Annotated in this window: 59 protein-coding genes (1 of these 59 running past the window's edge); 20 read left to right on the top strand and 39 right to left on the bottom strand. The window is 31.1% G+C overall.

All coding sequences use genetic code 11. The annotated features are described in order from the left end of the window. The 6 genes from CLV91_RS13170 to CLV91_RS13145 form a co-directional block, all read right to left on the bottom strand. Positions 1-646 carry the 5' portion of a pyridoxal phosphate-dependent aminotransferase family protein gene (locus CLV91_RS13170; protein WP_121068695.1) on the bottom strand. Its footprint begins 410 nt before the window's first position, so only the first 646 of its 1,056 coding nucleotides appear in the window; it begins with the start codon at positions 644-646; the stop codon falls past the left edge of the window. After that, positions 646-1,656 (bottom strand): dipeptide epimerase, encoded by a 1,011-nt coding sequence (locus tag CLV91_RS13165; RefSeq protein WP_121068694.1) that lies wholly within the window; start codon positions 1,654-1,656, stop codon positions 646-648. The genes CLV91_RS13170 and CLV91_RS13165 overlap by 1 nt, the downstream gene beginning before the upstream one ends. Positions 1,657-1,759: 103 nt before the next feature. Continuing rightward, positions 1,760-2,491 (bottom strand): head GIN domain-containing protein, encoded by a 732-nt coding sequence (locus CLV91_RS13160; RefSeq protein ID WP_121068693.1) that lies wholly within the window; start codon positions 2,489-2,491, stop codon positions 1,760-1,762. A 99-nt stretch (positions 2,492-2,590) separates the two neighbouring features. Beyond that, entirely contained in the window at positions 2,591-4,363 is a 1,773-nt protein-coding gene (locus tag CLV91_RS13155; protein WP_121068692.1) for a PspC domain-containing protein, read from the bottom strand. After that, positions 4,363-4,701 carry a PadR family transcriptional regulator gene (locus tag CLV91_RS13150; RefSeq protein ID WP_121068691.1) on the bottom strand — a complete coding sequence of 113 codons (339 nt, stop codon included), beginning with the start codon at positions 4,699-4,701 and terminating at the stop codon, positions 4,363-4,365. Before CLV91_RS13150 ends, CLV91_RS13155 begins: the two co-directional genes overlap by 1 nt. Before the next feature lie 134 nt (positions 4,702-4,835). After that, complete coding sequence (locus tag CLV91_RS13145) at positions 4,836-5,318, bottom strand: DUF4870 domain-containing protein (protein ID WP_121068690.1); 483 nt, start codon at positions 5,316-5,318, stop codon at positions 4,836-4,838. A 133-nt stretch (positions 5,319-5,451) separates the two neighbouring features. Here CLV91_RS13145 and CLV91_RS13140 point away from each other — a divergent pair, with 133 nt between their 5' ends. Continuing rightward, the gene (locus CLV91_RS13140; protein WP_121068689.1) at positions 5,452-5,907 is read left to right on the top strand and encodes a DUF4442 domain-containing protein; all 456 of its coding nucleotides are present in this window, start codon (positions 5,452-5,454) and stop codon (positions 5,905-5,907) included. Between the two features lie 75 nt (positions 5,908-5,982). After that, on the top strand, positions 5,983-6,780 hold the full coding sequence (locus tag CLV91_RS13135; RefSeq protein ID WP_121068688.1) for a TIGR00266 family protein: 798 nt from the start codon (positions 5,983-5,985) through the stop codon (positions 6,778-6,780). On the opposite strand, the gene CLV91_RS13130 is transcribed toward CLV91_RS13135, so the two are convergent. Next, positions 6,777-7,955 carry a DUF6786 family protein gene (locus tag CLV91_RS13130; RefSeq protein WP_121068687.1) on the bottom strand — a complete coding sequence of 393 codons (1,179 nt, stop codon included), beginning with the start codon at positions 7,953-7,955 and terminating at the stop codon, positions 6,777-6,779. The genes CLV91_RS13135 and CLV91_RS13130 overlap by 4 nt on opposite strands. Before the next feature lie 81 nt (positions 7,956-8,036). On the opposite strand from CLV91_RS13130, the gene CLV91_RS13125 reads away from it, so the two are divergent. After that, positions 8,037-8,621 carry an NUDIX domain-containing protein gene (locus CLV91_RS13125; RefSeq protein ID WP_121068686.1) on the top strand — a complete coding sequence of 195 codons (585 nt, stop codon included), beginning with the start codon at positions 8,037-8,039 and terminating at the stop codon, positions 8,619-8,621. A gap of 2 nt (positions 8,622-8,623) precedes the next feature. Here CLV91_RS13125 and CLV91_RS13120 read toward each other — a convergent pair whose 3' ends face one another. After that, positions 8,624-9,862 carry a D-alanyl-D-alanine carboxypeptidase gene (locus CLV91_RS13120; protein WP_121068685.1) on the bottom strand — a complete coding sequence of 413 codons (1,239 nt, stop codon included), beginning with the start codon at positions 9,860-9,862 and terminating at the stop codon, positions 8,624-8,626. A gap of 286 nt (positions 9,863-10,148) precedes the next feature. On the opposite strand from CLV91_RS13120, the gene CLV91_RS13115 reads away from it, so the two are divergent. Continuing rightward, positions 10,149-10,346, top strand: a complete 198-nt coding sequence (locus CLV91_RS13115) for a hypothetical protein (RefSeq protein WP_121068684.1) — start codon at positions 10,149-10,151, stop codon at positions 10,344-10,346. 67 nt (positions 10,347-10,413) lie between these two features. Here CLV91_RS13115 and CLV91_RS13110 read toward each other — a convergent pair whose 3' ends face one another. Next, positions 10,414-11,352 (bottom strand): LysR substrate-binding domain-containing protein, encoded by a 939-nt coding sequence (locus CLV91_RS13110; RefSeq protein WP_121068683.1) that lies wholly within the window; start codon positions 11,350-11,352, stop codon positions 10,414-10,416. A 119-nt stretch (positions 11,353-11,471) separates the two neighbouring features. Between CLV91_RS13110 and CLV91_RS13105 the strand changes: the two genes are divergently transcribed. After that, positions 11,472-11,951 carry a Dps family protein gene (locus tag CLV91_RS13105; protein WP_121068682.1) on the top strand — a complete coding sequence of 160 codons (480 nt, stop codon included), beginning with the start codon at positions 11,472-11,474 and terminating at the stop codon, positions 11,949-11,951. A 174-nt stretch (positions 11,952-12,125) separates the two neighbouring features. Further along, the gene (locus tag CLV91_RS13100) at positions 12,126-14,288 is read left to right on the top strand and encodes a TonB-dependent receptor (RefSeq protein WP_121068681.1); all 2,163 of its coding nucleotides are present in this window, start codon (positions 12,126-12,128) and stop codon (positions 14,286-14,288) included. A gap of 61 nt (positions 14,289-14,349) precedes the next feature. Here CLV91_RS13100 and CLV91_RS13095 read toward each other — a convergent pair whose 3' ends face one another. The 5 genes from CLV91_RS13095 to metE all read right to left on the bottom strand — a co-directional run bounded on the left by CLV91_RS13095 (position 14,350) and on the right by metE (position 23,044). Then, positions 14,350-15,186, bottom strand: a complete 837-nt coding sequence (locus CLV91_RS13095; protein WP_121068680.1) for a DUF4249 domain-containing protein — start codon at positions 15,184-15,186, stop codon at positions 14,350-14,352. A 4-nt stretch (positions 15,187-15,190) separates the two neighbouring features. Then, positions 15,191-17,557, bottom strand: coding sequence for a TonB-dependent receptor (locus CLV91_RS13090; protein ID WP_121068679.1), 2,367 nt, complete (start codon positions 17,555-17,557; stop codon positions 15,191-15,193). Between the two features lie 192 nt (positions 17,558-17,749). Next, a complete protein-coding gene (locus CLV91_RS13085; RefSeq protein ID WP_121068678.1) occupies positions 17,750-19,030 on the bottom strand; it encodes a DEAD/DEAH box helicase in 1,281 nt (426 codons plus the stop codon). A gap of 54 nt (positions 19,031-19,084) precedes the next feature. Then, on the bottom strand, positions 19,085-20,638 hold the full coding sequence (locus tag CLV91_RS13080; RefSeq protein ID WP_121068677.1) for an NAD(P)/FAD-dependent oxidoreductase: 1,554 nt from the start codon (positions 20,636-20,638) through the stop codon (positions 19,085-19,087). Between the two features lie 81 nt (positions 20,639-20,719). Beyond that, entirely contained in the window at positions 20,720-23,044 is a 2,325-nt protein-coding gene (gene metE, locus CLV91_RS13075) for a 5-methyltetrahydropteroyltriglutamate--homocysteine S-methyltransferase (RefSeq protein WP_121068676.1), read from the bottom strand. A 154-nt stretch (positions 23,045-23,198) separates the two neighbouring features. Between metE and CLV91_RS13070 the strand changes: the two genes are divergently transcribed. From CLV91_RS13070 to CLV91_RS13015, 12 genes are all read left to right on the top strand, one after another. Then, on the top strand, positions 23,199-23,660 hold the full coding sequence (locus CLV91_RS13070) for an Lrp/AsnC family transcriptional regulator (RefSeq protein ID WP_121068675.1): 462 nt from the start codon (positions 23,199-23,201) through the stop codon (positions 23,658-23,660). A 37-nt stretch (positions 23,661-23,697) separates the two neighbouring features. After that, positions 23,698-24,681 (top strand): SDR family oxidoreductase, encoded by a 984-nt coding sequence (locus tag CLV91_RS13065; RefSeq protein ID WP_121068674.1) that lies wholly within the window; start codon positions 23,698-23,700, stop codon positions 24,679-24,681. 120 nt (positions 24,682-24,801) lie between these two features. Then, the gene (locus CLV91_RS13060; RefSeq protein WP_121068673.1) at positions 24,802-25,218 is read left to right on the top strand and encodes a DUF2141 domain-containing protein; all 417 of its coding nucleotides are present in this window, start codon (positions 24,802-24,804) and stop codon (positions 25,216-25,218) included. A 33-nt stretch (positions 25,219-25,251) separates the two neighbouring features. Continuing rightward, on the top strand, positions 25,252-25,875 hold the full coding sequence (locus CLV91_RS13055) for a tetratricopeptide repeat protein (protein ID WP_121068672.1): 624 nt from the start codon (positions 25,252-25,254) through the stop codon (positions 25,873-25,875). Positions 25,876-25,885: 10 nt separating this feature from the next. Continuing rightward, on the top strand, positions 25,886-27,220 hold the full coding sequence (locus CLV91_RS13050) for a 2TM domain-containing protein (protein WP_121068671.1): 1,335 nt from the start codon (positions 25,886-25,888) through the stop codon (positions 27,218-27,220). A gap of 102 nt (positions 27,221-27,322) precedes the next feature. Then, positions 27,323-27,601, top strand: coding sequence for a 2TM domain-containing protein (locus tag CLV91_RS13045; RefSeq protein ID WP_121068670.1), 279 nt, complete (start codon positions 27,323-27,325; stop codon positions 27,599-27,601). Between the two features lie 100 nt (positions 27,602-27,701). Continuing rightward, positions 27,702-28,004: a 2TM domain-containing protein gene (locus CLV91_RS13040; RefSeq protein WP_121068669.1), complete on the top strand. Its 303-nt coding sequence runs from the start codon at positions 27,702-27,704 to the stop codon at positions 28,002-28,004. Beyond that, positions 27,995-28,333, top strand: coding sequence for a 2TM domain-containing protein (locus tag CLV91_RS13035; protein ID WP_121068668.1), 339 nt, complete (start codon positions 27,995-27,997; stop codon positions 28,331-28,333). The genes CLV91_RS13040 and CLV91_RS13035 overlap by 10 nt, the downstream gene beginning before the upstream one ends. Beyond that, the gene (locus CLV91_RS13030) at positions 28,333-28,641 is read left to right on the top strand and encodes a 2TM domain-containing protein (protein WP_121068667.1); all 309 of its coding nucleotides are present in this window, start codon (positions 28,333-28,335) and stop codon (positions 28,639-28,641) included. The genes CLV91_RS13035 and CLV91_RS13030 overlap by 1 nt, the downstream gene beginning before the upstream one ends. Next, complete coding sequence (locus tag CLV91_RS13025) at positions 28,641-28,949, top strand: 2TM domain-containing protein (protein ID WP_121068666.1); 309 nt, start codon at positions 28,641-28,643, stop codon at positions 28,947-28,949. The genes CLV91_RS13030 and CLV91_RS13025 overlap by 1 nt, the downstream gene beginning before the upstream one ends. Further along, positions 28,949-29,296: a 2TM domain-containing protein gene (locus CLV91_RS13020; protein WP_121068665.1), complete on the top strand. Its 348-nt coding sequence runs from the start codon at positions 28,949-28,951 to the stop codon at positions 29,294-29,296. Before CLV91_RS13025 ends, CLV91_RS13020 begins: the two co-directional genes overlap by 1 nt. A 4-nt stretch (positions 29,297-29,300) precedes the next feature. Further along, positions 29,301-30,056: a LytR/AlgR family response regulator transcription factor gene (locus tag CLV91_RS13015; RefSeq protein WP_121068664.1), complete on the top strand. Its 756-nt coding sequence runs from the start codon at positions 29,301-29,303 to the stop codon at positions 30,054-30,056. A 241-nt stretch (positions 30,057-30,297) separates the two neighbouring features. Here the strand turns inward: CLV91_RS13015 and CLV91_RS13010 are convergent, their stop codons facing one another. The 4 genes from CLV91_RS13010 to CLV91_RS12995 form a co-directional block, all read right to left on the bottom strand. Next, positions 30,298-31,482, bottom strand: coding sequence for an LETM1-related biofilm-associated protein (locus tag CLV91_RS13010; protein ID WP_121068663.1), 1,185 nt, complete (start codon positions 31,480-31,482; stop codon positions 30,298-30,300). 128 nt (positions 31,483-31,610) lie between these two features. Then, the gene (locus CLV91_RS13005; protein WP_121068662.1) at positions 31,611-33,857 is read right to left on the bottom strand and encodes an efflux RND transporter permease subunit; all 2,247 of its coding nucleotides are present in this window, start codon (positions 33,855-33,857) and stop codon (positions 31,611-31,613) included. Between the two features lie 67 nt (positions 33,858-33,924). Continuing rightward, a complete protein-coding gene (locus tag CLV91_RS13000; RefSeq protein WP_121068661.1) occupies positions 33,925-34,551 on the bottom strand; it encodes a hypothetical protein in 627 nt (208 codons plus the stop codon). A gap of 89 nt (positions 34,552-34,640) precedes the next feature. Beyond that, complete coding sequence (locus tag CLV91_RS12995) at positions 34,641-35,216, bottom strand: YdeI/OmpD-associated family protein (RefSeq protein ID WP_121068660.1); 576 nt, start codon at positions 35,214-35,216, stop codon at positions 34,641-34,643. A 112-nt stretch (positions 35,217-35,328) separates the two neighbouring features. Here CLV91_RS12995 and CLV91_RS12990 point away from each other — a divergent pair, with 112 nt between their 5' ends. Beyond that, positions 35,329-38,730: a ThuA domain-containing protein gene (locus CLV91_RS12990; protein ID WP_121068659.1), complete on the top strand. Its 3,402-nt coding sequence runs from the start codon at positions 35,329-35,331 to the stop codon at positions 38,728-38,730. Between the two features lie 174 nt (positions 38,731-38,904). Here CLV91_RS12990 and CLV91_RS12985 read toward each other — a convergent pair whose 3' ends face one another. The 7 genes from CLV91_RS12985 to CLV91_RS12955 form a co-directional block, all read right to left on the bottom strand. Further along, positions 38,905-39,366 (bottom strand): GNAT family N-acetyltransferase, encoded by a 462-nt coding sequence (locus CLV91_RS12985; RefSeq protein ID WP_121068870.1) that lies wholly within the window; start codon positions 39,364-39,366, stop codon positions 38,905-38,907. A gap of 374 nt (positions 39,367-39,740) precedes the next feature. After that, entirely contained in the window at positions 39,741-40,325 is a 585-nt protein-coding gene (locus CLV91_RS12980) for a methyltransferase family protein (protein WP_121068658.1), read from the bottom strand. A 53-nt stretch (positions 40,326-40,378) separates the two neighbouring features. Then, the gene (locus CLV91_RS12975) at positions 40,379-40,795 is read right to left on the bottom strand and encodes a Fur family transcriptional regulator (protein WP_121068657.1); all 417 of its coding nucleotides are present in this window, start codon (positions 40,793-40,795) and stop codon (positions 40,379-40,381) included. A 2-nt stretch (positions 40,796-40,797) separates the two neighbouring features. Then, on the bottom strand, positions 40,798-42,984 hold the full coding sequence (locus CLV91_RS12970) for a TonB-dependent receptor (RefSeq protein ID WP_121068656.1): 2,187 nt from the start codon (positions 42,982-42,984) through the stop codon (positions 40,798-40,800). Positions 42,985-43,035: 51 nt separating this feature from the next. Beyond that, entirely contained in the window at positions 43,036-43,353 is a 318-nt protein-coding gene (locus tag CLV91_RS12965; RefSeq protein WP_121068655.1) for a DUF6660 family protein, read from the bottom strand. A gap of 199 nt (positions 43,354-43,552) precedes the next feature. Beyond that, the gene (locus CLV91_RS12960; protein WP_121068654.1) at positions 43,553-45,745 is read right to left on the bottom strand and encodes a B12-binding domain-containing radical SAM protein; all 2,193 of its coding nucleotides are present in this window, start codon (positions 45,743-45,745) and stop codon (positions 43,553-43,555) included. Positions 45,746-45,845: 100 nt separating this feature from the next. Continuing rightward, entirely contained in the window at positions 45,846-46,724 is an 879-nt protein-coding gene (locus tag CLV91_RS12955) for a 3-keto-disaccharide hydrolase (protein ID WP_121068653.1), read from the bottom strand. Positions 46,725-46,911: 187 nt separating this feature from the next. Between CLV91_RS12955 and meaB the strand changes: the two genes are divergently transcribed. Continuing rightward, the gene (gene meaB, locus CLV91_RS12950; protein ID WP_121068652.1) at positions 46,912-47,916 is read left to right on the top strand and encodes a methylmalonyl Co-A mutase-associated GTPase MeaB; all 1,005 of its coding nucleotides are present in this window, start codon (positions 46,912-46,914) and stop codon (positions 47,914-47,916) included. A 1-nt stretch (position 47,917) separates the two neighbouring features. On the opposite strand, the gene CLV91_RS12945 is transcribed toward meaB, so the two are convergent. The 14 genes from CLV91_RS12945 to CLV91_RS12880 all read right to left on the bottom strand — a co-directional run bounded on the left by CLV91_RS12945 (position 47,918) and on the right by CLV91_RS12880 (position 57,366). Continuing rightward, a complete protein-coding gene (locus CLV91_RS12945; protein WP_121068651.1) occupies positions 47,918-48,793 on the bottom strand; it encodes a sulfate/molybdate ABC transporter ATP-binding protein in 876 nt (291 codons plus the stop codon). Next, on the bottom strand, positions 48,790-49,461 hold the full coding sequence (modB, locus tag CLV91_RS12940) for a molybdate ABC transporter permease subunit (RefSeq protein ID WP_121068650.1): 672 nt from the start codon (positions 49,459-49,461) through the stop codon (positions 48,790-48,792). Before modB ends, CLV91_RS12945 begins: the two co-directional genes overlap by 4 nt. Next, complete coding sequence (locus CLV91_RS12935; protein ID WP_121068648.1) at positions 49,458-49,862, bottom strand: TOBE domain-containing protein; 405 nt, start codon at positions 49,860-49,862, stop codon at positions 49,458-49,460. Before CLV91_RS12935 ends, modB begins: the two co-directional genes overlap by 4 nt. After that, positions 49,855-50,631: a molybdate ABC transporter substrate-binding protein gene (modA, locus tag CLV91_RS12930; protein ID WP_121068646.1), complete on the bottom strand. Its 777-nt coding sequence runs from the start codon at positions 50,629-50,631 to the stop codon at positions 49,855-49,857. Before modA ends, CLV91_RS12935 begins: the two co-directional genes overlap by 8 nt. 21 nt (positions 50,632-50,652) lie before the next feature. Beyond that, complete coding sequence (locus CLV91_RS12925) at positions 50,653-51,339, bottom strand: 2'-5' RNA ligase family protein (RefSeq protein ID WP_121068644.1); 687 nt, start codon at positions 51,337-51,339, stop codon at positions 50,653-50,655. 6 nt (positions 51,340-51,345) lie between these two features. Further along, the gene (locus CLV91_RS12920) at positions 51,346-51,966 is read right to left on the bottom strand and encodes a MarC family protein (RefSeq protein ID WP_121068642.1); all 621 of its coding nucleotides are present in this window, start codon (positions 51,964-51,966) and stop codon (positions 51,346-51,348) included. A gap of 184 nt (positions 51,967-52,150) precedes the next feature. After that, positions 52,151-52,819, bottom strand: coding sequence for a class I SAM-dependent methyltransferase (locus tag CLV91_RS12915; RefSeq protein ID WP_121068640.1), 669 nt, complete (start codon positions 52,817-52,819; stop codon positions 52,151-52,153). A gap of 7 nt (positions 52,820-52,826) precedes the next feature. Next, complete coding sequence (locus tag CLV91_RS12910; protein WP_211333224.1) at positions 52,827-53,291, bottom strand: VOC family protein; 465 nt, start codon at positions 53,289-53,291, stop codon at positions 52,827-52,829. A 63-nt stretch (positions 53,292-53,354) separates the two neighbouring features. Then, entirely contained in the window at positions 53,355-54,101 is a 747-nt protein-coding gene (locus CLV91_RS12905) for an AraC family transcriptional regulator (RefSeq protein WP_121068638.1), read from the bottom strand. Positions 54,102-54,175: 74 nt separating this feature from the next. Beyond that, positions 54,176-54,691, bottom strand: coding sequence for a cupin domain-containing protein (locus tag CLV91_RS12900; RefSeq protein WP_121068636.1), 516 nt, complete (start codon positions 54,689-54,691; stop codon positions 54,176-54,178). Between the two features lie 3 nt (positions 54,692-54,694). Next, on the bottom strand, positions 54,695-55,306 hold the full coding sequence (locus tag CLV91_RS12895; protein WP_121068634.1) for an FMN-dependent NADH-azoreductase: 612 nt from the start codon (positions 55,304-55,306) through the stop codon (positions 54,695-54,697). Positions 55,307-55,364: 58 nt separating this feature from the next. Next, positions 55,365-56,195, bottom strand: a complete 831-nt coding sequence (locus CLV91_RS12890; protein WP_121068632.1) for a sigma-70 family RNA polymerase sigma factor — start codon at positions 56,193-56,195, stop codon at positions 55,365-55,367. A 114-nt stretch (positions 56,196-56,309) separates the two neighbouring features. Continuing rightward, on the bottom strand, positions 56,310-56,615 hold the full coding sequence (locus CLV91_RS12885; RefSeq protein ID WP_121068630.1) for a hypothetical protein: 306 nt from the start codon (positions 56,613-56,615) through the stop codon (positions 56,310-56,312). 157 nt (positions 56,616-56,772) lie between these two features. Further along, the gene (locus CLV91_RS12880; protein ID WP_211333223.1) at positions 56,773-57,366 is read right to left on the bottom strand and encodes a Crp/Fnr family transcriptional regulator; all 594 of its coding nucleotides are present in this window, start codon (positions 57,364-57,366) and stop codon (positions 56,773-56,775) included. Positions 57,367-57,671: the final 305 nt, after the last annotated feature.

Raw genomic sequence — 57,671 nt, 5'->3', positions numbered from 1 at the left:
CAAAACCTTTGCCTAAAGAAGAGCAAACAATTAATTCTTTTGGTTTTAGCTTTTTTAAAAATTGAAAAACACCGCCGCCATTTTCTCCAAGAATGCCAATGCCATGAGAATCGTCAACCACTAAAATACATTCTTTTATGGGTAACTTTTTTAAGGATTCAAAATTGGGGTAGTTATGACCAGAAAAATCTATAGAGTCTAAAAGAATAACTGGTGTTTTTTTAGAGTTATCTTGTATATGCTCATAAACATCCTGTTGCAGTTGTCCGTAGCTTTTGTAGGTGGCTGTATTGTTTTGTTTTACAGCGCAATGTGTGTTTGGGGTATAAAACAGTTTGTGCTTAGGTGAATTATAATAATCGGCTACTAGCTGCCCTGCTAAATACCCGGATGACATTGTAATACAGGCTTCGGAATCTACAGTAGTAGCTAAATACTTTTCGGTTTCATCATATACTGAAAAACGCACATTAGATTTTCTGGAAGCTCCATAGTTAGTGCCATACTTTTTTACGTTAGAAATAAAAATTTCCTGAAAATCCTTATTAGTTTGCAATCCTAGGTAAGAGGTGCCACCAAAATATAAATGAGAAACGCTATCAATACTAATTTCTCTTCCTGGATAACTGTCTATATAATGTTCCATTACAAAAGAGTAATACCGCTTCCATTTAGATTAGAAAATACTACAGAGCCATTATCTGTTATTTGTACTCCTTGAGCTATATCTTCTTTTAAAAGCATGGCGCCATCCATATCTACATAATCTAGCTGCGGTAATAACTGTGCTATTGCTGAAATACCAACAGAAGACTCTGTCATACAACCAACCATAACTTTAAGGCCCAATTCTTTTCCTTTTTTAATCATACGTAGGGCAGGGGTTAACCCGCCACATTTGGTAAGTTTTATATTTATTCCGGAAAAATGCAAACCACATTTTTCTACATCAGATTCTACGATACAACTTTCATCAGCAATAATGGGTAAAATGCTATGATGCATTACTTTTTCCATACCTTCCCAATTATCAGCTTTTAAAGGCTGCTCTAAAAACTCTACCCCTAAATCTTTTAGTATTGGTGCATTATGTATAGTTTCTTCAGGACTCCAGGCACAATTAGCATCAATCCTAAAAATAGCATTTGTATGTTTTCTAAGCTCTTTAACAATAGCAACATCCTTATCTGTTCCTAGCTTTATTTTATAAATAGGCCATGGCTTTTCTTTCATTTTAGCAACCATTTCATCAATACTTGCAATACCTATAGTGTAGTTGGTTGTAGGATATTTTTCAATATTTGTATTCCATAAACTATACAGGGTTTTTCCTTGTAATTTGCCATATAAATCGTGTGCAGCTAAATCTAAAGCACAAATTGCAAAATTAGTAAGTCCCTTATCTACAAGAAATTGATAAAATAGTTCTGGCGTAGTAAAATTAAAAGAGATTATTTCTTTTTCAATTTTTTTAATTTCTTGCATCATGCTTTCTACAGTAATTTTGTAGTAAGGGTTTGCAGTAGCTTCACCAAAACCTGTTTCTCCATTTAAAGACAAACAAGTAACTAGAGAGTCTTGAAAATCGTGCGATTCTCTAGAAATGCTAAACGTATGTTTTAAACTAAGGGTGTATTTTTTTAATTGTATTTGCATGATACTAATATAGAAATTATGTACCTACTACAACAAAGAAAATCCGCTGAAATTCAACGGATTTTTAGTTAACTATTGGTTAACTACGGGCTAATTTAATTTTTTAGTATTTATGTACACTACCAGAAACCGACTTCTTTTTTTGAACGCTGGCGTCACCTGAATAAGAAATATTACCGCCACTACTAGCATCTGCATGTAAAGACTCGGAAACATGAATTTTTATATTAGAGCCACTACTAGCCTCTGCAGAACAAATTGCTGTAGCAAGGTCTTTAGCTTTTATGTTGGCACCACTACTACCATCTATATCAGAATTTTTTGCTTTGCCAGAGATAGAAATATTAGCACCACTACTAGCATCTACCTCTAAATCATTACAAGAAATTTCTGCATTTAAAATAGAACCGCTACTGGCATCAATTTCTAAATTATTACTCTTAATAGTATTTTCTGTTACCAAATGAGAACCGCTAGAACTTTTTAGGCCATCAATATTAGGTAAGGAAACAAAAACTTTTTTAGTTGCTCTACCAATATTTTTAATAGCATGAATATGCAGTTTTCCGTTTTTAACATCTGTACCAATAAGGTCAATAATATTTTCGTCTCCTTTTACAGATATTTTATAGCCCTCGGCTTGTGTTACATATACTTGTATGCCTTCTGATACAGATACTATAGTAAAGTCTTCATTAACGTTTCTGTTTTCATCTACTATAATGTTATTTCCTTTAATACCAGAGCCCATGTCTCCAAGATTAATATCGAACCCACAGGAAGATAGGAAGAGCGTTATAATAATTGCGATGGTAATTTTTACTAGGGTTGTCATGATTGTTGTTTTTTTTTGATTAATGTAAAATTGATGTATTTGTTTGTGCGTTACTAGTTTTTAATACTCAGTTGTTAGATTTGTTAACCGAGTTGCTTATTAATTGTCTTCGTTCGTGTTTATATCTATACCGTTTTCGTCTATTTTCATTTTAAAAGTTTCGCCATTGTCTTTAACATCAATATCTATCCCATCTTCATTAATTAGAATTTTGTTGTTTTCGCCGTTTTCATTAACATTGATTTTAATGCCATTTTCATTAATAATAACCTTGTTTTCTTCTTCACGTTCTTTTTCTTTTGGGCAATCTAAACATACCAATTGATTGTCTTTAGCAATTTTCCAAGAGTATTTAGTAAGTTCACAACCATTCATATCATGATCGTTATTGGTGTGCGTACTCCAGCATCGATTATTACTTTTACTGTAATTTAGAATAGTGTTTTCTGGTAGATAAAGCGTAGCTTTTACTTCTAGGTCGTTAAATTTATTAGTTCCTTTTAAGGTTAAAAAGTTATCTAAAATTATAGTATTACCTTCTACTTTATAGCTATAATTTATTTGGTCTGCAGTTTCCCGTGCTGCGTTGAAAGAGGCTCCGTTTGCTTCTTTCCTAACCTCTAACCTAATAATAGAATCTTTAGATCTTTTAATGTTTATACGAACGTCTTCTGATAATATTACTTCTTCGCCATTGTCATCATAACTCATAATTAATCCGTCCATATGAATGTTTCCTCTATTCTCGTGTAATTTAGAAGATACAGATGAAATAAATACAGTGTCTCTAGGAGTATCTATATATAACTCATGTTCTGTAGTAACGTTACCAGAATATGCATGCGCTGCAGCTTCTCTAACGCCAATAATTATTAAGCTTATTATAGAAATAATCCAAAGTCCTAATAAAGAGAATTTAGCTATGTTTCCTATAGATTTTAAGTTTTTTACTAAAATCTTTAATCCTAAATACAGTAAAAAGAAAAATGGAATTCCTATAGCAAAGAATACTAGTAAAGAAAGTAACCAAACTGGAGCTTGTGAAGAATTGGTTATAAAATTATTAAACCCAGGTAAATGTACCCAGTCTAAAGTGCCAACAGCTATAAAACCAATAAAGAGTCCTAAAATAGTACTAGCACCAATTATTATAAGAATAATGCCTATAAATTTTCCAAATATCTTAAAAAAGAACATTATAATTTCGCCAATAACATCAAAAAAGGTTTTACCACTGCTTTTAACTTGGTTTCCTACTTTTTCATAGTCCACACTTTTAACTTTTTCAGCTACCTCATCAAAACCCTCTTTAACTTTACGTTCTATATTACTAATATTTACGGCTTCGCCGCGCATATCTAATTTTTGAGACGTACTAGAAGCTTCCGGTATAAGAATCCATAATAAGCCATAAATAAGAATAAAACCTCCGCCAGAACCAATGGTAAAGAAAACCCATAATAAACGAATCCATAATGGGTCTATACCTACGTAATGTGCTAACCCAGAGGAAACACCAGCAACATATTTAAGTTCTGTATCTCTATATAATTTTTTTACTTTCTTTTTCTCTTTCTTTGGAGCTGGTTCATCCTCAAAAATATCTTCATCTACCATGTAGTCCTCTGGCTGCCCCATAATGGTAATTACCTCATCTACTTCTTTATTTGTAATTACTTGTCTTTCATTTTCTAATTTTTCATGAAAGAGTTCTGCAATACGAGCTTCAATATCTGCAAGAATTTCATCGCTACCAGCGGTATTTGCAAAAGATCGTTTTATAGCTTCTAAATAGCGTCGCATTTTATTGTAAGCTTCTTCATCTATATGAAAAAGAACATTAGCTAAGTTTATGTTTACGGTCTTGTTCATTATGCGTTATTTTTTGTGTTGGTTACTACATTAGTAGCATTTCTTAATTCGTCCCAAGTACTATCTAATTCTTTTAAAAATACTTTTCCGGTTTCGGTAAGTGTATAATATTTTCGTGGCGGTCCAGAGGTAGATTCTTCCCATCTATAATTTAGTAAGCCAGCATTCTTAAGTCTTGTTAATAAAGGGTATATAGTACCCTCTACCACAAGCATCTTAGCGTCTTTTAGAGTAGCTAGAATTTCAGAAGCATATTTATCTTTACCATTTAGGATAGATAAAATGCAATATTCTAGCACACCTTTACGCATTTGTGCTTTTGTATTTTCTACATTCATAATTTCATAATCTATTTAATTAACTGTTCGTTTTCATAAGCCGTACCTAAAGTTTTTTATGTCTGTGATTAAGAGACTATAGCTCTAGGTACGGAATATGTGGGTTGATTGATGAATAAACTCTTGATTGATTTTTATTTTATAAATTTTATAGTAATAGGGTAGCTAAAAGTTTCCCCTTCGTTAGTTTTTAAAGTTGCCATTATAGTATATACTACATTAATAATAAAAAGTGCTGCTTGTGCCAAACCAGTAATTCCTAAAGGAATCATCCACTTGCTAAATAAAAAATTATCTAAGTCAAAATGCAGGTTTAAATTGTTATAATTACTTAAGTCTGATAATCCAAAAAGATTAAAATCCATAATATTAGGGAGCATTCCAATAATAAAAGGAACACTTATTATTCCTAAAAGAATAGAATAGAGCAGCAGACTTATTTGAAAGTTAATGGCCTGTTTTCCATTATAATCTACAAAACTATATTCTTTTTTATTTGCGGTCCATAATACTAATGGAATAATAAAATTTCCAAAAGGAATAAAGAATTTAGAAAAGGTAGATGCATGTATTAATGCAGACAAATTTTTCTCGTGTTTTGTTATGGTTTCTGTCATGACCTATTAGTTTCTTATGCAAATATATGTCTAAAAAAAGGTACTATGCAAAACAAAGTACTGTAATTTAACATAAAATTAACATTTTAAGATTCGTAATATATCAAGTATATTTATAGAAAAATAAAGATATATGCCTGTTTCAACCAGTAAATTCAACACGTTCACTTTTTTTAAACTTCCGTCTGCATGGTGGTGTGGTGTTCGTTTACAATCTATAGATAAAAAGAGGGCAGTAGTTACTGTAAAGTATAAATGGTTTAATCAAAACCCATTTAGATCTATGTTTTGGGCAGTACAAGGGATGGCAGCTGAACTCACAACAGGAGCTATGATGATAGACCAAATTGAAGATAGTGGAAAGAAAATATCTATGCTAGTAGCTAATAATAATGCAAATTTTTCTAAAAAAGCTACAGGTAAAATTACCTTTGTTTGTGAAGATGGGGATAAAATTAAAGAAGCTTTAGATAAAGCCATTGCTACAGGAGAGGGGCAAACCCTTTGGATGCAATCTATAGGAACTAATGAAGGTGGGGTAGTAGTATCTACTTTTAATTTTGAGTGGACCGTTAGGTTAAAGAAATAGTAAAAAATCTCTTTTTAATTGTAACAAAACACCTTTGTTTATCTACATATAGGTATCAATCATAAAAAATAATATATGAACGCACACGAAATAGATTACCAGATTTTTGGAGAAGAAATGCAATATGTAGAAATAGAACTAGACCCGCAAGAAGCTGTAGTAGCTGAAGCTGGTAGTTTTATGATGATGGATTCTGATATTAAAATGGATACTATTTTTGGGGATGGCTCTAACCAAGAAAAGGGAGTTTTAGGGAAATTATTTTCCGCAGGGAAAAGGATGCTAACAGGCGAAAGTCTTTTTATGACAGCCTTTTTAAATATTGGACAAGGAAAAAAGCAAGTGAGTTTTGCATCGCCATATCCTGGAAAAATTGTGCCAATAGATTTATCCGAAAAGCAAGGAAAATTTATTTGCCAGAAAGATGCTTTTTTATGTGCAGCGAAAGGAGTTTCTGTAGGGGTTGAATTTTCTAAAAAATTAGGGCGTGGACTTTTTGGAGGCGAAGGCTTTATTATGCAAAAGTTAGAAGGAGACGGTATGGCATTTGTACATGCTGGAGGTACTTTAGCTAAAAAAGAATTGACCGCGGGTGAAGTTTTAAAAGTAGATACCGGTTGTATTGTTGGTTTTAGCCAAACCGTAGATTATGATATAGAGTTTATTGGTGGTATTAAGAATACTGTTTTTGGAGGCGAAGGCTTATTTTTTGCTACTCTAAGAGGCCCTGGGACAGTATATGTACAATCCTTGCCATTTAGTAGATTAGCTGGTAGAGTTTTATCTGCACTGCCTAGAAACGGAAATAGTAAAGGAGAAGGTAGCCTTTTAGGAGGTATTGGAGACTTACTAGATGGCGATAATAGATTTTAATTGTTGCTTAGAGTAACATCCTTTAAAGAAATATCCAATAACTTTTTAGCAATAGCATCTAGTACTTTTTTATTTCCAGAAAAGTGGTATACTCTGTGGTAATGGTTTAATGTATCGTTAACTTCTAATTCTCGCATTGCAGAAGTAGACTCTAATTCAAAAAAACTTGGAATAGTAGTTACGGAATAATCCATGGTTCCATTATTATAAATAGGAATAACTTCTCCTTTATAAGGTTCTTTTTGAACACTAACATTAGAATTAAAATAAAGACTATCTCTTGTTTTTTTGTATTGAACAATAGTTAGTCTTTCTTTTTTTGCAGAATAACAACCATAAATAGAAGGAGCTAAGTGTGGTGGCACTCCTATTTTAGACCTGTATTGACCATCTGCTTTATACAAAACAACATTTTTTTTTATTTGTAAACGGTCTTTCCCTAAAGACCCCATATAGGAATATAAATCTTCTAGTTTTCCTTTTTTGGTTAATGGTATAATAACAATGCTTTCTGTAGAACCATTAAACATACCAGCACTCCATAAAGAAACTAACCCTTTTTCCTTTGTTATTTTTTTGGTTCCTATATTTACTAAACTATTAGCGCTCTCATAAGCAATATAGTTTAGGCTCTCTGGGATTGAAATTTGAAGGTTATTAGTTATCTGTGCCGCATCTAAAATTGTGATTTTTCTAGAAATATCTAAAATAAAATTAGTGCCAATATGGTTTGTAAGCGTCATTTTTTTCAGCATACTAACTTCTGTATTGCTTTGGTTTATTAATTGGTAAGCTTCATTTTCCATAGTGTTTGGTACTAACCAATTAGTTTCGTTAAGTGGTTTTATTTGTTGGTAATAAAAAGAATATTGACTTCCCAAGGGGCCAATCCAAAGTCTGTCTTCACCACCAATACCACCCTTAAGTTTAGTGGTAATACTATTTTTATTAAACCATCCATTAGCATCTCCTAGTAAGCCGTCGTAGGAGCTAGTAATTATCCTACCTTGAAGTTCTGGAGTTATTATAAGCCTAGATTTACCGTTATTAGTACTAAGCTCAATAACAGTAGTATATTCTTTTAATTGCGATAGTACGGTGTTATAATTTTCTGATGTTTGAGAATTACAATAACTGATGCCAAGGAGAAATAAAAAGGAGAAATATTTTTTCATGAGAATCTCTTAGTGTTTAAAATTAGTAATTTTATCAACCGTAAAGAGTTATAATAATAACATAAATTAAAAATATTTTCATTGCATACATTTTTAAAGAATATAAAAAAAGTACTTCTCTCAGATAATTGGTATACGTTAAACAAATTTAGTTTTGAATATTTAAGGGAAGACGGAATCTGGGAAAAGCAAGAACGTGAAGTTTATGATTGTGGAGATGCAGCAGCAATACTCTTATATAATAAGCAAAAACAAACTGTAATTTTAACAAAACAGTTTAGAATGCCTGTTTATCAGAATGAAACGGAACCAGGAGATGGAATGATGATAGAAGTTTGCGCAGGTCTTTTAGATGGTGATACTCCAGAGGTTTGTATTAAAAAAGAAGCTATTGAAGAAACAGGTTATAAAATAGATTTGGTTTCTAAAGTTTTCGAGAGTTTTATGGTACCAGGCACTGTAATGCAAAAAGTACATTTTTTTGTTGGTGAATATAAAGAGAAGGATAGAATAAGTGCGGGTGGAGGAGCAGATTATGAAACGGAGAATATAGAGGTTTTAGAAGTTTCTTTAAAGGAAGCAATTAGTTGGGTGCAAAATGGTAAAATTAAAGACGGAAAAACGATAATGCTTTTACAGCACGCGCAAATACAAAATCTTGTATAGTTTTAATAAGTATCTCTTATGTGTTCAAAAAATTGATGCATTTCTTTTTTAATATCAGATGAAGACCTAACAAAATGGTTATTCATAAAGCTAAAAATAACTGTTTTGCCAGAGTTGGTAATAAGGTAACCACTTAAACAATAATTGTTGCCCAAACTACCAGATTTAGCATATAAATATGGTTTTTGCATGGTATCTTCTTTTTTTATTTTAGGAGCGTTAACTACAGGAAATAAAGTATATAACCTTTCTTTAGGTAAGTTTTTATATAGTTCATGAAGTACATATACCATAGATTCTGGTGTAAAAAGATTATACCTAGATAAACCAGAACCATCTACCCATCTTGGTTTTTGTTTTAAGTTAGATAACTTTGTTTCTAGAATATACTCTTTAGCAATTTTAAACTTTAAAGTATCTGTAAGTACACCAGAACTTACAAGCATTAGTTGTTCTGCTAAAAAATTATCGCTCTTATGCATCATTCTTTTATAAACAGAATCTGATGCAACGCTATATAAAATATTTTTATCCCCCTCTGGTAATCTAGAAGAAATTGTGATATTCTTTTGGAGTATGTCTTCTAGAAGGTCTTTGATTACATTGTTGTTGGTAATAAAAGGAGTTGTAATAGTGTCTGTAGAAGCGCTGTTATAATAAAACATATTTGTATGTTCTTCTCTTCTTTTTGGCAAATTAGAAAATGTTATACTGTCTTTAAAATAATTAGGTGTAGCAATTAAATTATTTCCTTTATGTATAGTAAGAACATTTCCATATATAGGCAAACCATTTTTTTCGGGCGAATAATAGGTGTCATAATCTTCCCAAGCCCAACCAGGCCCGTATTTATTGTCTTTAAAATTAGAAGTGTTTAAAGCTATATTAGAATGCTTTTTTAAGAACGATATAGCTATACTATCTTTAAAATAAGGATGCAAAAGGGTTGGGTCTCCAGTTCCTTGTATGTAAAGAGTATCTTTTTGAATACTATATTTTAAAGCAGGTATTTTATTAGGTAGTATATGTAAAGAGGAGTAAAGAGTAAATATTTTGGTGTTACTAGCAGGCGTAAAATATTTTGTACTGTTATGGTTATATAATGTATCTTTTTTAATTGGGTCTATTACTAAAACCCCTTTAAAGCTATTTTTATAAAGGTTAGAGTCTAAGCTATATTTAGAATTTTTACAACTAGTAAAAAATAATAATGTTCCAAAAATTAGCAAAAAAAATTTCATCTAAGAATAAAGTGTTTTAGGTTGAAGATAAATTTAAATAAAATTCTTACGAAAGACGAAATAAAACCAATGCGAATTAGTAATTTTATGTATAACTTTTTGATTATTAGTTTCTTGGTTTTAATGTTGTTTTTTTTGTATTTATTTAAAATATTGTGAGAAAAGTAAGAAAATCCTTTTTTTTAACAAGAAATTATCGAATATTTAACTTAACAGGCACAATAAATAAAAGGTAATATGGTTAATTTTACTAGAGAATATTATTTAATTTAAATACTTAAGAAATATGCCAAAGGCAATGTTAGAATACACAAAAACAGTTTTAAAAAAAGTTAGTTTTGATAGTGTTCTTTTTTGTAAAGAATTAAAAAAAAGTTTAAGAATACTATTACCAGAAGAAATAGAAGAGTTAAAAAAATGGTTGCAACAGTTTATTAATGATAAACCAGAATTACAAACTAGTATGGTTTTTTTAACTGCATAATATAAAAACGGTCACTATTTAGTGACCGTTTTTATTATAATTTATATTACGTTTTTAGCCCTATACTTTATTTGGAAATTGGGCTAATTATCTTTACATCTTGAAAAGCAATAGCTCCTCTTACAATTCCAGAAATTACATCTCTTAATGCCTCAGTTATTTGTATTTTGAGTTCGCTCTTATGATAAATAAGACTTACTTCTCTTGCTGGAGAAGGGGCGTTAAAGTATTTTAAATTTACTTTTTTAGTATCATCTAGGCTTAACGTATTTAAATAGGGTAGGAGCGTCATTCCTAATCCTTCATCAGAAAGGTTTACAAGGGTTTCAAAACTACCGCTCTGTAATTGAAAATGTTCATCATCATAATTTTTAGAAGCCTTACATAAGTTAATAACTCCTTCTCTAAAACAATGACCGTCTTGTAATAAAAGAATGTCATTTATACTTAAATCCTCTGGCTTTAAATTATCTAAGTTTTTAAGCCTATGGTTATTAGGAACATAACCAACAAAAGGTTCATAATACAGAGGGCGTTCTTTTATAAATTCAACCTCTAAAGGCGTTGCTGCAATAGCAGCATCTATATGACCATCTTCTATGTTTCGTATTAAGTTCTCCGTACTTTGTTCTTTTATTATAAGGTTTACTTTAGGATACTTATTAATAAAGGTTTTTAAAAACATTGGTAATAAGGTTGGCATAATAGTAGGTATTATTCCTAAGGTATAATCGCCACCAATAAACCCCTTTTCTTGATCTACAATATCTTTAATACGTTCTGCTTCGTTTACAATATTTTTAGCTTGTTCCACAATTTTTTTACCAACTTCGGTTATTGTAATTGGTTTTTTACTTCGGTCAAAAATAAGTATATCTAACTCATCTTCAAGTTTTTGCACTTGCATACTTAAAGTGGGTTGGGTAACAAAACTTTTTTGTGCGGCAAGCGTAAAGTTTTGGTGCTCAGCAACTGCTAAAACGTATTGTAATTGTGTAATAGTCATGCATTATAATTTTAAGCTATAAAGGTATTAAAACTATCAATAAAACTTATCATAAAACGATTTTTTATGTAATACCTTTATACTATCAAAAGAAAATAAATTTTTTAAAAGATAAAATTATGAAACTAAATAGTATAGGATTAGACGCAAAAAAATCAGAAAATTTAAGTAAGAATTTGAATGTTCTTTTAGCTAATTTTCAAAGATATTACCAAAATTTAAGAGGTATTCATTGGAATATTAAAGGAAAACGTTTTTTTGATTTGCACGTAAAATTTGAAGAGTTATATAATGATGCTAATTTAAAGGTAGATGAAATTGCAGAACGTATTTTAACTTTAGGAGGAGTGCCATTACACACTTTTGAAGATTATATGGCTAAAGCAACCGTTCCAGTTGGTAAAAATATTACAAAAGACGAAGAAGCTATTCGTTTAATAGTAGAGTCTTTATCAAAGTTATTATTGCTAGAAAGACAAATATTAGACCATGCTGCAGATGCTAGTGACGAAGGAACAAGTGCTATGATGAGCGATTTTATTTCTGAACAAGAAAAAACAGTTTGGATGATGAAAGCTTGGTTAACCGAAGAGATTTAATAATAACACTAAAACTAGTAAATAAACGCTCTACTTTTTAGTAGAGCGTTTATTGTTTATAGAAAGTATTTTACATTTCGGTTGTAAAAATTACCAACTCGGTAAATCTATTTAGTAATAGAACTATACTGTTCGCATTTTTGGAGTATCAAAATCAAAAAAAATCGAACAGTCATGTTAAAACTAGTAACTAATCTTATTTTATTTTTTGCAACTACAGTTGCTTTCTCCCAGACTAAAATTTCTGGGAAAGTAGTAAATGAAAAAGGCAATCCTATTATAGGTGCCAATGTATATTTAGAAGGCACCTATGATGGTGCTTCTAGCGGAGCAGATGGAGTATTTTCTTTTGAGACTATAGAAGAGGGTTCCCAAACACTTATTGTTTCTGCGCTTTCTTACGAAACGCATTATGAAATGGGAGAAGTTTCTTATTTTAAAAATAGGAGTATTAAAATGCGAGAAGCCATTAATGAACTTACCGGAGTTACTTTAACCGCAGGGACTTTTAAGGCAGGCGACAATTCTAAAGTAGCAGTATTAAAACCATTAGATGTGGTTACAACAGCAGGGGCTTTAGGAGATTTTGTTGCCGCACTACAAACCTTACCAGGAACCAGTACAGTTAGTGAAGATGGGCGCTTATTTGTGCGTGGTGGCGCAGCAGGAGAAACACAAGTTTTTATAGATGGTTTACGAGTATTTCAGCCTTTTAATGCTACAGCAAATAACATTCCTACAAGAGGAAGGTTTTCTCCTTTCTTATTTAAAGGAATAACGTTTAGTACAGGAGGATATTCTGCAGAATATGGGCAAGCATTGTCTAGTGTTTTGTTATTAAATACAGAAGATATGCCAAAGCAAGAAAAGACCGATATATCATTAATGTCTGTTGGAGGAGGTTTGGGGCATACCGAGATTTGGGGCAACCAATCTCTAAGTTTTAATACGTCTTATATTAATTTGGCTCCATACCAAAGTATAATTCCTAATAATCAAGGGGCTCGTTGGAATAAACCTTATGAATCTATTGCTGGCGAAGCAGTTTTTAGAAGTAAAGCAGAAAAAAGTATGTTTAAATTATATACAGGATTTAACCATAGTAATTTAGATATAGAGCAAGAGGATGTAAATTATGAAAACTATGTTCCTTTTCAGTTAAAGAATAACAATTTATACGTAAATGCATCTTACAAGCATTTTTTGGAGAACGAATGGACCCTTACTTCTGGGGCTAGTATTTCATCAGATAAAAATAAAATAGGAATTTTAACCGATAAGATAGATACAGAGGAAACTGCATCGCACTTAAAAGTAAAAGTAAAAAAGAGTTTTAGTAGTAGGTTTCAGTTACATTTTGGAGCAGAGCATTTTAGTACAGATTATGAAGATACTTTTACAGAAGAAAATGGGACTACTTTTACAAGTGGTTTAAAAGAGAATTTGTCTGGTGTGTTTTCAGAGAGCGATATTTTTTTTAGTAATAAATTAGCAATGAAAGTAGGGGTAAGGGGAGAGTATTCTAAAACGCTGAAAGATTTTACCTTTTCTCCAAGAATATCATTAGCGTATAAGAGTAGTGAAAAAGGGCAATTTTCTTTGGCCTATGGCGACTTTTATCAAAACCCACAAACTAATTTTTTAAAGTTTGACAATACTTTAAAATCAGAAAAAACCGCACATTACATATTTAATTACCAATATTTAAATGATGGCAAAACGTTTAGAGCAGAAGCATATTATAAAGAGTATAAAAATTTAGTAAAGTATGATACAGATATGCCAGTGTTTAATAGTGAGTTTAACAATTTAGGTAGCGGATATGCGTCTGGTGTAGATGTGTTTTGGAGAGATAACAAGAGTATTAAAAATTTAGACTACTGGGTTTCTTATTCCTATTTAAATACGGAAAGAAATTATTTAAATTTTAAAGAAAAAGCAACTCCTAATTTTGCACCCACTCATAACTTTTCTTTGGTAACTAAATATTGGGTAGAAGATTGGCGTTCACAAATTGGTGCTTCTTATACCTATGGTTCTGGTAGACCTTATGATAATCCTAATTCTTCTAATTTTTTAGCAGAAAAAACAAAAAGTTATAATAATTTAAGTGTTAATTGGGCGTATTTAATATCCCCACAAAAAATCTTATATCTATCTGTAAACAATGCTTTAGGATTTAATAATGTAAGTGGTTATCAATATGCTAATACCCCAGATGTAAACGGAACATTTAATAGGCGTTCTATAAGACCAACGGCAGATACTTTCTTTTTTGTAGGTTTCTTTTGGACTATTAGTAAAGACAAAAATAGTAATCAATTAGATAATTTATAGAACTTTAAAAGGGAGTAGCAACTAGGCTACTCCCTTACCATTAAAAAAAACCAAAAAAATATTATTCAAATGTGTAATTGGTTTTTACAACTTGGGTTAATCTAAAATAACCATACGCATAGTTATCGGCATTTGTTTGGTTTAAACAGTTCCCTTTTAAAGCAACAGGAGTAGAGCCAAATAAACCAACACCTTCAGACTGCTCTATTAAGGTTCTAATATAGTTATGATACGCTTCAGAAATACCATACATTTCTAATTCAACACGGTCTCCACTAGTAAATTCACCTTGGTTATCCTCTTCATCTTTTTCATACCACCAGTCTACTTCATTTCCGTTAATAAATTCATCATCGCCATCTTCTAATTCAAAAAACAAATCGCCATCTTCTTTAAATCTAAATAGATAAAAGTTTTTTTCGTCTTCAGGGTCATTAAAATAAACAGAAACTTCTAAGATTTCATCATCGAACCCTTTTTCTGTAGACTGTTCTACTCTTGTAATGTCTGTTACGGGTTGCAGTGTTTCTGTGGCTATGTAGGTTTCTGAATTATAAATAACCTCTAAGTCATAAGTGTTACCAACAATAGGATTAAAAGTTGTGGTGGTATAAGAACCATTATTTTGCGACGCAAAAATAAACTCTTCCGAACTATTTGTATTGGTAACTTTTACCGCAGCATTGGTTACAGGCGTATTCTGGTCTTCTGCAAAATAGGCAGATGAGGTAGATAATTTTATAGTTTGATTATTTCCTGTTGTGCCTTTTTCCCAGTCTAGAGAAGCTTCTATAACTAATCTTTCTGGTGCTTTTTGTAGCTCTACATCAATAACATCTTCACAAGAGAAAAAGATAGATATAGTAAGTAGGGTTAATAGTTTTATATATAATTTCATCGTATTAAAATTTAAAGTTATAAGTTGCAGATGGTACCATGCCAAAGATGGCTGTTCTTGTTGCCTCATTTACTCCTGTTTCTGAATTTTGTCCAAAAGAGATAGATGCTGCATTTTTCTTGTTGTAGACATTATAGATTCCAAAAACCCATTCGCCTTTCCATCTTCTGTTTGGTTTTTTGTTTGGCGTATATGTAGCCGATATATCTAAACGGTGGTACAATGGTAATCTATCCGAGTTTCTGTTAGAATAACTTGCAATAGAAAGACCTTCGTATTGGTATTGTCCGTTAGGATAGGTAACTGGCCTTCCGGATTGTAAAGCAAAGTTAGAACTAAAGGTCCATTTATCTGATGCCTTGTAGGAGCCTGTAATAGATAAATCATGCAAACGGTCATATGGCGTTTTGTACCATTCTCCATTACTAATTCCGAGGCCACCAGCATTGGCATCATCTGTTCTTTGCTCAGACTTTGCAAGAGTATAGGCTACCCAGCCTGTAAATTTTCCAGTGTTTTTTCGGAAAAGAATTTCTAAACCATATGCTCTAGCTTCGCTATTCAATATTTCTTGTTCTATAGTGTTATTTCCTATTAAATCGGAGCCATCTATATAATCTATGCGATTGTCTGTTGTTTTATAATATGTCTCTAATTCTAGAGAATAGGCTTCATCCTTAAAGTTTCTAAAATACCCTAAAGCAAATTGGTCAGATAATTGTGGTTTTACATATTTACCACTCGGTGTCCAAACATCTAAAGGAGTTACAGATGATGTGTTAGATAATAAATGTATGTATTGTGCTGCGCGAGAATATCCTAATTTTACAGAAGAATTATCATTTAGCTCATAGGCCATAGAAACTCTAGGTTCTAAATTACCATAATTTGCAATAGATTCTCCTTTGTCATAATTAGTTTCTCCAATAACCTCTCCACGTTCGTATATTCCTAAAACAGAGTTGTAAGCAACTGGTTGGTTGTTGGCATAATTGTTTAAAGCCTGTCCTCCTAAACGATTAAAGTAGCTATAACGTAGTCCATATTGTGCCGTTAATTTATCTGTTAATTTGTGTTCTGCATTAATATAAACACCAGTTTCTAATGCTTTCTTTTTATCTAACTGCATAGCGTTCACAGAAGACTCTGTAGATGTTGGCTCTATTGCACCAGGATTAAAATCGTAGTAAATTGCACTAGCACCAAAGTCTAATTTAAATTTATCATTGAAGTAGTATTTTAAATCGTACTTAGCATTATAGTTATCTATAGCAGAAATCCAATTAAACTCCGCTATTTTTATTCCAATATCATAATCATATCTACTATAAATTAAAGATAAATTAGAAAAAAGACGTTCATTAAAAATATGATTCCAACGTAAATTAGCAGAAGCATTACCATAAGTGGTTTCAAAACTAGTCCCTAATTTAAACGTATCTCTTCCAAAATACCCAGAAAGAAAAAGCTTGTTGTTTTCATTAAAGTTGTAATGTGTTTTTAAGTTTAAGTCATAAAAACCAACTCTGTTCTTGTTATTCGTGATAGCTAAAAATAAGTTTGCATAAGAGGTTCTACCAGCAACAAGAAAAGAACCTTTTTTGTTAAACATAGGGCCTTCTAATGCCAATCTACTAGAAATAAGTCCAATTCCTCCAGATGCTGCAAATCTTTTATTATTACCGTCTTTTTGTCTTACATCTAATACAGAGGAAGTTCTACCACCAAATTTAGCAGGTATACCACCTTTATGTAATTTAATGTCTTTAATAGCGTCTGCATTAAATACAGAAAAGAAACCTAGCATATGTGAGGTGTTGTAAATAATAGCTTCATCTAATAAAACTAAATTCTGGTCTGCGGCTCCTCCACGAACATTAAAGCCGCCAGAACCTTCTCCGTTGTTAGTAACTCCTGGAAGCATTTGTAAAGATTTTATAATATCTACCTCACCTAAAACTACCGGCATACGCTTTACCGTTTTAATGTTAAGCTTGTTAACACTCATTTCTGGTTTGCGAATATTTACATGTTCTTTTTCATCTGCTGTTAAAATAACTTCTTCTAGTTGTGTAGCATACTCTTGTATTTCAAAATTTACTTTTTGATTTTGATTTAGAGTAATTTCTTTCTTTACATCTAAAAAGCCTACATAAGAGATTATTAAATTATAATCTCCGCTAGGAGCAGTTATAGAGTAAAATCCATACTCGTTAGTTATAGCACCAATAGTAGTACCTTCTAAAAACACGGAGGCTCCAAAGAGTGTTTCTCCATTACTGGCATCTGTAATAGAGCCGCTGACTGTAAAATTTTCCTGCGCACTTAGGAGCGAAGTGAAAAATAAAAATAGTAATCCTAATTTCTTCATTTTTTGATTTTTGATTGATGTTTTTTTAACTGTTGTTTTTTAATGTATGTTTAGTAAAGACAAAAGAAAATAGAATAGGTTGCATATTGTCCTAAAAAAAAGATAAAATATTTTTTAAAGTTACTATTGAGGCATAAAAAAAGCCTGTTCATGTATATTAGAACAGGCTTTTTTTAAATGTTTTAAATTTTGTTAATCTCTTTTCTTTGGGGTATTTCTACTCGTATTTCTATTGTTTTTTCCCCGGAAATTAGAATTTCCATGTTTCTTTTTCTTAGGTCTATTATGGTTTTGTGGCCTTTGTTGTGGTCTATTAGCTTCTTCCTTTTCGTTTGGATCATCTACAAACTGATGCTCGGGCATTCTTGGAACTTCTTGCTTAATTAATTTTTCTATATCTCTTAAGTAAGCACGTTCCTCTTTATCGCAAAAAGATAATGCAATACCGCTAGCACTAGCACGCCCGGTTCTACCAATACGGTGTACGTAGGTTTCGGGTATGTTTGGTAAATCATAATTAATAACCAAAGAAAGGTCATCAACATCTATACCACGAGCAGCAATATCTGTGGCTACTAATACATTTAGTTTTCCTTCTTTAAAAGCCCCAAGAGCTTTTTGCCTTGCCGTCTGTGATTTGTTGCCGTGTATAGCAGCAGAATTAATATCTGCTTGTGCTAATTTTTTCACAATTTTATTAGCACCATGTTTTGTTCTAGAAAATACTAATACAGATGCCGTAGGTTTCTCTTGTATTAGATGTACCAGTAATTTTACTTTATTAGGCTTGCTTACAAAATAAATACCTTGTTCTACTTTTTCTGCTGTTGCTTGTTTTGGTTTTATGGTTACACGCTCAAAATTTCCTAGTAATTTTTTAGACAATTCTACAATGTCTTTAGGCATAGTAGCAGAGAAAAATAAGGACTGTCTTTGTTTAGGGAGTTTTGCTATTATTTTTTTAATGTCATGAATAAAACCCATATCTAACATCTGGTCTGCTTCATCTAAAACCACATATTCAATATCTCTTAGAGATATAATATTCTGATTCATTAAATCTAACAACCTTCCTGGAGTAGCAATTAAAGCATCTACACCTGGGCGTAAAGCATTTACTTGCCTTTGTTGTTTTACACCTCCAAAAATAACCGTATTCCTAACAGTAGTATGTTTGCTGTATGCCGTAAAATTTTCTCCAATTTGTATAGCAAGTTCTCTTGTAGGGGTAACTATAAGGGCTTTTACGCGCCTTTTTCCTTTAACTTGTTCTTGGTTAGAATGTAAATGGTGAATAATAGGAATACTAAAAGCGGCTGTTTTTCCTGTTCCAGTTTGCGCAACGCCTAAAAGGTCTTTTTTAGTAAGTAAAATAGGAATTGCTTGTTCTTGTATTGGGGTAGGGTTAGTATATCCTTGTTCGTCTATAGCTTTTAAAATAGGTAAAGCCAGACCTAGATCTTTAAATGTCATGTAAATTAAATAAGCTGCGAAGATACATTTAATGTTTGGATAAAAAGCGTGTGGTTATAAACCAACAATAGCAGCTTCTGCACAACGTTCACCATCCATAGCAGCAGAGACTATACCACCAGCATAACCACCACCTTCCCCACAAGGAAATAAACCTTCAATTTCTGGGTGTTCTAATTTTTCGTTTCTAGGAATATTTACGGGTGATGAGGTTCTAGATTCTACACCAACAATATTTGCTTCAGAAGTATAATATCCCCTCATTTTTTCTCCAAAATATTTAAAACCACCACGTAATCTACTTCCTATAGCTTTTGGTAATAAAGAGTGTAATGGCGAAGATTTTAATCCTGGTTGGTAGGAAGTTGGGTTTAAGTCTACTGATAGATTTCCTTCTACAAAGTCTGTTAATCGTTGAGCAGGAGCAACTTGGCTACGACCACCTGCCGTAAAAGCTAAACGCTCTAAACTCTTTTGGTACTCAAGTCCTTTTAAAACCCCGAATTTTTCGAACTTACGCAGGTCTTCGTCTGCATTAATTTCTACCACCATTCCAGAGTTTGCATATAAATTATTTCTTTTGGAAGGAGACATACCATTTACAACAACTTCTCCTGGAGCAGTTGCTGCAGGAACAATAAATCCGCCAGGGCACATACAAAAAGAATAAACCCCTCTATTTTTTACTTGTTGCACCAAGCTATACGATGCCGCAGGTAAAAGTTCATTACGTTCCCCTCTACAATGGTATTGAATAGAGTCTATTATTTGTTGTGGATGTTCTACACGTACGCCCATAGCAAAAGATTTTGCTTTTAATGCTATTTTCTTATCGTTCAGTAAATAGTAAATATCACGAGCAGAATGGCCTGTGGCTAAAATTACTCTATTAGCCTTCATTTCGTCACCATTTTGTAATTGAATGGCTGTTATTTTGTTGTTTTTAAGGCTAAAATCGGTTACTCGGGTGTTAAAATGAATTTCCCCTCCGTGTTCTATTATTTTCTCACGGACATTTTGAACAATTTTTGGTAATTTATTAGTGCCTATATGGGGATGTGCATCTATTAAAATTTGTTCTGTAGCACCATGATAAACTAAGCTTTCGAACACCCTACGAACATCTCCTCTTTTTAGGCTTCGGGTGTATAATTTTCCGTCAGAATAGGTTCCGGCACCACCTTCTCCAAAACAGTAGTTACTGTCTTCATTTACTAAATGGTCTTGGTTTATAGCTTTTAAATCTCGCCTACGTTCTTGCACTTTATTACCGCGTTCTAAAACTACAGGCTTAAAACCTAGTTCTAAGCAACGTAGAGCAGCCCACATTCCCGCAGGGCCAAAACCAATAATATGTACTTCTTTGGCTTTAGAAACATCTTTGTAATCGAAAATGTAATCTGGTTTATCTGATGGTTTTTGTCGAATATAAACTTCCATCTTATAATTAAAATAGATAGAGGGTTTACGAGCATCTATAGACTTTCTAAGAACTTTTATAGTAATATCTTTTTCGTCTTCACTAAGGTATCTTGCTACTTTTTTTAGCAGCATTCCTTCTTGCCCTTCTTCTTTTAAAGATATTCGTAATTGTATATTCCTAACCATGCCGCAAAGCTAAGCTACTTTGAGATATAAAAAAATGCATCTTACAATTAGTAAGATGCATTTTTAGGTTAAAGGTTAGTTTTATGCTAAAACAGAAAACTCTTCTCTGCATTTTTGTGCAGCACCCACCATTTCTAATAAAGCTTTTTTAGTTTCTTCCCAATGTCTTGTTTTAAGGCCACAATCTGGATTAATCCATAATTGTTCTACAGGAATATATTTTACAGCTTTTTCTATCAGTGTAATCATTTCTTCTCTTTCTGGCACTCTAGGAGAATGAATATCATATACTCCAGGGCCAATTTCATTTGGGTATTTAAAGGCTGCAAATACATCTAGAAGTTCCATTTGCGATCTAGAACATTCAATTGTAATTACATCAGCATCCATATTTGCTATATCAGAAATAATATCATTAAACTCAGAATAACACATATGGGTGTGAATTTGAGTTTCATCTGCAACACCACTGGCGGAAATTCTAAAGGCTTTAATGGCCCAGTTTAAATATGCTTTCCAGTCTTCTTTTCTAAGTGGTAAGCCTTCACGAATAGCAGGTTCATCTATCTGAATAATCTGTAATCCTGCTTTTTCTAAATCTACCACTTCATCTCTAATAGCTAAAGCAATTTGTGTACATGTTTTAGAGTGCGATTGGTCATTACGAACAAAAGACCATTGTAATATAGTTACGGGCCCAGTAAGCATTCCTTTTACAGGTTTGTTGGTTAAAGATTGTGCGTAAGAAGACCATTTTACAGTCATTGAGTTTTCTCTAGAAACATCTCCATAAATAATAGGAGGTTTTACGCATCTGCTACCATAACTTTGTACCCAGCCAAATTGTGTAAAGGCGAAACCTTGAAGTTGTTCTCCAAAATACTCGACCATATCATTACGTTCAAATTCGCCATGTACTAAAACGTCTAAGCCTGCTTCTTCTTGAAACTGTATGGTTTCTTTAGTTTCTTTTTCTAATAAATCTTGGTATTCTTTAGCGCTAAGAATTCCTTTTTTATGCTTTGCTCTCCAGCTACGAACTTCTTTTGTTTGCGGAAAAGAACCAATAGTTGTTGTTGGGAATAAAGGTAAATTTAATGCTGTTTTTTGAAGTTTTTGACGAACAGAAAATGGATTAGCCCTTTGCGAATCTTCTTTTGTAAGAGCTTTTACTCGTTCTTTTACTTTAGAATTGTGTATTAAAGGAGTGGTTTTTTTTAATTCATGAATTTTAGTGTTTTCATGTAATTTTACTAAAGATATTTCTAAATTTTCTTGGTTTGCAAGTTGTTTTAGTGTGGTAACTTCTTCTAGTTTTTGTTTAGAAAAAGCTAACCATTGTTTTACCTCTTTACTTAAAATTTTAGGATTGGTTTCCAAATCTAAATCGCAAGGAGAATGGAGTAGGGAACAAGAAGGAGAAATAATAATACGTTCCTTGCCAATAGCACCTATTGCTTTTTGAATGAGGTTTAAAGAAGCATCAAAATTGTTTTTCCAAATATTTCGGCCATCCACAACTCCTAATGATAAGTGTGTGTGTGCTTGTAGTTTTTTGGAGTTTAAAATATCATCAAGCTGTAAAGGGCAGCGCACTAAATCTAACTGGAGTGTATGTACAGGTAAAGACAATGCTACTTCTAAATTTTCACCATAACAATCAAAGTAATTGGCAAGGATTATTTTTAAACCTGGAAACTTGTTTGCAAACCTTTGGTAGGTGGTTTGTATAGCTTCTTGTTCTTTGTTAGATAAGTTGGTGGCTAAGAAAGGTTCATCAAACTGAAGATATTCTACTTCTAGATCTATTAATTGTTGTATAATAGTCTCATAAACAGGAAGTAATTTTTCTAATAAATCTACCCTATGAAAACCTTCTTCTTTTTCCTTTCCTGAAAGAAGAAAAGATACAGGGCTAAGAATAACAGGTTTTGTTTTTATACCCAATTCTAAAGCTTCTTTATACTCCTCAATAATTTTAGAGTCAGCAACCAAAAAAGATTGGTCTTTTGTAAACTCAGGTACTAGATAATGATAGTTAGTATCAAACCATTTGGTCATTTCTAATGCAGTAACATCTATAGTATCTTTTTGGAGCCCTCTTGCCATTGCAAAATAGAGGTCTTGTTTTGCAAAGTTCGAGTTGTTTTTAATAGCTGCGTATCTTTCTGGTATACAGCCTAAAGTAAAACTTAGGTCTAATACTTGATCGTACAAATAGAAGTCGTTAGATGGGATAATGTCTATTCCTTTTTCTTTCTGTAAAAGCCAATTTTTTTGCCTAATAGTTTTTGCAGTTTGTAAAAGTGTGTCTAGAGAAACTGTACCAGACCAGTATTTTTCTAAAGATTTTTTAAGCTCTCTTTTGCTGCCAATTCTTGGGTATCCTAAAATTGTAGTTTTCATGGGTAAAGATTTATTTTCTTTACAAAATTACATGTAAGGATTATTTATCTTCTAATTGATTTTTAAATAAGAGTATTTAACTATAAAATGGTATTTTTGAAGATGTAATTTATTTTAATTAAATAAAATACGAACCTGTAAAGAAAATTTATCTATGGAAAATTTAGATGTTACCGATATTCAATTGTTAAAACACCTTCAGGAGAACTCTAATGTTACCACAAAAGAGCTGGCAGCTTTGGTAAATTTATCTCCTACACCAGTTTATGAGCGTATTAGGAAATTAGAAAAAGAGGGCTATATAAAGCAGTATATAGCTTTGTTAAATGCGGATAAATTAGACAGAGAACTTATAGTTTTTTGTAATATTACACTAAAGCAACATACTAAAGCGATTGGAAATAAATTTGTGGAAGATATAGTGGCTTTAAAAGAAGTGACAGAGTGTTATAATATTTCTGGCGATTATGATTTTAAGTTAAAGATAATGGTGAGGGATATGAAAGATTATCAGGACTTTGTCATTAATAGTTTGGGCGGCATAGAAAATATAGGAAGTGCTCACAGTACCTTTGTTATTGGGGTTATAAAGCAATCCTACGCCGTTCCTATTTAATAATAAGATAGAATTATAAAATAAAAGTAAGTAGCATATGAAAGTATTGTTTATTGGAGGAACTGGAAATATTAGTAAAGAATCTAGTAAACTAGCTATAAGCAGAGGTGTAGATTTGTATGTTTTGAATAGAGGGAATTCTAAAGTGGACATTGCAGGAGTTACATCTATTATTGGTGATATAAATAAACTAGAAGAATTATCAGAATTACAAAAACACAAATGGGATGTTGTTGTTAATTGGATAGCCTTTACTCCAGAAGATATAGAAAGAGATATAGCTCTTTTTAAAGGCAAGACAAAACAATATATTTTTATAAGCTCTGCATCTTGTTACCAAACGCCCTTAAATTATCCTGTTATAACCGAATCTACACCGCTTTCTAATAGTTCTTGGGAGTATTCTCATAATAAAATATTGTGCGAAGACCGCTTGCAAAAAGCCTATAGAGAAGAAGGTTTTCCGATAACGATAGTGCGTCCTTCTTTAACATATGACACTGTATTTCCTATTGCTATAGGAGGTTTTAGGCATTATAATACCGTGGACAGAATTTTAAAAGGAAAAGAAATTATTGTACATGGTGATGGTACATCTTTGTGGACCGTAACCCATGCTAGTGATTTTGCAAAAGGTTTTGTAGGTCTTTTAGGGTTATTGCCAGCTATAGGGCACGCTTTTCATATTACATCGGATGAGGTATTAAGTTGGAATATGATTTATAAGATTCTAGCAAATGCATTAGGGAAAGAAGCTAATGTAGTTCATATAGCATCGGACTATATTTGTAAAATAGAGCCTTCTTTTACAGGAACTTTGTTAGCAGATAAAGCAGAAAGTGTATTATTTGACAATAGTAAGATAAAAGTGTTTGTTCCTGGTTTTAAAGCTACCATTCCTTTTTCTGAGGGTATTGTAAAAACTATTAATTGGTTTAATGCTAATCCAGAGCATAAAGTAATTAGTCCAGAAGAAGAACAAAAAATAGAAAACATACTACAGGCATACCATAAGCTATAAATTTCTAGTAATTCTTTAAGTTATACAATTGGGTACTGTAATATAACAGTTCAGTCTTTCTTTTTTATTTATGGTGTAGGATTATTTCATCTTTGAAGTGTTCCATAAAAAATATGCATCATGAAAAAAATTATTACCATCGTATTCGTATTAATAGCAACAATAGTTTTTGCTCAAGAAAAGCTTACTACAATTGAAGTAGAGATACATGATATTGATAGTTCTAACGGTCAAGTACTTATTGGGTTATACAATTCGGAAGAGTTGTGGCTAAAAAAAACATACAAAGGTGCTGTTGGAAAAATTTTGGAAGGGAAGAGTATTGCAACTTTTGTAGATGTTCCTGAAGGAATATATGCTATATCGGTTTTTCATGATGAAGATAAGGATGGAAAATTAAAGACTAATTTTTTAGGAATTCCTTCCGAAGATACAGGTAGTTCTAATAATGCCCCTGCTATGTTTGGCCCTCCAAAATGGGAAGATGCCAAATTTGAAGTAAAAAAGAATACAGTTAAGCAAATCATCAATTTATAATTATTAAAAATCACAATTAAAAAACGAACAATCATGAAAAAAGTAATCACAATTTTAGCAGTATTTATTTCGACACTAACTTTTGCACAAGACCAGTATACAAAAGGTATGCAAAAAGCATTCGGTTTATGGGGAGAAGGAAAAACAGCTGAAGCTTCTAATCTTTTTGAAAGAATTTCTACTGCAGAAATGGATAACTGGTTACCAGCTTATTATGCAGCACAAGTAAATACTGTAGCATCTTTTGGAGAAAAAGATAAAGAAAAGCTAGTAAAGCAATTAGAAAAAGCGCAAGAGTTTGTAGATATTGCGAAAGCTATATCACCAAATAATCCAGAAATTTTAATACAACAAGCTATGATACATACGGCATATGTTGTTTTTGATGGCGCTAGTTATGGAATGACATTGTCTCCAGAAATAGTTGCTTTATACCAAAAAGCATTAGCAATTGCTCCGGATAATCCAAGAGTAGTTTTTTCTAAAGCAGAATGGGATATGGGGTCTGCAAAATATTTTGGACAAGATACCGCACCTTACTGTAAAGAAGTAGAACGTGCTTTGGAACTTTTTGCTAACTTTAAGCCAGAGTCCGAGTTTCATCCAAATTGGGGAAAAGACAGAGCAGAAATAGTAGCTAAAGATTGTGGGAAATAAAGAAAAATAGATGCAGAATTTTTTAAAACACCTTGGAAGAGCTATTCTTATTGGTACTATAATATATATAGTTTTTATTGGTATATATTATGTTTCCGGCAATATTGATTCCGAATTTAATATAGATAGAGCTTGGGCTGAATATTGGCAGAATATGATTTTTTCCCTTGTACTCTATTTTGTGAACGCCTATTGGGTAGAATATCATATTAAAGCTTTTAAAAATAACCTTTTTACTATAAAAAGATTTCTGATAGCTATTTTAGGAAACGTTATATTTTCTTTATTGGGAGTGTTTGTTTCTGAATTAATTATAGAAGTTGGTATTTATAAGTTGTCTTTTTGGAACTTTTTTGGAGCACAGCGTATAGAAGAGTATAGAATGTCTATGTTAATTTCTATAGTTATTTCATTGGTTTTTTATGCTATTTGGTATTATAAGAATAGACAAGAAAATAAAGTAAAAGAGCAAAAAATAATTGCAGGAACGGCTTCTGCAAAATTTGATGCGTTAAAAAACCAGTTAGATCCTCACTTTTTATTTAATAGTTTAAATGTACTAACCAGTTTAATAGAAGAAGACCCATACCAAGCGCAGAAGTTTACAACATCTTTGTCTAAAGTTTATAGGTATGTTTTAGAGCAAAAGAATAAAGATTTAGTGTATGTAGATGAAGAATTGCAATTTGCAAAAACCTATATAAAGTTGCTAAAAATGCGTTTTGAGGATAGTATTGTTTTGGATATTCCTGATAACTGTACCGACACAGAGGCTAAAATTGTGCCTTTATCTCTACAATTACTACTAGAAAATGCCGTAAAACATAATGTAGTTACTTCGGATAGGCCTTTAAATATAAGAGTTTTTGAGGAAGATGGAGATTTATGTGTTACCAATAATATACAGGAGAAAAGAGTAGTTAAGAAAAGTAGCGGTGTTGGTTTAAAAAACATTCAAGAACGCTATGCTATTTTAACCGATAGAAATGTAGAAATCTCCAAAGAAACTATGGAATTTACAGTAAGGCTTCCTATGTTAACTAAAAAGGTTACAACCATGGAAGTTCAAGAATCTTACCTAGAGGATAAACGTTACCAAAAAGCAAAAGAAAGAGTAGAATCTATAAAAGGATTTTACGGTAATTTAATAGCGTATTGTATTGTAATTCCCATGCTTATAGTTTTAAATTATAGGACTACTAGTTTTCCTTGGGCTATTTTTCCAACATTAGGTTGGGGCTTTGGCTTAGCAGTACATGGTATGGAGGCTTTTGGTTATAACCCTTTATGGGGTAAAAGTTGGGAAGAGCGAAAGCTTAAAGAGTACATGGGAGAAGAGGAATAATGTAATTTTACAGTTCATCCTAAAAACATAACAACTGGGTAAAACCTTTTTAAATAACAAGCTGTTTTTATAGAAATTTGATGTAAATAAAAAACAAATATTATGAAAACATTACATCAAGAAGGTAGGTATTTAAGAGCAAAAGAAAGAGTACAGGAAGAGAAAAGTTTTTATTCTAACCTAACAGCATATTGTATGGTTATACCAATGTTGGGGTTAGTAAATTATTATACAACAGGGTTTTATTGGATTGTTTTTCCGGCATTGGGTTGGGGTTTAGGTCTTGTTTTACATGCAATGAAGGTTTTTGGATTCAACCTTTTTTTAGGTAAAAATTGGGAAGAGAGAAAAATTGCGGAATATATGAAAGATGCTATTTAATATGTTTTGCAATTCAGAGACAAACAACAACAATTCAGTAATTTATATTTAAAATTTAATCCCTTTTTTTAGAATTTAGATGTAATTAAAAACCAACCTTATGAATAATTTAGAAAAAGAAAATAAATATTTAAGAGCAAAAGAAAAAGTAGAAGAACAAAGAAAATTTTATACAAGTCTAATATCTTATGTTGCATTCATCCTTTTTTTAGGAGCTGTAAATTATTGGACAGATGAGTGGAGATACCCATGGTTTTTATGGGCAGCCTTCGGATGGGGAATAGGCCTTGTTTTTCAAGGAGTAAAAGTTTTTGGAGTAATACCTTTTTTAGGAAAAGGGTGGGAAGACCGAAAAATAAAAGAATACATGAATGAGGATAAAAAAGAAGAACGATGGAAGTAAAACAAATATCACAAAGAGAAAAACTAAGAAGAGCTAAGAAGCGATTGGCACAGTTAAAAGGATATTACAGTCACTTAACGGTTTATCTGGCAGTAAACATCTTTATAACGGTAGCTAAGGTAATAGGAGGCATAAATAACGGAGAATCTTTTAGTGAGGCTTTCTTTGACTTTGGAACTTTTGCAACATGGATATTTTGGGGAATAGGGATGCTATTTCATACCATAAAAGTATTTTCTTTAAACCCTTTGTTTGGTAAAGACTGGGAAGAAAAACAAATTAAAAAGTTTATGGACGAAGACCGTAGGCAATCTGAAAAATTTAGGTAATGGAAAATCAAAAACTACAATTAGCTAAAAAAAAGGTAAAGGCTGTTAAGCATTGGTATATTTTTATTGCATTTTCAATAGTAGGTACCATATGTATGATTTTTTTTAAAAGATATTTAGTGACTATCGGAACGCCAGGAATGTGGAGCTGGTTGGTAATGATTGGGCCAGTAATTTGGTGGTCAATTGTACTTTTTAAAGGGCTAATTATTCATGATAAATTTCCTAAATTTTTTAAAACTTGGGAAGAACGCCAAATAAAAAAATTCATGGAAGAAGAAGAGATAAAATCCAAAAAATTTAGATAATGAAAAACACTAAAATTAATAGAGCAAAGGAGAAAGTAAAGAAGCTTAAAAATTGGTATTTTTTTATTGCTATTTCTACTGTTGGTAGCATAGTTATGTTGTGGTTTTCTTTTAAAATGCAAGATTATGGGGCTCCGGAATTTGTTAGTTGGATCTATAGATTAATTCCAGTAGTATGGTTGATACTTATTGTTTTGCAAGGGTTAGGAATAAGAACTAGCCTTCCTTGGCCTTTTAAAAGCTGGGAAGAACGCCAGATTAGAAAATTTATAAAGGAGGAAGACATACCATCCCAAAAATATAGATAATGGAACGTAGAAATATAAAAGCAGAAAAATATGAGAAAGCTATGGATAGGGTTAAAACCGAGCGAAAGTTTTACCTTGCTATAGTTCGTTTGTTCATTTTTTCGATTCTTTTATTTTTCTTAAATGACAGTATTTTGCAATTATTTATAGACAGAGGTTTAGATAATGAGCATATTGTGTATTGGGTAAATTGGAGTTTATGGTGTACACCTGTTATCATTGCTATTATTTTATTTATAAAAGGAATATGGTTATTTGGTTTTAAAAATAAATCTCCAAGAAAGTGGGAAGAACGTAGAATTAAAAAAATAATGAGAGAAGAAGATTCTTTTAAAAAATTGGATTAGAAAAATGAATGTAATTATAATAGAAGACGAAAAACCAGCTGCAAGAAGATTGTCTAGGTTATTAAGTGATTTAGGTGTAGAAGTTTCTACCATGTTACATTCTGTAGAAGAATCTATTTTATGGTTTAACGAAAATGAGCATCCAGATTTAATTTTTTTAGATATTCAATTATCGGACGGATTGTCTTTTGAGATTTTTGAAACTATAGAAATTAAGAGTGCTATAATTTTTACAACAGCTTATGATGAGTATGCACTACAAGCTTTTAAGTTAAACAGTATAGATTATTTACTAAAACCAATTGATGATGAAGAATTAGAAGTTGCTGTTAAAAAATATAAGAACCTTAAGCCAGAGCCCGAAAAATTAGCATTAGATTTTGAAGATATTAAAAAGCTTTTGGTAAACCCGTTAGAGCGGGAATATAAAAAAAGATTTACTGCTAGAGTAGGGCAGCATTTAAAGATTATTAATGCCGATGAGGTAGCCTGTTTTTATAGCGAAAATAAAGGAACGTATGCAGCTACTACAGAAGGTAGAAATTACCTCTTAGATGTTACTTTAGAAAATCTTGAAAATGAGTTAGAACCAAAAGTGTTTTTTAGAGTAAGTAGAAAATTTTATGTAAACATTAACCACATAAAAGATATTATTTCTTATACTAATTCAAGGCTACAAGTAAAGGTAAATGGCTATAATGAGCAAGAAATTATTGTAAGTAGAGAAAAAGTTAAAAACTTTAAGCTTTGGTTGGAGTAAGTTGCGTTAATGTATTGGTAATGTGATTTTTAATAACAACTATAGTTTTTTCTTATAGTGCCCTTTTTTACTATTTTAAGGTTAAAAAATCAACTTTTTAAGAAGTTTAAATATACAATTAATTATGGTATAAAAAATAAATATTTTTAAGGCCTTTTTTTCTGCTTTTTTTAGTGATAAAATTCAATTTTCTATTAGAATATGAAATGATGAATAAAGATATTTTGAAGAAAAAAAAGAGCTAATCTACTCTGTTTTCATCAAAGGAAGAAGGCAATAATTTGGGAATTAATTTAATAAAAATTGGTAATAATACAGCTCCCCCAGGAAGCATAAAAATAGCTAAAGAAGGTACGCTTTTGCAAATGTCTAATAGCTGATTTTGTACCTTTTTTTTCTCCTCTGGACTTAAATCTTTAATAGTAGATTTAGATAATAAAGCAACTAATTCTTTACTTTCAGAAAGCTCTTTTTGGAGCCTTTTACTGTTTCTTATAATTAATTTATTTACAATTTTAGACATGCTATCGTAAAACTGTACCGCTAAATTATTGTCTTTTAAGAAAGGAATTGTACTTGCATTTTTATCAAAAAATGAGGTAATTTCTTCTATAGATCTAGAAATTTGTTTGTCAGTAAAACCTAAATCTTTACCAATTCCGTAGATAAAAACAGATTCTTTATACTCTAAAGATTTGTCTTCCCAAACCGTTAAGCAAGCCATTTCTAAGTAGTACCTATTTTCCCATTCTACAAAATTATTAAGAATTTGTTCTCTATAAGAACCATCAAAATTATGTTGTTCGCCGTCAATAAATGTTAGAGAGTTTTTAAATAATAAGGCTAATTTTTCGTCAGATTTGTTTTTCTCTTTAGAATTTAATGCATGGTAAATAATGTTTATTGCAATATATTCTATTTTCTGGGCATGTACTCTTATGCTGTTTGTATTGGTTAAATACCTTTTAAAAGTTAATACATCAATATATAAAAAAGAGTTGGTAATAATGCTGTTAAAGGTTTTACTAATAAGGTTATCCTCTATATAAACTCTAGAATCTATTATTTTTTCCAAATTATTAGAACCTTTATTAGAGTTTAGTATTTTACCAAAAAAGGAAATATGATTAATCTCTAATGCTTTATAAAAGGCATTAATAATAGTAATAAATTCGTTAGTAGAAGTTTCTTCTCTTTCTAATACATAAGTATAATACAAGGCATTTAATAAGTTAATTTTAGCACTTTCGTCTTCTGTTAATTTGTGTTCAGCCTCTATTTTTCTAGGTATTCGAATATTAATACCATATACAAAGCCTGTTTTTTTAAGAACACCATATAAATCTCTGAAAGTAGTGAACGGCACAACATCATCTTTTATAAGATGAAAATACTTGTCTATCCAGCCAACTGAAGAAGGGTTCATTAGATTGTATTGGAATTAAAAAGCCAAAGTACTATATTTTATAAGACTTTTCTTATTTTTAATAGTAGTTTTAAATATATATGAATAGATTAACATGTATATTTTATTATTATTAAAACTATTAGGATTTAATTCTTAATCCATTTTCTAATTAACACAGGAAGTAGTAATAAATCTAAAATTAGTGCCGTAAGCAACGTTGCACTTAGCAGAAGACCTATGGTAATGCTTGGTAAATGCACAGAAAAAACTAAAACCATAAACCCAAAAAATAGGAGTAGAGTAGTTATTACTAGAGCTCTACCTGTTTCTTTAAATGTTTTTTCTATAGCCTGTTCCTTATTTAGACCATTATGTCTGCTTAATTTATAGCGTCCTAAAAAATGAATGGTATCATCTACCGCTATGCCAAAAACAATTGCGAATATTATAGAAATAGTAGCCTCTAACGGTATTCCTAAGAACCCTAAAAGTGCACCAGCAAATAGTAGTGGTAATATATTTGGAATTAAAGAAATAAGTAGCAATTTTAAATCTTTAAACAGTATTACCATAATAATACCCACTAGTAGTAGGCCAATACCTAACCCTTGTAGTAAACTCTTTCTTATGTAAACCGAGTTTTTGTCTAGAAGCATGCCTTTTCCTGTGAGTCTAAATTTTACTAAAGAGGTATCTGTTTTTGTAGCTATAAAATTGTTTAAACTGTTATATACTTGTATAAGGCTATCGGTACCAATATCTAATACTTTGGCAGAAATACGGCCTTTAGTTTCGCTTTTGTTTACGAATTTTTGAAGCTGTTTACGAGCAATTTTTTTAATATCTTTTTTATAAGCCAGGTATGTTTTTTGGTCTTTAGGTAAGGAAAAAAATTCTTTTTTATTTAGATTATGAGCTTTGTTAATTCCTTTAAATAAAATATTTACAGAGGTTACTTCACCTATATCTTTAAAAGAATTTAATTGCGCTTCCATCTTATCTATTTCTTGTAGTACTTTAAAATCTGTTATTTTATTATTTCCCTTTGTAATTACTGCAACTTCTAGTGGTCTAAAACCAGAGTATTTTTCTTGGTAAAAAGAAAAATCATCGGCAAGTTTGCTATTTTTTGGAAAACTAGCTTGGAACTCATAGTTTGTATTTATGATAGATACGCCCCAAAAACAGATAATACCAAACAGAGACGCGCTATATAAAATAGTTTTTGGCTTTTTACGAGTAAACACATTAATTTTTTGCAAATAAAAACCCCATTGATCTGTAGAATTCTTTTTAGATAGTAAGTGCTTTTTATTAATGATTAAGAGTAGTGCGCTTGTAAAGAAAATAACGGTTATGTAGGCAACCATTACTCCAATAGCAGAGTTTAAACCAAAATCTTTAATAGGCATTAGTTTAGAGGTTACAAGCGATAAAAAACCAATGGCTGTGGTCACAGAAGTTAGTAATGTTGTAAGTCCTACTTCTTTTAGCGTAGTAATTATAGCAGTATTTTTCTCTATGTTTTGGTGTAATTTTTCTAGATAACTATCCATTATATGAATAACATCTGCAGAACCTACAATTAAAAGTAGAATTGGAAAAAAAGAGGATAATGTATTTAGTTCTTTCCCTAAGATAGATAGTAGTCCTAAAAATAAAAGAAGCGCCATTACTATAGAAGAAAAAGCAATAGCAACTACCGCTATTTTTCTGTAAACAATTAATAAAACTAGTAGTACTAATAAAGCAGATAGGGCACTTGTTACTAGTAATTCTCTTTTCTGCATGGCAACAAAGGCCTCATAAAAGTAAGCTCTCCCTAAAAAATGATATTCTTCTATATTGTTGTTTTTAAGAGATTTACGAACTTCTTCTAAAAACAATAAACAGTTCTCATAGTCTAAATTGTCTTCGGTTTCTATAGCAACTACTAAAGATGTTCCTTTAGTGTCTATAAGACTATTGGTGAAAATACTATCGGTTTGTATTTTTTTCCAATCTTTAGCATATTTTGTACTATCCTTAATATGTATTACGGGTATTTTTGTATATCCAAAAGAAGTTTTTAAGGGATAGAATAATGTAGTTAAAGAAGAACTATTTTTGGTATAGCTAAACTTCTCAGCATCTAATGAAAATTGATGAAAACGTTCTAAGAATTCTTTTTTAAATACAGTGTCATCATTCTCCACTGCAATTAGTAAAAAATTGTCATCGGTACCAAACTCTTCCATAAATTCCTGATAGAATAATAAATCTGGATCTCCTATGGGAAAAAACTGGTCAAAATCAAACGTAAACTTAAGGTTGCCAAGTAAAAAGGCTGAAATTGCCGCTAAAGCAATAAATACAGTAACAATACTTTTTTTTGCAGCAATTAAGGTATGCATAGTTTCTAATTACAACAAAAGGCTACTTTAGTAAAGCAGCCTTTTGTTTATAGGATAAATAATTTATTTATTTTTTTTCTAAAAGAACTTGCGCTTGTACAGCAACATCGTTCCAAGTTTTGCTAACACCATCTGCACCTGTATGTAAAATTTCACAAGCTTTGTTAATAGAAGCAACGGCATCTAATGCATTCCAGTTTTCTAAATTCATTACTCCTTTAAAAGTATATAAGTTACCTGCATTTTCATAGGTTAAAGGAATGCTAGCTGTTTCTCCATTTAATGTAACCGCTATAGCACAAGTATTATCTGTAGAAGCTTTGAATTCTCCAGAAATAAGTTCTGTATCTTTCATTACTCCAAAAAAGAATTCTAATAATTTAGGGTCTCTTGTTCCAGAAGCATCATTGGTAAATAAACTACTTACGGGAATGCTAAATTTAGTGCCATTTAAGGCTTCTAATGCAGTTTCACCAGTGGTAGCATTAGTTATGTTAATAGTAGTAAATTTGCCACCTACAGGCTTTTTTTCTGTTGTCTTATATGCTGTAAAACTTACTTTAGTAGAATCTGTTACCAAGCTATATTGGTCTACTTGGGCTTCTTCAGTTTGTTCTTTTTCTTTCTTAGCATCTTTGCAACTAAATCCTGCAAATACCAATAAACTTAATGTAATAAGAGCTATTTTTTTCATGGTCCTAATTTTGACCATAAAAATACATATTATTTGTGCACTTAACAATAAGAGAACAGCTATTCTCTAAGATAAAGTTGAAAAAAAAGTCACCTATTTTCTCTAGATTTTATATTGTTCTCACAAAGATTAATAATTTCAGCTATTCTTTTAAGTCTAGTAGTTTCTCTTTTTGCTTGATGTAGCCAGTATAAATAGTTTTTTCTATAACTTTTACTAAAAGCGGTGTAGTTTTTAAAAGCAATTTCATTTTGGTTAAAAGCAATGCGTAAATCTTTAGGGATAATTCCGTTTTCCACATTATCTAAAACATTCCAGGATCCATCTTTTTTAGCTTGTTTAATTTTTACTAAGCCACTATCATGCATTAACTCATTTTTAATAAGCAATTTTATATAGGTTTTATTAAGTTTACTCCAGACACTTTTTTGTTTTCTAGGGGAAAAATATTGCTGTCTTTTGCCGTCACCAAGACTCTTTACGGTACTATCTATCCAACCATAACATAAAGCCACTTTTACAGCTTCTTCCCAGCGCATGCTTTCCATAGTATGGTCTACTTTATAAAAAATTAAATAAACGCCTTCTGTTCTTGTGTGATTTTGTTGGAGCCAGTTACGCCATTCCACATCATTTTTAAAATAAAGAATTATTTTCTCGGACATAATTTTTCGCGATTGTAGTAGTTTTTCGTAAAAAATCACGTAAATGCACCTTTTTATACGCTATGTTTAAAGTATTAGATTTATTTTGAGTGATTCAATAATTTATTAAGATATGAAAAAAATAGTATTTACCTTTTTTATGGTTTTAGGGCTTTTAATAACTTCTTGTTCTAAGAAACGAGAAGGGGCGCCAAAAATTTTAGTTTTTTCTAAAACAATGGGGTTTAAGCATGCTTCTATACCAGCAGGAGCTGCGGCACTTCAAAAATTAGGATTAGAAAATGGTATTGAGGTAGATACTACAAAAAATGCAGAATTATTTACCGAAGAAAATTTAAAGCAATATGCAGCTGTTGTATTTTTAAGTACAACTGGCAATGTTTTAGACCATTACCAAGAAGCAGCTTTTGAAAGGTATATACAAGCTGGTGGCGGGTATGTAGGTATACATGCAGCAACAGATACGGAGTATGATTGGGGTTGGTATAATAAATTAGCTGGGGCTTATTTTCATAGTCACCCAAAAGGAACTCCAGAAGCAGATTTTATAATAAAAGACCCAAATTTTATAGCAACAAGTTTTTTTACAGATTCTATATGGCATAGAAAAGATGAGCTATATAATTATAGAAAAATTAATCCTGATGTTAATGTTATTTTAACTGTAGATGAAAGCACGTATGAAGGAGGAATAAACGGAAAGAATCACCCAATGGCATGGTACCATGAGTATGATGGTGGTAGAGCTTTTTACACAGCAGGTGGGCATACCAACGAAAGTTTTGAAGAAGAAATGTTTTTAAAACATGTTTTAGGAGGTATACAATATGCAATAGGAGATAATGAAGTTTTAGATTATAGTAAAGTAACTAGCCAAATCCCGCCAGAGATAAACCGTTTTTCTAAAGAAACCTTAAGTTTAGGAAAGTTTTTTGAGCCTACTGAGATGACAATTCTTCCTAATAATGATGTTTTAATTGCACAACGTAGAGGAGAAATAATGCTTTTTAAAGAAGAAACAAAAGAGCTTAAACAAGTAGCTTTCTTAGATGTTTATTACAAAGCATTACACACACCTGGTGTAAATGCCGAAGAAGGAGTTATGGGGTTACAAAAAGATCCCGATTTTGCTACCAATAATTGGGTGTATGTTTTTTATAGTCCTACAGGAGATAAATGGATTAACCGTTTGTCTAGATTTAAATTTAAGGATGATGTCTTTGATTTAGAGTCCGAACAAGTTATTCTAGATGTAGATAGCCAAAGAGAAATATGCTGTCATACGGGAGGTTCTATAACATTTGGGCCAGATAAGCTATTGTATTTATCAACCGGAGATAATTCTACCCCTTTTAATGAAAAAGGAGTAAAATATACTAATAATGGTTTTGCGCCTTTAAATAATATAGAAGGTAAACAACAGTATGATGCTCGCCGTTCTTCTGGTAATACAAATGACCTTAGAGGAAAAATTTTAAGAATAAAGGTAAAAGAAGATGGTAGTTACTCTATTCCGGAGGGAAATTTATTTGCCGAAGGAACCGCTAAAACAAGACCAGAGATTTATACTATGGGGCATAGAAACCCTTATAGAATATCTGTAGACCAAAAAAGAAAATATTTATATTGGGGAGAAGTAGGACCAGATGCAGGAAAAAATCAGTTTGCAACCAGAGGTCCGCGAGGATATGATGAAGTAAACCAAGCAAAAAAAGCAGGTAATTTTGGATGGCCATTTTTTGTAGCAGATAATCAAGCGTATAGAGAATATGATTATACTACGGGAGAATCTGGAAATTTCTTTGATACTAAAAAGCCTATAAACAATTCTATAAATAATACTGGTTTAAAAGAGTTGCCAGAAGCAATGCCAGCTTTTGTATACTATCCTTATGTAGAATCTAATGATTTTCCGCAGGTTGGCAGCGGCGGACGTAATGCTATGGCAGGACCTACCTATTACTCTGATATGTATGAAGGGGAAAACGAACTTCCAAGCTACTATGATGGTAAAGTAATAATTTACGATTGGATGCGTGGATGGATGAAAGCAGTTACCTTATTTGATAACGGAGATTTTAATAAAATGGAGCCTTTTGCTTCTGATGTGGAAGTTAATAGCTTAATAGATATGGAAGTAGGACCAAACGGAAGACTGTATTTATTGGAGTACGGTAGTGGATGGTTTTCTCAAAATAAAAATTCTTCTTTAGGATATATAAATTATAATGGAGGAAACAGACCGCCATTAGTAGAAGGCTTACACATAGATAAAACATCTGGAAAAACACCATTGCAAATAACAGCTACGGTAGATGCGAAAGATTTAGAAAAAGATGCCTTAACCTATTTATGGACTTTTGGAGACGGAAAAACAAAAGAAACAAAAGACCCTGAGGTTACGTATATCTATCCTAATGTTGGCGATTATAAAATTTCTGTACAAGTAAAAGACACTAAGGATGAAACTACAAATAGTGAAGAAATTACTATAGTAGCAGGAAACACAAGACCAGAAGTTACGATAGATTTATTGGATAGCAATTCTACTTTTTATACACCAGGAAAAAAAGTGGCATATAATGTTACAGTGACCGATGCGGATGGGAATGAAGATATAAATCCAGATAACATATTTGTTTCTGTAGACTATTTAGAAGGTTTAGATAAGGTAGCAATGTCCTTAGGGCACCAGCAAGTATCTGCTGCAGTTACAGGAAAAGCGTTAACGCAGTCTATGGATTGTAAAGCTTGCCATAAAGAGGCAGAAGCTTCTATAGGACCAATGTATATAGATGTTGCCAAGAAGTATAAGGATAATAAAAATGCAATGACATATTTACAAGGAAAAATGAAAAGTGGTGGTACCGGAGTTTGGGGAGAAGTAACCATGCCTGCACATCCTAATATTACTAGTGATGAAACTAGCCAAATAGCACAATACATTTTATCCTTAGCTAATGATGCTGTAAAAAAACAGTCCTTACCGTCAAAAGGAGTAATAAAAGCAGAAAATAGAAAACCAGGAAACATGCTAGTTTTAACCGCTAGTTATACCGATGCTGGTAAAAATGGAGCAATACCTTTAACAGGAACAAAGACTATAGTATTAGAAAATAATAATAAGTTAGTACAAAAGTCTTTTGTGAAGAAAGATTATAGAGATGTAAAATTTAAAGGGGATGAAGGAATAAGATTAGAAAAAAATGAAGGTTGGTTTATGTTAGAAAATATAGACCTAAAAAACATAAAAAATATAGTAATATCTACTGCTTGGAGAGCAATACCAAAGAATGCGTATACTTTTGAAGTTCATGCAAATGAACCAGACGGAGAACTATTGGGTGAAGCGGTAATGGCACAACCTAATAAAGCACAATCTTATGGCAGTGTTCCTATTCCTTTAACTAAGAAAAGTGAAGTTATAAAAAAGCTATATATAGTTTGCAAAAGAAAAACTAATGGAAATAAAGCAGATGGTTTTATGGCAACTATGGGGGTAACTTTTAATTAAGAAAAAAATAAATTTTGCTTAGTACAACTCAGAGAATCGGTACATTTCTAAATCTGTACTAAGCAAAATATTTTATCATTTTTTCTTTTTAACACCGACTTATTCTTTTGGTGGCTTACTGATTTTATCTAGCTCTTTTGATATAGCAATTGCCTCTTTAACTACTTCATCTGGTTAACCTTTTTTTGGGCTTTTATTATATACCTTCGGGTTATGCTTTTCCATATAAAATTCTGGATTAGGTATTCCTGTAAATCCAAACTTTTTATAAAGCCACTCAGCTGTATCAGTTAATAAAATCCAGCGTCTTAATCCTTGAAGATTAGGGTGTTCCATTATTTCATTTATCAGCCATTTACTTAATCCTTTTCCCCTATATTCCTTTAGAACATAAACATCTCCTAAATATGCAATAGTAGAATAGTCTGAAATTATTCTAGCAAAGCCAATTTGTTTGCTTTTGTAATAAAGCCCAAAATTCAAAGAATTTTCAATTGATGTTTTTAAAGTGTTGATTGGAATTCCGTTAGCCCAATCAGTTTCTTTTGTAAGGAATTTGTGAATGCTCAAAATATCTAATTTATCCTTGTCAGTTGAAATGGTATAATCATTTCTATGTGTTTCTCTAATTTTCAATTTAGTTTTCTTTATTAATGTCAATGGCTCCTTATATGAAAAGTAGTGCTAAAAATATGCGTTAACTTTTCGAAATAACACCATCCGATTTTTTAAATTTTTACGATTTATTATTACTTTTTAAATATACCAAATTAAAAAAATTTGGCGTACTTTGTAGATAGACAAAAACCTTTGGAAAATCCAATGACAGCTATGTGTTATGTACGTTCTTATACATAGTGCTTTTCACGTTCAACTTGGTTTTCCGATGTTTGTTATTTAGTTCCAAAGTGAGCGTTGGCAAGACATACTCTTTTACAGTTTTGGCGAAGCTTGGATGATGCGACTGTAAATGTGTATGGCTTTAAGCGTTGGCAATTTTACGTTAATTATTAAATCCATCGTCTTACTTTTTTTGCGTATTCTTTATATTCATTTCCGAATTCAAGTTTTAAAAATTCTTCTTCTAATCGAATTTGTGTATTTACGCTTAAAGTAGATAATGAAATTATTAGTAATGTAAATGCATTAGGAATTACAAGGGACAACCCGATATTCGTAATCATTATTCCTAAAAATATAGGATTTCTTGAAATTGAAAATACTCCTTTTGTTACCAATTTGGTTTTGTTGTTTTCATCAATTCCTATTCTCCAAGAATTTGCCATTTGGCTTTGAGAAAACCAAACAAAAATCAGTGATACCAACAAAAGTACCCAACCAATTTTCTGTAAAGTTTGATTTTCCAAATACCAAAAAGGAAGTAAATATTCATACCATTCTTCTTTAAAAGCATAAATTCCTACAACAATTAGCTCAAGAACTGTGATAAATGTAAAAACCTTACCATTATAGTCGTGTGCATTATCTGTTTTTTCAAATGTGAATGGATTTATTCCAGTTTTTTTCCAAAGTAATACAGACCTTAAAACAAAGACCAATAAAAAATACAATATGAGATAAGCGAATAATAACATAGTTTCTAATTTTATGTAAAAATGCTATAATAACCAATGCAATGGAAGTGCATTTATTGTCCGCTACATTTATCGCAAATTCCTTTTACAACCAAGTTTACGTTTTCTGAAACAAATCCATCAGGCACTTTTATTTGAGGAATTTTATGTTCTGTTAAACAAATGGTTTCGTTACAGTTATTACAATGAAAATGTAAATGCAAATCGGTTTCAATCTCACAATTACAACCTTTTTCACACAAAGCATATTTCGTAATTCCTGTGCCATCGCCTATTTGATGCACAATATCTTTTTCTTCAAATGTTTTAATAGTTCTGTATAATGTTGTCCTATCTGCTTTCTCAAAAGCATTTTCTATATCGCTTAATGTAACTGCAACTTGTTTTTCGGCAAGGAATTTATAAATTAATAAACGCATTGCAGTTACTCTAATATCTTTTGATTCTAAAAATTCTTCAATTATTTTCATAATTAATCGTGGTCTTTGTTTCCAAATGGTTTAATAATAATTCCAACGCTAAAAATAAAACCATCAGTTGGCGCATAGATTTCGGGAAATTCTGGATTTTCGTGTGGTGGTAAAACCAAAGGTGAAAACCTACTTTGTCTTCTGTCTGTGAAATTTTCAAAATTCACGAATGCACTACCAAATTTAAAGTTTCTCATTAAAAGTAAACCCATCGTTACAAAATCTGTTGTTTCTGTTCCGTTTGATAAAAATTGTTTCCCAGTATAAAACGTTTCATAACCTATTCGCCATTTATCAGATTCGTACATTAAAACACTCCCTGCATTATGTTTTGCAGTTAATGGTTTTTGTGGATTTCCAGCTAAATAGTTCAGTTTTGTATCTATAAAAGCGTAATTTAAAAACCATCTAAAATCTTTATAAGTAAACTTTATATTGGTTTCTGCTCCTTTACTCAAAATTTCGTCAGTTGCATTTTCAAACTCAAAAAATCCGTTGTTTGTGCTATTTAACAACAATCCGTTGTTTATAGCAGTAACGTAAAAAAGTTGATTAATAGAAAAACTTATGGTTTCAAATAAACGTGTTTGATAATTGAAATCTAAATTTACACCATAAGAACGTTCTGCTTTTAATGAAGATTTATCAATGCCGAGTACATTTTCAAAATTGATAAATTCAGCCTCTTCTGTAAATATATCTGGAATTTTATAGCCTAAACCACCACCAATTCTACTCGAAAATCCGCTATCATTTTTATAAAGTACAGAAATTTTTGGAAGCGGAAAAAAGCCAAAATCAGTATTGTAATCTGCTCGCAATCCAGTTTCTAAAATCCAATTTTCGGAAAGGTCATAAATATTGTTAGCAAACATTCCGTAAGTGATGTCTTTTTGGTCACGTTGTAATGTCGCATTATCATTTTCATTAAAGTTTGAAGTATATAAATTTGCTCCAAAAATCCAATCTGTTTTTAAGTTTTCTCTTTGATATGTAACTTCGGTAAATGTGTTGGTTTGCTTACCATCAAAACTAAAATCTGGTATCGTTAAATTTCTATCAAAAAATGACACGCTATTTTTAATGTTGAAAGAACTTATAGAATCTATTTGAGTCTTGTAAACTGCTTGACTACTTAATCTTTTTGAAATGTTCTCCTCTGTGTATTGATGAATTCCGTTTTCGCCACTTTCTATTTTTGTAATATCTCCACCAATTCTATTGTCATACGTTCCATTTAAACCAAACCAAAATGTTGTTTTGTTTGATGGATAATAAAAGAATTTTGGGTTGAATGAAATAGAAGTAGTTTTTGGCAAATTACTAAAACCATCATCTTCTGGGTCAAACGCTTTTTGGTAATGTCCAGAACCGTAAAGCGAAATACCAAATTTTTCATTCCGTTTGCTGTAAAATATATTTGCAGTACTTCCCAATGCTTGTGTTTGCGTAAGCATAATGTCTAAAGCTGGTTCTTCGTCTGGTGTTTTTGACACCATATTTATTAAACCTGCAATTGCTCCACCACCATAAAGTGTAGATGAACTTCCTTTTATGATTTCAAATTGTTGTAAGTCTAAAGGCGGAATTTGTAAAATACTCAAACCACTTGAAAAGCCTCCATAAAGTGGAAATCCATCTCTCAAAAGTTGTGTATAACGACCATCAAGACCTTGAATTCTAATGTTTGTACTTCCACTACTTAAAGATGTTTGTTGCATTTGAATTCCTGTACTTTCACGAAGCACCATAGAAATATTCGTTGGATTCATTATCGCTTTTTCTCCCAATTCCTCAACTCCAATAAATTCTATTCTTGTTGGGATTTTCTTTACGGTTCTTGTACTTCTTGAAGATTGGATAACAACTTCATCCAATTCATTTCCACCCGATTCAAGTTTGAACGAAAAGATTTTTTTTGTACCAATTTCAATAGTGGTTTCAATAGTTTTAAAACCAACGTATGAAATTTTTAGAGTCTGATTTCCGTTTGGAATTTCAGTAAAAGTTGCAATTCCGTCAAAATCGGTTACTGCTCCTTTTTCTAATTCTTCAAAATAGACTGTTGCACCTAATAATGGCTCGTTTTCGGTTTCTGAAACTACTTTTATTTGTATGTCAGATGTTTGTGCTTTGGCAAAAAAGCACATTATAATTGCGAGCATTACGCTCAATATGTATTTATTCATTGAAAAGGTAAAAATTAATTAACTAAATTTTTTTGACTTTTTGTCGATAATTTAGCTAATCAATTGTGGCGGTTGCCAGATATTGGAATGAAAATTAAATCTGTAGATTGATTGATAATCAGATATTATTTCTGTAGAAATTTGATTATTTACACCTAATTCAAAAGTTTGAATTGGTTGATATGTAATTGCGATTCCACAACAATTACAAATACAAGTTATAGGACAAGTATCATCACTATCATTTTGATGATTATGTTCAGCAGTTATTTCTTCTTGGTGTTGGTCTTCGGCATTATTTCCGTCAGAACAAGGTTTGATTGACAAACCAAGAATTAATAATGATAGTATGATAGTTATAAATTTCATTGGCACAAAGATAAATAAATTTCAATGCAATGGTGTTGCAAAGTCTATTCTTATTTTGTTTTGTGTTCCGTTTTTGAGCTGTTTGTGCGGTTGGCTTTTTTTAGTTCAAATGTTACTGTTCAAAACAATTTTCCGTATTACTCATAACACCCCTATAAACAGATAATTTTAACTACATGCCATTTAAAATAGAATACTACTAAAGTAATAATAAACCTTTATCTCTTAATGTTTTTATTGGCTTAGATGACCAAAACAGTTCAAAATCGGTAAAAGTAGATTCATAATTAGTTTTTAATTCTTTAAAAGAAATAATCTTATTAGTACTAGGGCTTAAGTTTTTAAATTGCTTAGCAAGCCAATCTCCTTCTTGTTTATTTAGGGTTATGGCAAAAGATTCGTCGTGGTTATGGAAATTTAGTGTAGCTAATTCCCAACTTTGCCCCCTTTTTGTTTTAGCGCTATATTCTATGGTGGGCGAGTTTCCTAACCAACATATTTTGTGTTGTGGTTTTGGAATCCTTGGTAGCTCATTTTCTATGCAATTATAAATAAAATCGGGGTGTACTGTGGTGCTTGGTATTTTAAAATTGAACCAATCTTGCAGGGCTAGCTCAAAACTAACCCCATGCATATAATTGAATAAAGATTTTTTTAATCCGTAGCTAAATTTAGAATGATCTATTCCGGTATGGTCTGTAAAATCTATATCGTTATTCGCAAACGTAATAGCGTTATATTTTGGAGTAATTGCATAATCTTTAGGGTTTATGCCTACAGGACTATGCGCTGTTAATGCAAACTGATGCCAAAACCCAGATTGTAGAACGCCTATTTCAAAAAGTTGGCGTACCATTTCTAAACTATCTATAGTTTCTTGTACGGTTTGTGTTGGGTAACCATACATTAAGTAGGAGTGTACCATAATATTGGCTTCAGTAAAATAACGTGTTACTCTTGCCACTTGTTCTACAGTTACCCCTTTGTCTATTAATTGTAATAAACGGTCCGATGCTACTTCTAATCCGCCAGAAACAGCAATACAGCCAGATGCTTGTAATAAGAGGCATAAATCTTTAGTAAAATTTTTCTCAAAACGTATATTTGTCCACCAAGTAACGGTTAGTTCTCTTTTTAGTATTTCTAAAGCAAGACTTTTCATTAAAGAAGGTGGTGCAGCTTCATCTACAAAATGAAAACCTGTTTCTCCAGTTTGTGCTATAATTTCTTCCATACGATCTACTAAAATTGTAGCCGTAATAGGTTCGTAAAGCTTTATGTAGTCTAAGGATATATCGCAGAAAGTACATTTTCCCCAATAACAGCCATGTGCCATGGTAAGTTTGTTCCATCGGCCATCGCTCCAAAGGCTATGCATTGGGTTTGCAATTTCTATTACAGAAACGTATTGGTCTAATAGTAAATTAGAATAGTCTGGAGTTCCTAATTGGTTTTGTTTGTAGTCTTGTTTTTTTGTGTTGTTTTTGTAGGTTACCGTATTATTTTCTAATAGAAAAGTACGCTTGTATTCTCCTTTAGTGATATCTGTATTATTTAGATTATGGTAAAGTAACTCTATTGGTAACTCGCCATCATCTAAGGTTATATAATCAAAGAATTCAAAAACACGAACATCGGTAAGTTGCCTTAATTCGGTATTAGGGAAACCACCTCCCATAGCAATTTTTATAGTAGGGAAATGTGTTTTTATATATTGAGAGCAACGAAAAGCACTATATAAATTTCCAGGAAAAGGAACGGAAAAACATACCAATTTTGGGTTTGTTTTTTGTAATAAATCTTCCAGGAGATCTAAAGTAATACTATCTATAAAGGTTATATCTTGCTGTAATTCATTATATATTTCGTTAAAATCGTTAGCACTACGGCCAAGGCGTTCTGCGTATCTACTAAATCCAAAATTAGCATCTATACATTCAATTATAAAGTCTGATAAATCTTCTAAAAATAAAGTGCATAAATGTTTTGCTTTGTCTTGTAGGCCCATAGAACCAAAAGCCCAATCTAAGTCGTCTAATTGTTGAAACCTAGATGCTCTTGGAAGAAACCCTTGTGTACATACCTGTCTTGCAAAAGTTTGATTTTTTCCTTGTAGAAAAAGAATTACATCTTCAATATTTTTTAGGTAAGATACTCTTAAGGCATATATACGTTCTGCATTTTCAGAAACTATTGTCTTATTATCCTGCACTGTAGTAAAAACTAGTTGTAAATATTCTTTTGAAAAAAGTTTAAGAATAACCTCTATTCCTAAATCGGATTGGTAGGCATTAATGTTTTTGGTGTTTAAAAAACCTTTTAAATAAGCCGTTGCAGGGTAGGGAGTATTTAGTTGCGTAAAAGGAGGGGTAATAAGTAATACGTTTTCCAAAGGACCTATTTAATTAAGCAATTAATGTAAGGTGCAAAGGTAATAGAAAATAAGAGGTAATATAAAAGAGGAGCAAAGGAGCTCCTCTTTTATATTGTAATTATAATTGTGCTGCTATTTTCTTAGGTAGTTTAGTAATACTTCTAATTTTTATGTTTTTGTAGAACACTTCAGCAGCTTCTGACTGAAACTGAATTTTTCCTTTTGTTAAAGGTGTAGCATTCCCTTCTTTGTCATACTCTAAGGAGTTTTCAAGAACCATAACAACCTTACCATTTACAATATGGTATGCTTTGTTGCCAAGACAAATTAACTCTAATTTATTCCACTCTCCATGAGGTTTTTCAAAATTATCTATTCTTCTGCATCGACCATTAGCACCAGTTTTAAAAGTTCTTAATTCTCCTTTAGGGTCATAAAACCAAAATTCTTTACCATTTTCTTCGCGCTTGGTAGCTTTAATATCCATACTAACACCTGCTAATGGGAAAAAATCTCCAGAGTCTGTTTCTTGTACTTGCATTTCTGGAGCTTTCATCCAAACATTCCAGAATTGACCATGAGGTTCTTGTGCATGGTATAAAACGCCACTATCTCTTTTATCTTTTAAACGTGGTTCCCATTGTTTTGTTCCCCATTTTATGTTAAAAGTAAGGTGGTAATTTTCGTATTCTTTTTTAGTACTTAATCCTCCATATATTTCGCCAGAAACATTTAATACAGGAATATCTTTTTTTGTTTTAGTAACCGTAAAAACATGTAAAGGGTCTTTATTTAAACCTACAGGTGTACCATGCATACCGTCTCCTTTTTCATACCCTTCTAAATCTACTGTTGTATGTGGTACCCCTATAAAAACATCCCATTTAGTAAGGTCTTTGTCTAATAAATGCTCCCAATCTTTCTGTTTTTTTTGCGCATTGCTTATAAAACTTATGGTAAGTAATAAAGTGAATAAAAAAAGGAATTTGGTTTTCATATTTTATATTTTAATGTAAGATTTTAAGTGTATTTAAATATATAAATTTTAAGAAGGAAACTTATAATTTTGAGTTTTAAAAAATATAACATTTAGGTTTATTAACATATCATATGGTCTTATCTAATGACAAAGTAATATAATAACCAATTGTTATTGCTTATTTTTATTCTATAGAATAAAAAGTATGGGGAATTTTAAATTGAAGAATAGATTAACACCCGAAGCTTATATAGAAGGTGTTTTAGCAGGAGATCGTGTTATTTTATCAAGAGCAATTACAATAATAGAAAGTAATTTAGAGAGCGATAAAAGCATTGCAAGAGCTATAATACAAGCTATTTTGCCAAAATCAGGGAATTCTATTCGTATTGGAATTACAGGAGTTCCAGGAGTGGGTAAGAGTACTTTTATAGAAACCTTTGGAAAGCATTTAGTGGCAGAGGGGAATAAAGTTGCCATATTATCTATAGACCCAAGTAGCCAACGCTCTAGAGGAAGTATTCTTGGTGATAAAACAAGAATGGAAGAGCTTGCAAATTTAAAGGAAGCCTATATTAGACCATCTGCATCTGGTGCAACTTTAGGAGGTGTAGCTAATAAAACTGGAGAAACTATGTTGCTTTGCGAGGCAGCTGGTTATAATGTTATTTTAATTGAAACTGTAGGAGTAGGGCAATCGGAAACTGCTGTACATGGAATGACCGATTTTTTTCTTTTGTTAATGTTGGCTGGTGCAGGAGATGAGTTACAAGGAATAAAAAAAGGGATTATGGAAATGGCAGATATGGTAGTTATAAATAAAGCCGATGGCGATAATGTTGCTTTAAGTAAAATAGCAAAAAGACAGTACCAAAATGCATTGCATATTTTTCCGATGCCAAATTCTGGATGGAGTCCTATTGTTAGTACTGCATCATCTATAAAAAATATAGGAATAAATACAGTTTGGGAGAGAATTCAGGAATTTAAAAAATTAGTAGATACTAACGGTTATTTTGTAAAGAATAGAAAAGAGCAACAAATACAGTGGATGTATACAACTATAAATGAAGAATTAAAACAGCTATTCTATGGTTCTGATAAAATTGCTAATCAGATAAAAGAATTAGAAACGGCTATTTTAAATTCAAAAATATCTCCTGTAAATGCAGCACAGCGTATAGTAGAGGAATATAAAAAAGGATTTTAGGTTATTCTATTTTGTAAATAATAGGATTAAAGGCTTTTGAAGCTACAATAACGTTATCTCCTGGATTTAGGTTTTTTACCTCGGATTCTTGCGCTATTATTTTTACTACATCATTAAAAATAAGAACACTAACAACATATACAATTTCTTCTTTTTCAATTTTTAATACTTCACCCTTAAATTTAAACTTACCACTGAGTTTTTTATTAATAAATATTTCAGTTGGCGTTCCCATTTTTTCAATTACACCATTTTTAAGAACAAAAACCCAATCGGACAGTTTATGAATCTCGCCAATATCATGACTAATTAAAATAGTGGTTAAATTGTATTTTTTATGAACTTTTAATAAGTAATCCTGTAGCTTTAGTCTAATTTTTATATCTAAGGCCGATAAAGGCTCGTCTAATAATAATATTTCTGGTTTTTGTACTAATGCTCTTGCAAGGGCAACACGCTGTTTTTGTCCGCCAGAAAGGGTTTCCGGTTTCCGGTCTTTTAAAGAACCTAATTCCATGATTTCTAATACTTCCGAAATAATATCTTTTGATTGGTTTTTTACCAATGCATATTCTAAATTTTGTAAAACAGTCATATGCGGAAACAAAGCATAATCTTGAAAAACATATCCTATATTTCTTTTTTGTGGAGCGCTATTTATTTTAGTATCACTATTAAACCAAGATTTATTCCCAACAGTAATATTTCCTTTGTCTGCCTTTAATAAACCCGAAAGAATTTTAAGGGTTGATGTTTTTCCAGCTCCAGATTCTCCATATAGCGTTACTAATTGCCCTTTCTTAATTTTTATATCTACATTAAGAAGCATATCTCCTTGTGCTGCTTTTAGTTTTTTTTCAATGTTTATATGTATCATTTCCAAAAACGTTTTAAATAGCCACCATTAATTAAGTAAACCAATAATAGAATAGAAAAGGTTACACCAAATAGGACTAAAGAGTAAAAGTTAGCAGCACCGTAATTTAAAGCTTCTACTTCATCATAAATAGCTATAGATGCTACTTTTGTGCTTCCGGGTATACTACCACCAATCATTAAAACAACACCAAATTCGCCTACAGTATGTGCAAAAGCGAGTATAATTCCTGTTAGTAAAGAAGGTTTTATATTAGGAAGTAAAATATTAATTAAAGTATTAAATTTAGATTTTCCCATGACGTAAGAAGCATCTTTTAGAGTTGAAGAAATACTAGAAAAACCAGATTGTATGGGATGTACCATAAATGGTAAACTGTAAATAATAGAGGCTATTACTAATCCTGTAAAAGAAAAAACAAGTTTAATTCCTAAAAAAGAATCTAACCAATTTCCAAAACTATTATTGGGACTAAAAGCTATTAAAAAATAAAACCCTAAAACAGTTGGCGGTAATACTAAAGGCATACTAACTAAAGTCTCTATCACAGGTTTTATTCTGGATTTAGAAAAAGCCAGCCAATAGGCCAAAGGAATAGCCACAACGAATAACAAAATTGTTGTTACCAATGCTAATTTAAATGTTAGTAGTAGCGGTTCCCAAGTCATACTTCAGAAAGCATTATTTCATTTAGTTTAACCATTATGGTTACGTTTAAACCTTCTTTAAGTTGTAATTGTTGCATAGCTTCTGTACTTAGTGTAGCAGAGACTTCTTCAAGAGTGGTATTTACAACTACATTGCTTAATAAAGTACCTTTTTTTATTTGAGTAACAGTACCAGAAATTCTATTTTGAATACTTAAATTAGCGGTGTCTCCTGTCCCTAAAATTACTTCCGTTTCTTTAAATAACAATGTAATTTTTTCACCAACTTTTAGGTAAGGAGCAGTGTCTGGCGTTTCTATAACAATAACTTTCCATACAAGGTTTTCCTGTATTGTAACAGATACAATAGACATGGTTCCGCTTACTTGAACCTTACTTATATGTCCTTTAAAGTTATTCATTTATCGAATATCCGTATTTCTTTACTATTTCTTGCCCTTCTTTAGAAAAAAGGTACTCATAAAAAGCAGTTGCATTTTTATTTTTAACAATATTTTGATTTATAATAATAACACCTTGTGCAATAGGGGAGTAGGCCGTAGAATCTAAAGCAACCCATTTACCAATTTTTTTTATTTTTTCATCTAAAACAACAGACATAGCAGTAAAACCAATAGATGCAGATTTTGATAGAATAAATTGATTGGTCTGAGAAATACTTTCTCCATAGACTAACTTAGATGCTATACTATCATATAAATTATAATGTTCTAAAACTTCTATAGCTGCTGTTCCATAAGGAGCTGTTTTAGGATTGGCTATTGCAATATGCTTTATTTTAGAATTTGTTAAAAGAGAAGTTGATGGCGTTATACTATCTATTGCAGACCAAAGAACAAGTTTGCCATACCCATATATTTTAGGGCTAGTAAGCCCTAATTTTTGGCTATATATTTCTCTGGGATACTTCATGTTGGCAGACACAAATACATTATAAGGAGCACCTTCTTTAATTTGAGCAGTTAATTTACCTGATGAGCTAACAACTATCTTACAGTTTATTCCAGTTTTTTTAGAAAATGAACTAGAAATTTCAGTAATAGCAGGTTGCATATTTGCTGCAGTAGCTATTATAATTCCATTACTAGATGTATTAGAATTACAAGAAGAAATTAAAATAAACAATAACCCACTTTTAAAAAGAATACAAATGTTTTTTATAGATAACATAAGATTTTTTAGTACTAATTTTTAGTAAAGCGGAAAGGTATAAAGTTTTTGAACCTTTTTATCTCTTTGGTACCAATCATTATACACAAGTTCTAAAGTGTTTACCGTAAAGCTTCCAAAAGTATGCTCTTTATATTCCTCTAATAAACTAATGTAGGTATTCGTATTTAGTAATGGTTTTCGTATTCTAAAAATAGTAGAATGAGCAGTTTGTATAGCATACCGTTTATCTATAGATTGTTCTAAATTACTGGTATTAAAATTTAACCGTAAAGATTCTCTTAAAGATGCTAAAGAATTATCTTCTATAAAACCTTGAACCATTATACAGGATGGGGAAGCAGTTAAACCTTTAAAATGAATTGTAAATTTTTGAGAGTTAGCAGCAATACTTTGCAAAACAATTTTTTTATAGTTTTCCGTGTCTATTTTAGATAAATTAAAACCAGAATAACAAGAAATTATAGACATTATAGTAATATGTAAATCTGTATTTGGGTAAAAATATTGATTAGGTTCTAGTGTTCTAAGTTTTGTTAAAAATTCTTGGATTTTATTTTTAACAGGGGTGTCTGGTCTTGTTAAAAGTGTTATACCGTATCTAGAATCTAAAGGAGAATCTATTAAATTGTCTATTTGGTATTTGTTAGCTTTTGTTTTTTCTATCGCGTCACAGTATAGTTTATTATAATGTTCTTTTAAATTCATTACTATTTACTTTATTAAGTCAAAAGATAACTTAATCCCTTGTATAATCATACCTGTTCCAATAATTGCAATAATTAATCCCATTATTTTTCCTATTACAGAAATAACATTATTACCCACTATTCTAACTATTAAATCACTTAATCTAAAAGTAATGTATGTTAGCAAACTCATTGAACCAAAAATAAGAATGACTAGGATAATATGAATAGTTTCTACGTTAGCAACAAAATTCATAGCGGTAACAATAGTACCTGGTCCTGCTAAAATGGGTATAGCTAAAGGAGAAACAGCAATGTTTTCATCAACATGAACATTGTCAAGAGTTTTTACATTAGATTGTTTGGATTGAAGCATATCAAAACCTATAAAAAAGATTAAAATACCTCCAGTAATTTTAAAAGCAGGAATACTAATATTAAATAATTCGAATATATATTTTCCTAAAAGCACAAAAACTGCAACAATAATAAACGCTATAATATTTGATCGTCTATTTATATCATGTTTAGTTTTTTTATCTGCACCTTGGGTTAAAGATAAAAATACTGTCATGTTAGATATAGGATTTGTTATAGCAAAAAAGGCAGTAAATACAGTTACAGAGAATGTAATTAAATTATCCATTAATTAATTTTTAGTAAAAAAGAAATTGAATTTATTATATATTTTTATTAGTATGTTATTAGTTTAATAAAATACTTGCCACCTTTCTTATATGCTAAATTAAACATTTTCTTATAGAGGCTTTTTGTTTAATAACAAGCCATTTTTTTTTAAAAAATAATAATTGATGTAGTATTAGGTTCTACTACATATAATCATAGGGGTTTGTTTTCTTTTGTAATATAAAATATTGCGATAATAAATTATGTGTTTTCCCATTAAACTTAATAGGAGGCTCTATTTGTTCTGTTTTCTTAATTATTTTAAAATTAGAGTGCATAATTAAAGACTCTAAATCTTTGGTCTTATATTCTTTAAATCCATACTCTGTAAAATTAAGTGTTTGCCCTTCTATATATGGTCTATAAGCAATAATAAAAACACCATTATTAGCTAGTACTCTATATACTTCTTTTAATGCTAGAGCAGGGTTTTTCCAAAAGTAAATGGTATTAATAGTACATATTTTATTAAAAGTATCTTCCCAAAAAGGCATTTGTTCTATATCTGCAACAATTAAATCTAAAAAAGAACTTTTAATAATTTCAGAATTATTTTTTTTTGCTTCAATTATCATAGTTCTAGAAAGATCTATACCTGTATAAGAAATTTTATTTCCAGAATTAAGAATATCTTTTATAAACTTTCCATTACCAAGACCAATTTCTAAAACACTTTCAGTATCTCTTATTTTTAACAATTCATAAGTTGTTTTACTTATAAATTCATTCATGGTATTCATGCCTAAAGCAACATCAATTCCAAATTTCCCTGAAGGATTGGCTAACTGTTTTGCAATCTCTTCAAATTTCATTTTAGACCTACTCAATAGTTTCAGAAAAAGTTAAAATAAATCCATTTTTATCCATTATAGCAAATTCATTTGTACCGTAAAAGGTTTTGTTTATGGGTTTTATGATGTTAGTCTTTTTTATAATTTGATTATAATAACTATTTATATCTTTTATTCTAATGTAAAAAGTTAATGCGCCTCCAACTTTTAATGGTTCTATTTCTTTATACTCAGTTTTTAATGATTTTTCCTCTTGGAACATCATTCCTACATTATCTAACATTACATAGCCCCATTCGTATTTACCAGATTCTGGGTTTGTATCTATCAATTTAAATCCTAAATTGTTTGTATAATAATCCAATGTTGCGTTTACGTCTTTAACCATTATGTTTGGTGTAAGAGATTCTAATTTTGTCATATTGTTGGTTTTAGTTTGAGAATAAGATGTAATAGAGAAACTAACAAGAACTGCCATTAAAAAATATTTCATAACTGTTTTTATGGCAAATGTAAAAGTTAAGAAAGGGGTGTGTTTTGTAAAAAAACGACAAAGTTATAGTTGGGAAGGATTTAGTCCAGACATTTTATTTATCTCTTTGGCAAGATGCGAATGGTCAAAATACCCGTTGTCAAAGGCTATGTTTAGTAAACTCAATTTCGGATTTTCCAGAATGTTTTTTTTGGCTTTGTTAAAGCGAATTATAGAATGATACTCTTTCATAGTTACCCCAACTATCGTTTTAAAACGTCTTTCCAATTGTCTTAAACTTATGTAATGATTTTTAGCTATTTTACTCAAGTCTAACTCTCTATAATTGGACTGAATAGATTTGCAAACTGAATGTTCTAATTTTTTTTCGTCTAAATTTGACCAATTTATTTCAGTGGTTAAAAAACTATTGATTAATTGTACTTTTTCTAAATGATTATTTTTTTCAATAAGCTCATTTAAAAGTGATTTGTTAAGCTGAGGAAAAAGGTTTGAGGCATTTATAGTTGTATTTTTTATCTCTGAAAGCGGAATACTCGAGATAGCGTTGAACTGACCTGTTTTAAATCGAACCCCTAAAGTCTCTGAATTTTCTCTAGACACTACTTTTTTAAACTTTGTCATCATACCAGAAACTCTAATTTCATTTCCAGAGTTCAGGTGCATTTGTTTGTCAAGGTCAAAAATGATGTCGACATATCCATCTGGTAGAATTCTAGATTCTATTTTATTTCCATTATTTGTTGCTATCCAAATAGAATCAACAATTGAATTTAAATTTTTAGATGGTATGTATTCTTTATAACTCAACACTTCAAAGTTATAACTAAAATATAAAAAGCAACTTTAGCAATTTGTAAAAGTTGCTTTATTATTAAAATGATTTATTTTCGTATGGGTATCATATTAGAGGTATCTATAGGAAAACTATCATATTTGTTATAAAGTTTCAAGTATTTTTCAGAATCTACAGGAACCTCTTTTAGTGTTTCGTATAAACCTTTAAAAAAGCCTTCACGCTTTTGAGATGGGTTAAAAATCAAGGTCAATTTTACAGTTTTATCAGTGTCATTTTTAAAACCATGTGGCGTAAATCTTGGAACATAAGCCACTGTTCCTGGCTTGGCTTTATATTCTTTGTTTCCAACTTGCATGGTTAGTTGTCCTTCATTTACAATGAAAGTTTCATCCATAAATCTGTGATAATGTAATTTTGCGCCAATAGCCATTGGAGGAAGAGAAATTTCATACACACCTAATTGGTCATTAGACATCTCGCTAGTAACCTTAAAAGTTATAGAAATAGTAGTTAACTCTAATTTTTCACCTTCATTTGGGTTGATTATTGATGCATTACTTTCTAATTTATCTACAAAATAATTTTCTTTACTAGGTTTCATTGTTTATTTTTTTAATGATTGGTTTATTTCTTTATGTAGAGCAAGTTTATTTTTTTCTACTATTTTACTTTCACTTGTTCCCTCTAATGAAAATATTTCTTGAGTTTTTATTCCCATGTGCCCTAAAATGGCTTTTAGATATGATTCTTGAAAATCAAATTTCTCCATTGATGTGCCTTTGTAAACACCACCTTTCGCTGTAATTATAAAAGCTTTCTTGTTTTCTAAAAGTCCATTATATCCGTTTTCATAAATATCGAAAGTATGTCCTATTCTCACTACTTGGTCAAAATAAGCCTTGAGATTGGAAGGGATATTTAAATTGTATAATGGGCTGCTAATCAACACTTCATGAGCAGACTTTAACTCTGAAATTAATTCATCAGACAGTGCAGTAGCTTCTTTGATTTCTGAAGTTGCGAATTGAATTGGCGTATAGAAACCTTCAATGGTGTTGTTTTGAATGTGTGGTAATGGTTGTTTTACTAAATCTCTTCGAATAACCATTCCATCAGGATTTTCTGCTATCCATTTTCCTTCAAAAAAATCTGCCAATTCCCTTGAATGTGAGCCAATAATTCTAGAGCTACAATCTATTCGTAATAATGTTTTCATCTATTGATATTTTATGATCAATAGAATGACAAAATGGAACGAAAAAACGTGACAAAGTTTATATAGAAAGTGATTTTAACTTATCTGGATCCACTATGGAATAAATGCCATTAATCTTTGTGTTTTTAAATTCAAAAACTTGGCAATTGTATAAGACTCCATTTTTATAAAATAAAATTGCAGGCTGATGATTTATGTAGCTAAATTTAGTTTTTAAGCCAGTTAAAAATGCTCGGTAAACATACAATAATAATTTAGATGTATTTGTTATTCCTGTTGTTTGTTCTTTAACAACTTTGATGTTTTTTCCTCCATCGGCAGCCAATAATATGTCTTTAGATAATAGTTTTTCTATAGTAGTGATGTCTCCATTTTGTATGGCCTCAATATATGGTTTCAACAGTATAGTTTCATTTTTCTGAATTTTATTGTTAATTGTTTTGTAGTTATTTAGTTTGATTTTAGCTCTACTTAAAATCTTTCGGGAGTTTTCTATAGTAAAATCGATAGTTTCAGCAATTTCTTTGTGCGAATAGTCAAAAGCCTCCTTTAGAATAAAAACAGCTCGTTCTTTTGGCGTTAATTTTTCAAGAAGTGTGAGCATTGAATACGATAAAATTTCTTCATTATTGATTTTATCGTCGGCATTTTCAGTAGAAATAGGTTCTGGTAGCCATATTGTATTCGTTGTTGTTTTGTCTTTCTTCTTTTTTACATTAATCGATTGATTGATTACAGATTTAATTAAATAGCCAATTTCATTTTCAATATGTTTTTTGTCAATTAATAGATATTTCATTAAAATATCTTGAATAGTATCCTTAGCATCTTCAGATGAGCCAAGAATGTTATAGGCGTATGGAAATAATATGTCGCTATAGTTTTTCAATGCGAAGAATTATGATTTATAACTAAGACAATTCAATTTAAGAAAACGTGACATTTTAATTTATTAAAATGTCACGTTTTTTAAGGAAAGTTTTTTTGGTAATGATTATTGAGTTTAATTATTGAAGTCATAAGCTTCAAGAACCTCATAGTTTTCCATTGTTAAACTGGTTGTATCAGTCAATCTTGCAAACTTCATAGCGTCTTCGTTTTCCATAAATGTTTTCTGAACTTTCTCAACGTCTTCTTTACTTTTCCAAACAAAGATATCCATGTAACCGTCTTCAGTTTTTAAAAATTGTCTACTAATTAGACCTTTGCATTTAGAGCAATAGTCTTTGTTAAATGCCTTTGAAGCTAATAAAAGTTCTTCGTGAGTTACATTTTTTGCTGTTTTGTAAGTTGTAATTTCTACTATCATTTTTGATTTTCTTGTTTTAATTGTACAGGAGCTAATAAATATAAAAAGGATTATTATAGTTAATCTAGAGCTATTCATTTAGCCTTTTAATTAAGAATTATTAATGACAAAATTACTTATGCATTTTTGTTTAGAACAATAAGATAGTTTAAGAAAATTACCTTTTAAGAACTGTTTTTTTTCGAATAGTACTTAAGAATTCAGGAGTAACACCAATATATGAAGCAATTTGAACACTTGAGACACGGTTGGATATACTTGGGTATCTTTCAAGAAAGTAGCAGTATCTTTCATAAGCAGTTGAACTTATATGTTGTAGAACCCTCTTTTGTTGTTCAATAAAAGCATTTTCTGTAATAATTCTCATATTCCTATCAAAAAGGGGAGAGTTATCATATAATTTAAAAAGGTCTTCTTTCTTTATTTGTAGAACAATAGAAGGCTCTATAGACTCAATGTAAAGTTCACTAGGAACATTATTATATAAACTACTAAAATCTGTTACCCATTTACTTTCGGAGGTAAACTGAAGGTTGTGTTGGTTCCCTTTTTTATCAATGTGATAAGTCTTTAAGATTCCTTTTACCACAAAAGTTAAGTGATTACAATTCTCTCCTTCTTTTAAGATATTTTCTTTTCTCTTAAGTTTTCTTTCAGTTACACAGTCATCTAATATTTTGACTGCTGAATTTTCAACAGCCCAATAATTATCAAAATAATTTAATAAAGGTTGTATTTTAGAAGAGTCCAATTTTTTTTTATAGTTTTTTCAGCAGGAGAGTTTGTCTTGTTTTTCCATAGATTGCTAAAAATGTTTGTTTTTTTAGTCAACCTATTTCAGGACGGGTCAAAATTGTGCCTAACGTGTTTGTATAAGATTAGTTGTGTGCTTAAGTAACTAATTTAGCAAATAAAAACCGAATAGAATATTCCGCAGGAATATTCGTAAGTAAGCTAGAACTAGCAATGAATTATACACGTCTTAAGTTTGATTCTCATTAAATTGTTGATATAACTAGAAAGAACAAAAGAGAGAATTAAGGTTACTATACACGG

Origin of the sequence: Maribacter vaceletii (genome assembly GCF_003634105.1) — a bacterium.
GTDB classification, from domain to species: domain Bacteria; phylum Bacteroidota; class Bacteroidia; order Flavobacteriales; family Flavobacteriaceae; genus Maribacter_B; species Maribacter_B vaceletii.
Note: the sequence above shows the minus strand (reverse complement) of the source record. Positions and strands in the feature narration are given on the sequence as shown.

Bases quoted from the DNA above. Each gene is read 5' to 3' on its own strand.
- CLV91_RS13095 (WP_121068680.1), bottom strand. From the start codon at position 15,186: ATGAAATTATATATAAAACTATTAACCCTACTTACTATATCTATCTTT.
- CLV91_RS12975 (WP_121068657.1), bottom strand. From the start codon at position 40,795: ATGAAAATAATTGAAGAATTTTTAGAATCAAAAGATATTAGAGTAACT.
- CLV91_RS12945 (WP_121068651.1), bottom strand. From the start codon at position 48,793: ATGATACATATAAACATTGAAAAAAAACTAAAAGCAGCACAAGGAGAT.
- CLV91_RS13045 (WP_121068670.1), top strand. From the start codon at position 27,323: ATGAAAACATTACATCAAGAAGGTAGGTATTTAAGAGCAAAAGAAAGA.
- CLV91_RS13085 (WP_121068678.1), bottom strand. From the start codon at position 19,030: ATGACATTTAAAGATCTAGGTCTGGCTTTACCTATTTTAAAAGCTATA.
- CLV91_RS12970 (WP_121068656.1), bottom strand. From the start codon at position 42,984: ATGAATAAATACATATTGAGCGTAATGCTCGCAATTATAATGTGCTTT.
- CLV91_RS13040 (WP_121068669.1), top strand. From the start codon at position 27,702: ATGAATAATTTAGAAAAAGAAAATAAATATTTAAGAGCAAAAGAAAAA.
- CLV91_RS13150 (WP_121068691.1), bottom strand. From the start codon at position 4,701: ATGAATGTAGAAAATACAAAAGCACAAATGCGTAAAGGTGTGCTAGAA.
- CLV91_RS13165 (WP_121068694.1), bottom strand. From the start codon at position 1,656: ATGCAAATACAATTAAAAAAATACACCCTTAGTTTAAAACATACGTTT.
- CLV91_RS13055 (WP_121068672.1), top strand. From the start codon at position 25,252: ATGAAAAAAGTAATCACAATTTTAGCAGTATTTATTTCGACACTAACT.
- CLV91_RS13155 (WP_121068692.1), bottom strand. From the start codon at position 4,363: ATGAACAAGACCGTAAACATAAACTTAGCTAATGTTCTTTTTCATATA.
- CLV91_RS12995 (WP_121068660.1), bottom strand. From the start codon at position 35,216: ATGTCCGAGAAAATAATTCTTTATTTTAAAAATGATGTGGAATGGCGT.
- CLV91_RS13020 (WP_121068665.1), top strand. From the start codon at position 28,949: ATGGAACGTAGAAATATAAAAGCAGAAAAATATGAGAAAGCTATGGAT.
- CLV91_RS12915 (WP_121068640.1), bottom strand. From the start codon at position 52,819: ATGAAATTTGAAGAGATTGCAAAACAGTTAGCCAATCCTTCAGGGAAA.
- CLV91_RS12885 (WP_121068630.1), bottom strand. From the start codon at position 56,615: ATGATAGTAGAAATTACAACTTACAAAACAGCAAAAAATGTAACTCAC.
- CLV91_RS13100 (WP_121068681.1), top strand. From the start codon at position 12,126: ATGTTAAAACTAGTAACTAATCTTATTTTATTTTTTGCAACTACAGTT.
- CLV91_RS13130 (WP_121068687.1), bottom strand. From the start codon at position 7,955: ATGAAAAAATATTTCTCCTTTTTATTTCTCCTTGGCATCAGTTATTGT.
- modA (WP_121068646.1), bottom strand. From the start codon at position 50,631: ATGTTATCTATAAAAAACATTTGTATTCTTTTTAAAAGTGGGTTATTG.
- CLV91_RS13140 (WP_121068689.1), top strand. From the start codon at position 5,452: ATGCCTGTTTCAACCAGTAAATTCAACACGTTCACTTTTTTTAAACTT.
- CLV91_RS13080 (WP_121068677.1), bottom strand. From the start codon at position 20,638: ATGGTTAGGAATATACAATTACGAATATCTTTAAAAGAAGAAGGGCAA.
- CLV91_RS12980 (WP_121068658.1), bottom strand. From the start codon at position 40,325: ATGTTATTATTCGCTTATCTCATATTGTATTTTTTATTGGTCTTTGTT.
- CLV91_RS12935 (WP_121068648.1), bottom strand. From the start codon at position 49,862: ATGAATAACTTTAAAGGACATATAAGTAAGGTTCAAGTAAGCGGAACC.
- meaB (WP_121068652.1), top strand. From the start codon at position 46,912: ATGGGGAATTTTAAATTGAAGAATAGATTAACACCCGAAGCTTATATA.
- CLV91_RS13035 (WP_121068668.1), top strand. From the start codon at position 27,995: ATGGAAGTAAAACAAATATCACAAAGAGAAAAACTAAGAAGAGCTAAG.
- CLV91_RS13005 (WP_121068662.1), bottom strand. From the start codon at position 33,857: ATGCATACCTTAATTGCTGCAAAAAAAAGTATTGTTACTGTATTTATT.
- CLV91_RS13135 (WP_121068688.1), top strand. From the start codon at position 5,983: ATGAACGCACACGAAATAGATTACCAGATTTTTGGAGAAGAAATGCAA.
- CLV91_RS13050 (WP_121068671.1), top strand. From the start codon at position 25,886: ATGCAGAATTTTTTAAAACACCTTGGAAGAGCTATTCTTATTGGTACT.
- CLV91_RS13030 (WP_121068667.1), top strand. From the start codon at position 28,333: ATGGAAAATCAAAAACTACAATTAGCTAAAAAAAAGGTAAAGGCTGTT.
- CLV91_RS13060 (WP_121068673.1), top strand. From the start codon at position 24,802: ATGAAAAAAATTATTACCATCGTATTCGTATTAATAGCAACAATAGTT.
- CLV91_RS13120 (WP_121068685.1), bottom strand. From the start codon at position 9,862: ATGAAATTTTTTTTGCTAATTTTTGGAACATTATTATTTTTTACTAGT.
- CLV91_RS13160 (WP_121068693.1), bottom strand. From the start codon at position 2,491: ATGACAACCCTAGTAAAAATTACCATCGCAATTATTATAACGCTCTTC.
- CLV91_RS13105 (WP_121068682.1), top strand. From the start codon at position 11,472: ATGAAACTAAATAGTATAGGATTAGACGCAAAAAAATCAGAAAATTTA.
- CLV91_RS13000 (WP_121068661.1), bottom strand. From the start codon at position 34,551: ATGAAAAAAATAGCTCTTATTACATTAAGTTTATTGGTATTTGCAGGA.
- CLV91_RS13090 (WP_121068679.1), bottom strand. From the start codon at position 17,557: ATGAAGAAATTAGGATTACTATTTTTATTTTTCACTTCGCTCCTAAGT.
- CLV91_RS12990 (WP_121068659.1), top strand. From the start codon at position 35,329: ATGAAAAAAATAGTATTTACCTTTTTTATGGTTTTAGGGCTTTTAATA.
- CLV91_RS13115 (WP_121068684.1), top strand. From the start codon at position 10,149: ATGCCAAAGGCAATGTTAGAATACACAAAAACAGTTTTAAAAAAAGTT.
- CLV91_RS13010 (WP_121068663.1), bottom strand. From the start codon at position 31,482: ATGAACCCTTCTTCAGTTGGCTGGATAGACAAGTATTTTCATCTTATA.
- CLV91_RS13015 (WP_121068664.1), top strand. From the start codon at position 29,301: ATGAATGTAATTATAATAGAAGACGAAAAACCAGCTGCAAGAAGATTG.
- CLV91_RS13145 (WP_121068690.1), bottom strand. From the start codon at position 5,318: ATGACAGAAACCATAACAAAACACGAGAAAAATTTGTCTGCATTAATA.
- CLV91_RS12910 (WP_211333224.1), bottom strand. From the start codon at position 53,291: ATGAAATATTTTTTAATGGCAGTTCTTGTTAGTTTCTCTATTACATCT.
- CLV91_RS13110 (WP_121068683.1), bottom strand. From the start codon at position 11,352: ATGACTATTACACAATTACAATACGTTTTAGCAGTTGCTGAGCACCAA.
- CLV91_RS12955 (WP_121068653.1), bottom strand. From the start codon at position 46,724: ATGAAAACCAAATTCCTTTTTTTATTCACTTTATTACTTACCATAAGT.
- metE (WP_121068676.1), bottom strand. From the start codon at position 23,044: ATGAAAACTACAATTTTAGGATACCCAAGAATTGGCAGCAAAAGAGAG.
- CLV91_RS12895 (WP_121068634.1), bottom strand. From the start codon at position 55,306: ATGAAAACATTATTACGAATAGATTGTAGCTCTAGAATTATTGGCTCA.
- CLV91_RS12920 (WP_121068642.1), bottom strand. From the start codon at position 51,966: ATGGATAATTTAATTACATTCTCTGTAACTGTATTTACTGCCTTTTTT.
- CLV91_RS12925 (WP_121068644.1), bottom strand. From the start codon at position 51,339: ATGAATTTAAAAGAACATTATAATAAACTATACTGTGACGCGATAGAA.
- modB (WP_121068650.1), bottom strand. From the start codon at position 49,461: ATGACTTGGGAACCGCTACTACTAACATTTAAATTAGCATTGGTAACA.
- CLV91_RS13065 (WP_121068674.1), top strand. From the start codon at position 23,698: ATGAAAGTATTGTTTATTGGAGGAACTGGAAATATTAGTAAAGAATCT.
- CLV91_RS13025 (WP_121068666.1), top strand. From the start codon at position 28,641: ATGAAAAACACTAAAATTAATAGAGCAAAGGAGAAAGTAAAGAAGCTT.
- CLV91_RS12965 (WP_121068655.1), bottom strand. From the start codon at position 43,353: ATGAAATTTATAACTATCATACTATCATTATTAATTCTTGGTTTGTCA.
- CLV91_RS12900 (WP_121068636.1), bottom strand. From the start codon at position 54,691: ATGAAACCTAGTAAAGAAAATTATTTTGTAGATAAATTAGAAAGTAAT.
- CLV91_RS13070 (WP_121068675.1), top strand. From the start codon at position 23,199: ATGGAAAATTTAGATGTTACCGATATTCAATTGTTAAAACACCTTCAG.